Genomic DNA, 56,207 nt, shown 5'->3' with positions numbered 1-56,207 from the left:
TACGGCGACTACCTGTCGAGCGCGGGACAGCTGCTCGACAGCCTCGTGGGCTGGCACGAGATCGGTCGGTAGACACCGGTCGGCAGAAAAGGGAGCCGTAGATGAAGAAAGACCTCTACATAAGACTGCAACGCATATCGGCGTGGTGCGGCGTCATCCTCTTCGTGGGATTCCTGGCCGCGTACGCCGTGGGCCATCTCATTCCGCCGATGAGCCCGACGGAGAGCCCCGAGGACGTCGTCGCCTTCCTCAAGGACCACCGCACCGGGATCCTCACCTGCGTCGCCCTGATGGTTCTGCTCGTCCCGTTCGAGTACCCGTACGTCGTCGTGACGAGCATGCAGCTGCGCCGGGTCGAGGGCGGCTGGGGGCTGCTCTCCATGATCCAGCTCACCACGGGCGTGGTGGCCCCGATCGGATTCTTCTTCCCGCTCGCGATCCTCGCCGCCGCGGCCTACCGACCGGAGAACCACTCCGTCGACGTCCTGACCGCGATGGTCGACACCTTCTGGCTCATGTTCGTGGGCAACGCCTGCATCTTCGTCCTCCAGGTCTGGTCGATCGGATACGCCGCGTTCATCGACCACACCCGGGCGAAGCCGCTCTTCCCGCGCTGGTACGGCTGGCTCAGCATCGTGCTGGGAGTGACGCTCATCCCGGGCGCCTTCGTCTTCCTCAACCAGACCGGGCCGCTCGCCTGGAACGGACTTCTCGCGAACGTGATCCCCTCGATCGCGTACGCCTTGTGGAAGATCGCCACGCCGTATGTGCTGCTGAAAGCGATCACGAACGAGGAGAAGGAGCTGGCCGCGAAGCCGGAGGCCGAACCGGTGACCGTGTAGGACAGCCGCAACGCCCGTGGCCCCGCGACAGTCGTCGCGGGGCCACGGGCGTTCTCGGGGCCAGGGCCTGTCTCCTTGGTCAGCGTCGGGTCCGGATGAGGATGCCGGCGAGGTGGAGTGCGGCCTCCCAACCAGCTCGTCCCACGTGGCGCAGGACACGTTCATGACAGGATTACGTTGGGGAAAGTTCAGGGAAGTCATAGGGGCGCCCATGATTGCCGTGAAGGGATGACCCGTGACCTCCACTGCGCCTCCTCCGATACCCCGAGCCGCAGGATCGTTTCCGCTCATCGGCCACGCTCTGAAAATGCGCGACAACCTCGGCTTCATCGACTCGCTGCGCGATACACGGGAACCACTCGTCGAGATCGTCCTGCAACCCGGGACGCGCACCGTCGTGGTCCAGGACCCGGCCCTGATCCACCAGATGCTCAAGGCCCTGGGGCCCACCCTCGACAAGGGCCGGCTCTACGACAAGCTGGGCCAGCTGCTGGGCGACAGTGTCGTCACCGCCATCGGTCGGAACCACGTACGCAAACGCCGCCAGCTGCAACCGGCGTTCGCCCACACCGAGATCAGCCGGTACGTCGACCTCATGCGCGCCGAGGTGACGGCCACGGTCGCCGGCTGGGAGCCCGGGCGGACCCTTGACGTACGCGAGGCGATGGTCGGGCTCAGCCTCGACATGCTGGCCAAGACAGTGTTCGCCGGCAGCCTCGACGACGCGGTCTTCCGCCGGCTGCGCAGCGACCTGTCGGTGGTGTTGAACGACGTCGGTGTGCGCATCATGCTGCCGGACTGGGCCGAGCGCCTGCCGCTGCCCTTCAACCGCCGGTTCGACCGGGCTCAGGCCGGCGTACGCGCCACCATCAACACCGCCGTCGACGAACTGCAGGCCTCCGGGCACGACACCGGGGACATGCTCTCCATGCTGCTGCGCGCCGTCGACGAGGAGACCGGCGAGCCGCTGACCGGGCATCAGATCTGCTCCGAGATCCTCACCCTGGCCGTGGCGGGCACCGAGACCACCGCGTCGGTGCTGTCCTGGACCCTGTACGAACTCGCCCGCCACCCCGCCATCGAGGCTCGGGTCCTGGCCGAGCTGGACGAGGTCCTCGGCGAACAGCCGGTCGCCTTCGACCACGTGACCCGGCTGCCGTACCTGAACCGGGTGATCACCGAGACCCTGCGGCTGCACCACCCCGGCTGGCTGGTCACCCGCCGCACCACCCAGGAGACCCGGCTCGGCGCGTGGACGCTGCCCGCCGGCACTGAACTGGCCTACTGCCAGCACGCCCTGCACCGCGACCCCGAGCGCTTCCCCGACCCGCTCACCTTCGACCCGGACCGGTGGACCGACCCCGCGCAGGAGCCTCCGCCGGGCGCGTTCCTGCCCTTCGGGGACGGCAAGCACAAGTGCATGGGGGACCGTCTCGCCCTCACCGAGATGGTCACGGCGATCGCGACGATGCTGCGTTCGGTACGGCTGGAACTCGCCGAGGGCCAGGTCATCCGCCAGGTTGCCCGGCTCACCGTACGGCCGCGCACCCTGCGGATGACCGTCCGCCCCCGGAACCGTTCCCGGGCCGGGGTCGGCCTCTAGCGCGTGTCTCTTCGATGGGTTGGTCAGTCGATCGGATGTGTCCGTCCGATCAGTGATCACTGAAGCGATGTGGAGCAGGATCGAGCCGCTGATGCCGGCGGATCCGGTTCGCGGGTGGCGATGGGCCGACCACCGCCGCACTCTTGAGGCCATCGCGTGGAAGTACCGCACCAACTCGCCCTGGCGGGACCTTCCCGACGAGCTCGGCTCATTCCAGACCGCTCACAAGCGGCTGATCAGATGGGCTGTCGACGGCACCTGGGAGATGATCCTCGCCGCCGTCCTGGCGGCGGCGGACGCCGAAGACGACATCGACTGGACGGTTTCGGTGGACTCCACGGTCGTGCGGGCCCACCATCACGCTGCCGGAGCACTCAAGAGGGGGCGGCCCACTCCGGTGAGCCCGCCGATCACGCGCTCGGACGCTCCCGCGGCGGGCTGAGCACCAAGGTCCACCTGGCCGCAGACGGCCGCGCCCGGCCCCTCTCCTTCACCGTCACCGCAGGCCAGGCAGGTGATGCACCGGCCTTCGCGACGGTGATGTCCCGCATCCGCGTGCCCCGCGGGGGCCCGGGCAGGCCTCTGGCCGTTCTGGCCGACCGCGCGTATTCCTCACGCGCCAGCCGCAGCGAGGCCGACTCCGTGGCCGTCCTCCGGCTTCGACAGCGAGGCCTACAAGCAGCGGAACACCGTCGAGCGGTGCATCGACCGCCTCAAGCAGTGGCGCGGCCTGGCCACACGAACCGCCAAGCTTGCTATCGCCTACGAGGCCGCACTCCACCTCGCCGGCATCCTCACCTGGACCCGACGCCGACCAAGGAGACAGGCCCTAGACGGACAACGCGAACCCGCCCGTCACGCGCAGCGTTTCACCGGTGATGAAGGACGACTTCGACGAGACCAGGTAGAGCAGCGCCTCGACGATGTCCCGCTCCTCGCCCGCACGCGACAGGATCTGCTCCCCGATGACGCGCTCCTCCTCCGCGGGGGACAGCTGCGCCCGCACGGTGTCGGTGAGGATCAGGCCCGGCGCGATCGCGTTGACCCGGATCCCGTCGGCGGCGAACTCGCGCGCGAACGACACCGTCAGACCGCGCACGGCGAGCTTGGAGACGCCGTAGATGCTGCGGTTGGCATACGCCGCCGACGACGAGATGTTGACGATGGCGGCGCCGACGCGGCCCTTCATGGCCTCCCGGGCGGCGAGCGAGCAGATGACGACACCCATGACGTTGACGTCGAGCACCCGCCGCACGTTGTCGAGGCCGAGCTCGGTGAACGGCTTGTTGTAGGCGGCGTGCAGGCCCGCGTTGTTGACCAGGATGTCGAGGCCACCGTGGCGTTCGGTGATCGCGTCCACGACCGCGCCGACAGCGGCCTCGTCGGCCACGTCGCAGGCCACTCCGGTCGCCTGCCGGCCCTGTGCCGTCAGTTCCGCCGCGGCCTCGGCCGCCGCGTCGCCGTCGATGTCGGCGAGCACGACATGCGCGCCCAAGGCCGACAGCGCCTCGCCGAACGCCTTGCCGAAGCCGCGGCCGCCGCCGGTGATCAGCGCCACTCTGCCGTGATGTTCCATCAGTACATCCTCACTTCGGGCCGAACCGCTGGCCGGCGTCCAGCCGCAGGCACTGGCCGTTCAGCATCGGGTTGTCGATGACGGCCAGGGCGAGCTTGGCGTACTCCTCCGGGCGGCCCAGCCGACGCGGGAACGCGGCGTCCTTGACCAGTGAGGCCAGCCTCTCGGCGGGGATCTTCTCGGTGGCGCCCGTCTCGAAGAGGCTGGGCGCGATGGCGACGACACGGATGCCGAGCGAGCCGAGGTCGCGAGCCATGGTGAGGCTCATCCCGGCGATGGCCGCCTTGGCGGCCGAGTAGGCGACCTGGCCGATCTGTCCCTCGAAGGCGGCGATCGACGACGTGTTGACGATGACGCCGCGTTCGCCGGTGGTCTCGGGATCCTCGGGCTCGTTGCGGCTCATGTGCACGGCGGCCAGGCGGCTGATGTTGAAGGTGGCGACGGCGTTGAGGTCGAGCACCCGGCGGAAGGAGTCGAGGTCGTGCGGACCGTCCTTGCCGAGCGTGCGCTTCACACTGCCGCCGCCCGCGGTGGTGACCGACACATGCAGTCCGCCGAGGGCCTCCACGGCGGTGGCCAGAGCCTCCTCGGTCGCCGCGAAGTCGGTCACGTCGACGGGGTGGAAACTCCCGCCGAGCGCGGCGGCGACCTCGGCGCCCGCCGACACCGGACGGTCCAGTACGGCGACGTCGGCGCCGCGGGCCGCGAGCAGCTCTGCGGTGGCCCGGCCCATGCCGGAGGCGCCGCCGAACACCACGGCCTTCTTGCCCTTGATCTCCATCGGGAACCTTTCGGATCTTTTCGGATCTGTTCGCTCAGGCGGACGCGGGAGATGGCCGCAGGAGGCCGCACAGCCGGTCGCGGTGCACGGCGGCGTCGCCGTACAGCACGCTGTCGGCCCTGGCGCGGCGCAGGTGGAGATGGAGGTCGTGCTCCCAGGTGAACCCGATACCGCCGTGCAGCTGGAGCGCCCGGGCCGCGACCTCGCCGGCCCCCGCCGAGGCGTACGAGGCCGCGGCGCAGGCCGCTCGGGCGGAGTCGTCGGCGCCCGCGTCGGCCGCCATCGCCGCGTAGTAGGTGGCGGCGCGGGTGCCGTGGACGAGCAGGGCCATGTCGGCGGACGCGTGCTTGACGGCCTGGAAGGAACCGATGGGCCGCTCGAACTGCACGCGCGCCGTGGTGTGTTCGACCGTCAGCTCCAGCATGCGCTCCATCACCCCGAGCGCGTCGGCGCACCGCAGCACCGATGCCTCGTCGAGCAGTCGCTGGATCTCCTCGGGCCCGGCGTCGAGGCGGCGTTCGTGCGGGACGCGTACGCCCTCGAACCTGACCTCGTAGAACGCCCGGGTCTGATCGAGGACTCGCTGGCGCCGGATGGTGATTCCCGGAGCGTCGCGGTCGACGAGGAACAACGCCGGGACGCCGTCGTGCCGTGCCGTGACGAGCAGCCATCGGGCGCCGCCGGCATCCTGCACCGCGGTCTTGACTCCGTCGAGGACAAAGGCGTCCGCGGTGGTGTGGACGCCGTCGAGGGTCCATGGTGCGTGCGGTTCTGCGAAGGCCCAGGTCGCCCAGCCCGATCCCGCGGCGAGCGCGGGCAGGGTCTCGGCCCGCAGCCGGGACGATCCGCTTGCCGCGAGTGCCCGGCCGACGATCGCGGTGGGCACGAACGGACCCCGCCCGAGCGCGCGCCCCAACTCCTCGGCGACGAGCGCGAGTTCCACCACGCCCTGTCCGGCACCGTCGTACTCCTCGGGCAGGCCCAGCCCGGGCCACCCGAGTTCGGCCATGAGCCGCCACACCTCGGGGTCGACGTCTTCGTCGCCGTCCAGCCACGCCCGTACGCGCTCGATCGGGGCCCGGTCCGCCAGCAGATCGCGCGACGCGTCGCGCAACATGGCCTGCTCCTCGCTGAGCTCGAAGTTCACCGGAACAAAGTATCCTCTATTTGCTATCGGGTCGAGGTATCGAGCCAGTTTCACTGGAGGTCTTTCGACCGATGGCCCTGTTAAGTACTCTGAATTTCATGGTTGATGCCGTACTCCTCTCCGCTTGCCGCACCGCGATCGGAACCGCCCGACGGGGCACCCTGCGGGACACCAGCGCCTTCGACCTCGCCACCCTGGTCGTGCGCGAGGCCGTACAGCGCGGCGGGTTGCCCTCGGAGGCGATCGATGACCTCGTCCTCGGTGAATCCCTGGCCGGAGGCGGCGACATCGCCCGGTACGCGGCGATCGAGGCGGGGCTGACGCACGTCCCGGGTCTGGCGCACAACCGGCACTGTGCCTCCGGTCTCGCCAGCGTGGCGACCGCCGCCGCGAGCGTGCGCGCCGGAATGGACCGCGCGGTCGTCGCGGGCGGTACGCAGTCCTCGTCCACGGCACCGGTGGCCCGGCGGCGGATTCCGGGCACCGACGACTGGCAGGACCCCTGGATGTCGCCGACCCACGTCCCGACGCCCGAAGCACCCAACAACGACATGGGTGTTCTCGTCGCCTGGAACACGGCCCGGCTGGCCGGTCTCACCCGCGAGGAGATGGACGCCTGGGCGCTGCGCTCCCACGAGCGGGCCGTACGAGCCATCGACGAGGGCCGGTTCACCGACGAGATCGTGCCCGTCAAGGTCACCGGCCGGGACGGCGCGACCTCGGTCTTCGACACCGACGAGCATCCGCGGCGCGACACCAGCAGGGAGAGGCTCGCGGCGCTGAAGCCGCTGCACCCGGAGATCGAGGGCTTCTCCATCACGGCCGGCAACTCCAGCGGCGTCAACGACGGTGCGGCCGCGGTCGTCGTCGCCGGGTCGGACCTCGCCGCCGCGCACGGGCTCACACCCCTCGCGACCGTGCGGGCCTGGGCGAGCGTGGGTGTCGACCCCGTCGAGACGGGGCTGGCGCCGATCGCCGCGATCCGCAAGGCGCTCGACCGGGCCGGGCTCGGCATCGACGACGTGGACCTGTTCGAGGTCAACGAGGCCTTCGCCGCCGTGGCCGTGGCCACCACCCGTGAACTGGGCCTCGACCCGGAGCGGGTCAACCCCTTCGGCAGCGGATGCAGCCTCGGCCACCCGATCGCGACCACCGGCACCCGCATGGTCGTCACCCTGGCGCACGAGCTGCGCCGACGCGGCGGGGGAACCGCAGTCGCGGCCATGTGCGCCGGTGGCGGCATGGGCTCGGCGATGGTCCTGACGGTCTGAACGACCGTGATCCAGGTCGGAGTCGAGGGACTGGAGAGTCACTGGGCGGACGGCGTGCTGTGGCTGACGCTCGCCCGCCCGCAGGCGCGCAACGCGATGACGATCGCGATGCGGCGGGGACTGATCGAGGCGGTGCGAGCGGCCGACGCCGACGCGGAGACCCGGCTGGTAGTCCTCACGGGCTCCGACCCCGCGTTCTCGGCCGGGATCGACCTGAAGGAGGCGCTGGGAAACGGCACGGGCTCCCCTCGCGGAGCGCGCACCGACCCGGCGGAGGTGGTGCGTGCGTCCCGGACACCGGTGCTCGGGGTGGTCAACGGGCTTTGCTACACGGGGGCGTTGGAGCTGGCGCTGTCCTGCTCGTTCCTCATCGCCTCCGAGCGGGCCCGGTTCGCCGACACCCACGCCGCGATCGGCCTCACGGCGGGCTGGGGGATGAGCGCCCTGCTGCCCCGCGCGGTCGGAGGCCGCCTGGCACGCCGGATGATGCTCACCGGCGAACCCGTCGACGCGGAACGGGCGCTCACGGCGGGCCTGGTGACCGAGGTCGTACCGCACGACTGTCTGCTCGACCGCGCGCGCGAGATTGCGGACCTGATACGAGCCGCCCATCCCGGGGCCGTCGCGGAGACCCTCGGACTGCTCGCCGCCGGTGAGGGCACCAGCCTCGCCCACGCCCTCACGCTGGAGGCGGAGGCGAAGCTGCGGCGCCGTCCCGATGTGGCCGACGTGGCGCGACGGTTCGCCGCGCGCACGGACCGGCCCTAAGGCGATGGGGAGTCAGGCTGCCGTGGCGTCCCCGAGGTAGCGGCTCAGCAGTTCCGGACCGGCCTCGTCGGTGCCGCCCGACCACGCGATCCGACCGCGCTGGAGGACGAGGCAGTGGTCGGCGAAGCCGAGCGCCCGACTCGCGAACTGCTCGATCATGAGCACGGCGACGCCGGCGGCCCGGGCCCGGCGCAGGCTCTCGAACACCACGTCGACCATCTTCGGCGCGAGGCCGAGGGACAACTCGTCGGCGATCACGAGCCGCGGGTCGACCATCAGGGCCCGGGCGAGGGACAGCATCTGCTGCTCGCCGCCGGAGAGCGTCCCCGCCGCCTGGCGCTGCCGCTCCCGCAGCGCGGGAAAGATCTCGAAGGCCCTGTCGACGGCCGCGGCCCGGCGGCGCCGGTCGCACGCGGTGGCCATGCGCAGGTTCTCCATGACCGTCAACGAGGGGAACACACCGCGCCCCTCGGGGAGATGGACGAGACCGGCCCGGCGGATCGCGTCGGGCGTGCTCCCGGTGACGTCACGGCCTTCGAATACGACGGTTCCGGCGACCGGCGGGACGAGCCCCGAGAGGGCTCTGGCCAGCGTGCTCTTGCCGGCTCCGTTCGGTCCGAGCACGGCGAGCGCACTGTTCGGCGGCACGTCGAAGGTCACGTCCCGCAGCGCGTGAGCGGCGCCGTAGCGGACGGTCAGGTCGCGGACGGCGAGCAGGGGAGGCGCCGTGACGGTCATGCGGAAGTCCTTTCCTCGCCGTGGTCCGCACCCAGGTAGGCGGCGCGTACGGCAGGGTCCGCCCGGACCTCGGCCGGGGAGCCTTCGCTGATCTTGACGCCGAAGTCGAGGACATGGACGACGTCGCTCATCCCGAGGACGAGCTCGACGTCGTGCTCGACCAGGAGCAGAGACACCCCGTGGTCGGCCACGACACCGGTGAGCGTCGTGGCGAGTTCGTCGGTCTCCCGTGCGTCGAGCCCCGACGACGGCTCGTCCAGCAGTAGTACGCCCGGATCGACGGCGAGCGCCCGGGCGATCTCCAGCAGACGGCTGGTGCCCAGGGGAAGTCCGGAGACCGGCCGATGGGCGTGCGCGGTCAGCCGCAGCGCGGCGAGCAGCGCGTCGGTGCGCCGGTCCTCGTCGACGGGCGCCCGCCGGAAGCCGCCCGCGGTGACGAGATCGGTCCAGATCCGATGGCGCGTGTGCCGCAGCCGGTACGCCAGCACCACGTGCTCGCGGACGGTCAGCCCCGGGAACAGCTCCGGATGCTGGAAGGTGCGCGCGAGACCCCGTCTGGCCCGCGCCTGCGCACTCGCTCCCGTGACGTCCTGACCGTCCATCAGGACCGTCCCCTTGCTGGGCGCGAGCAGCCCGGACAGTACGGCGAACAGCGTGCTCTTGCCCGCCCCGTTGGGGCCCACCAGCCCGACGACCGAGGCCGGCGGCACCGACAGATCGACCTGGTCCAGGGCGACGAGACCGCCGAAGCGGACGGTGACACCCCTGGCCTCGATGCGCGGGGATGTCGTACCCGAAGTGGCGCTCATGCGAGGTCTCCCTGAGCGATCGCAGGCTCCCGACGGCTCTGCCGCCACCGGCTGAGATCACGCAACTGTCGGGCGTGCATGGCGATGATGCCCTCGGGGTTGCGGGCGAGCATGACCGCGCCGAACCCGAAGAGGATGACGGGGACTTCGGCCCATCGCGTCGGCAGATACGTCTGGAACACGCTGGGCAGCACGGCGAACGCCACACCGGCGACGAGCGCGCCAACGACCGGCCGCGCCCCCACGGTGACCAGGACCGCCAGCCAGACCAGCCCGGTGAACGGATTGAACGAGTCGGGCAGCGCCGACTGGTAGGCGAGCGCGAGGAAGCCGCCCCCGACCGCGGCGACGAAGGTGGCGACCGCGGACACGAGCACCTTGACCGGCACGATGCCCAGGCCCAGCGTGCGGGATCCGGCCTCGCTCCAGCGGACCGCGGTCACCGCCAGCCCGGCGGTCGAGCGCCGCAGGTTCACGACGAACAGGCCCAGTACGGCGAACACCGCCAGCGCGAGCAGGGCGAAGGTCCGGTTGTCCAGGGCCCATTCGGGACGGGGCATGTAGATGCCCTGGCCCGAGTTGTAGAAGCGGTCCCGCAGGAAGACGAGGTTCTGCGCGAGGAGTCCGAAGGTGAGCGTCACCAGGGCGACGTACAGGTTGCCCAGACGGATCGTCAGCAGACCGAGCGCCACCCCCACGGGGACGACGCACAGCGCGCTCACCAGGACCGCCGCCAGCGGGGGCCACCCGGAGTTCGCGGTGAGGTCGGCGGCGAGCAGGGCGCCGAAGCCCGCGAAGGTGATCTGGCACAGCCAGATCATGCCGCCCTCGCCGGTGACGAGCGTGCAGGACAGCAGTGCCGTCGCCAGGGCGATGCCCGTGCCCGTCAGCCCGGTCCAGAAGTCGTCGAGGACCAGGGGCAGACAGGCGACGACGCCGAGTGTCACCAGGGGAGCGACGAACCCGGAACGGTTCGTCGCGGTCGGCGCGCCCGCGGCCTCCGCGCGGATGGCACGGTCCAGTGCCCCGCCCGCCGGCGCGTCACCGGCCCGTCCGCGCAGGGCATGGGCGATGAGGAAGACGAGCATGAACAGGAACGGGACGCTGGGGACGATCTGGGCCGACAGCGCGCTGTCCGCATCGAGGTAGCGCTGGATCACGCTGGTGACGACGCCCATGGCGAGTGCGACCGCGACGGCCGTCGGCAGGTTGCGCAGCCGCGCCGCCACCACCGCCGCGAAGGCGGCCGCCATCAGGAAGGTCATGCCGTCCACCGACAGACCGGCGGTGGGCGCCACGAGCACGCCGGCGAGTCCGGCCAGCAGTGCGCTGAACGCCCATACCCCGAGGGAGACGCGCGTGGGGCTGACACCCGACATCGCGGTCAGGGCCTCCGAGTCGACCAGTGCGCGGACCTTCAGTCCGGTGTCGGTGTACCGCAGCAGGCCCGTGCCGACGACCAGGACCACGCTCAGCGCCGCGTAGATGATCAGCTGGTTCATGTCGACGACGGTCCCGAACGGCCGGAACACCGCGACCGGTTGAGGCGCGAGGCCCGGAGCGGTGACGTTCACCAGCTGCCCGAGCACCAGGTTGACGAGCGGCGGCAGCGCGACCGACAGGCCGATCGTTGCGACGATCCTGACCAGCGGAGAGCGCAGCCGCAGATGGCGGAAGAGCACCGCGTAGAGCAGCACGCCCAGCCCCGGGCCGAACAGTCCGATGGCGACGACGGCCGCGAGCGGAAGCGGCCACCCGTGCTCGACGTACAGGAAGTAGTAGAAGCGGGCCACGGCGAACGCCATGGCCCCGAAGGCGAAGTTGAAGACGCCGGACGACACGTGGGTGACGACCAGCGAGGCGGCGGCGATCGCGTAGATGGCCCCGAGAGCGAGGCCGGCGACGACGTAGGAGAGCAACGACGGCCTCCTGGAAGGACGGTGCTCGTGAGAGCGGGTACGGATTAAAGTGCGCTCATAAGCGAGCTCAGTCAACCCTGTGGACGGATTTCTCCTGCCTCGACCGGTGACAAAGGATACTCAATATGCTCCACTGTGCCTCGCGGACCACCTGCCGGAACCGTCGCCCGACGGGCCGAGGGCGGTACGGGACGGAGGAGAGCGGATGGGGAGAGTCGGAACCATCGCGACCTGGACGAGCGCCGCGGTACTCGTACTTGCCGCATGCGGCGGCGGCTCCGCCGGCGCGGACAACACGAGTGGGCCGGTCAAGGTCGGTGTCCTGACATCGTTGAGCGGCGCGGCCGGTGCGCACTACGCCGGCACCGAGAGCGGGGTGAAGGCCCGGTTCGCGGCCTACAAGGCCGCGGGCGGAAAGTGCGCCTCACGCGGCTTCGACGTGGTCATGGGCGACGACCAGTCCACACCGCAGGGCGCGCTCACCGCGGCCCAGCGCCTGGTGCGGCAGGAGCAGGTGTACGCCGTCCTGCCGGTGAGCACGTACTTCTTCGGCGCCGGGCAGTACGCCGGCACGCAGGCCGGCGGCACACCGTTCCTCGGCGGCGCGTTCGACGGCGGCGAGCAGTGGTTCAACCCGAAGTACGACAACCTCTTCCCGGCGATGTCCGGCACCGACTACGACAAGGCCGCGACGACCCTCGGCACGTACTGGAAGAAGCTCGGCGGGACCAAGGTGGCCGTGGTCGCCTACAACACGCCGAGCGCCGCGAAGGCCGGCGAGGGAGCCGCGGTCTCGGCGGAACACGCCGGACTGGAACGCGGCTACGTCAACGAGCGCGTCCCGTTCGGCACCAGCGACGTCGGCCCGATCGTCCTGGGCATCAAGAAGTCCGGCGCGGATGTGCTGTACGCCCCGGTGATCCCCGAGACCGGGTTCGCGCTCGCGACCGGACTGCGCCGGGCCGGCGTCGAGATGAAGTCGATCCTGCTGGCCACCGGTTACGGAGCGGACCTCCTGAAGTCGCCGCCCACGCTGAAAGTGGCGCAGGGGGTGGGCTTCATGACGTCCTACTCACCGGTGGAGAAGAACACCGAGGCGACCCGCACCTGGTCCACGGCGCTCAAGAAGTACGCCAAGTCCACGTCCGGCATTCCGTCGTTCTCGCAGGCGGTCGGCTGGATCAGCGCGGACCTGCTCCTGCACGGGCTGGAGAAGGCCGGCTGCACCGCGAGCCAGGACAAGCTGATGGCCGCGTTGCGGGCCGACAAGACCTGGACCGCCGGAGGACTGTTCCCGCAGCCGGCCGACTTCGAGAACAAGGGGTCCTACTCGGTCGGCGGCCCGGGCGACTGCACCTTCGTCTCCCTCCTGAAGGGCGAGAAGTTCGTGCCGGACCCGCAGGGGGCGCCGGCCTGCGGGGAGCAGATCCCCGGCGTGAAGGTGTCCGTCAAGTAGGCGACCGCTGGGCGGCCACGCGGATCAGCGTGCCGCCCAGCTGACCGTCTTCGTCTGCAGGTACTCGTCGAGCCCGAACTCGCCCCACTCCCGGCCGAGTCCGCTCTGCTTGTACCCGCCGAACGCCGCCCGCGGGTTCACTCCGGCACTGCCGCCGTTGATCGTGACACCGCCGGCCCGGATGCGGGACGCCATCTCGTGTGCGGCCACGGTGTCGGCGCTCCAGACGGCGCCGGCGAGGCCGTACGGGCTGTCGTTCGCGATCCGTACCGCCTCCTCGTCGGTGCGGAACGGGATGACGACGCCGACCGGCCCGAAGAACTCCGTACGCGCGATGGTCATGTCGTTGTCGACGCCGGCGAACAGGGTGGGTTCCACGAAGTAACCCCGTTCGAGACCCGCCGGGCGTTTGCCGCCGAAGACGATGCGCGCCCCTTCTTCCTCACCCACGCGGATCAGCTTCTCGACCTTGTCCCGCTGCGCCTCGCTGATCAGCGGGCCCATGGTGGTGGACGGGTCCGCGGGGTCGCCGACCTGGACGGCGGCGAGGGCCGCGCTCAGCCGGGAGACCAGCTCGTCGTGGACGGACTCGTGCACGAGGGTGCGGGTCAGCAGGGAACAGCCCTGTCCGGCATGGGTGGTGATGCCCGTCAGTGCGGACCGCACGGCACCGTCGAGGTCGCCGTCGGCGCGGACGATGTTGGCCGACTTGCCGCCGAGTTCGAGGACGACCTTCTTCAGGGAGGCCGCGGCCTGGGCGTAGACCGTGCGCCCGACGGTGTCCGACCCGGTGAAGCTGACGAGGTCCACCATGGGGTGGGTGGTCAGCTCCCGGCCGGCCTCGATGTCACCGGTCACGATGTTCAGCACGCCCGGAGGCAGGCCGGCCGCGTCCGCGAAATCGCCGATCAGCAGGGACTCCAGGGGAGTCGCGGGCGCCGGTTTCAGTACGGCGGTGCAGCCGGCGGCGAGCGCCGGGATCACCTTCATCATGCTGAGGAAGAAGGGGAAGTTGTAGGCGGAGATCAGTGCGCACACACCGAACGCCTCACGGCGCAGCACCCCTTGGGAGATGCCGATGCCCGGGGCGATCGTCGGGTCCATCGGGCGTTCCCAGGCGAAGGCCGGCATCACCCGCTCGGCCATGTCGCGCAGGTGCGCCACCGGGACCCGGGTCTGCAGGGTCTCGGCCAGCGCGCGGACCGAGCCCGCCTCGGCCATGTTGACGGCCACGAGTTCGGGCAGCCTGCGCTCCATCTCCTCGGCCATGCGCAACAGGGCGGCGGCCCGCTCCGCGGGCTTCATCCGTGGCCATGGGCCCTCGTCGAAGGCACGCCGGGCCGCCTCGACCGCCTGGCGCACGTCCGCGAGCGACGAGCCCGGTACCTCCGCCACCGTCTCCTCGGTCGCCGGGTTGCGGACGAGGATCGGGCTGTCCGACCGCCCGTCGGTCCGGCGCCCGTCGATGTAGAGCTGTGAAGAGAACGAGTACGCCGTCGTCATGTGCGGTCTCCTGATCGCCCTGCGTTACGCCACGTCCGTTAATTTGAGTGTACTGAATTCTGGTTGGCCGGGAAGGGGTGTGTCGTCGATCAAGTGTCAGCTACCTGTCAGCTTTCGGGTCGTTCCTGACTTTTGCGATTCCGTATGCTGAATCGTTGACTGGACCGGTCGGTACAGGTAACTTCGGCGGCATCTGCAGGGTGGGTTCTAGCACGGACAACGAGGTTCGAAAGAGGTACCGCCTGTGTTCAAGGAATTCGTGGTTTCCGGCGATTCGCACATCATCGAGCCGGCAGATCTCTTCAGGGATCGGCTGCCGAAGCAGCTGCGCGACCGGGCCCTCTGGGAAGAGGAGTTCACGCTCGACGAGCCGATCGTCGAGGGCGGGCACACCGAGTTCAAGAAACTCCACACGATCGGGTTCGACGGCTGGACCATCTCCAAGTACCGGCAGTTCGGCGGCGAGACCCCGGACGGCGTACCGGAGCACATCATCCGGGACATGAACCTCGACGGCGTCGACGCCTCGGTGATGTTCCCCAACCTGTCGCTGTTCGTGCTGTTCACCGACGACCACGAGCTGTCGATGGCGCACGCGCGCGTGTGGAACGACTACATCGCGGAGCGTTTCCTGCCGTACAAGGAGCGACTGCGCCCGACGGCGGCGATCCCGCTCACCGACATTCCCGAGGCGGTCGCCGAGATCGAGCGGTGCGCACGTATGGGGCTGGGCGCGATCCTGCTGCCGGAGACGGCGCCGGCGCCGTACTACTCCCCGATGTACGACCCGGTGTGGGCGGCCGCCCAGGCGCACGGGATGCCGGTGTTCATCCACGTCGCCACCGGCGGGGTGAGTGTCAGGGAGGCCCAGTCCGAGACGGCGGCCACGGTCCGGGGCATGATGACGGCCGTCAACATGGGCAAGGGCCAGCTGACCGACGACATGGTGTCGGGCCGGCTCCTGGCCGGCGGAGGCGGGGACGGCGGCCCGCGCCGCATCATCGCGCAGCTGGTCGGCGGTGGCGTCTGTGAGCGCTTCCCCGACCTGCACTTCAACCTCATCGAGTACGGCGCCGGCTGGCTGGTCTCCTTCATGGGCTACATCGACAAGGCCTGGAAGACCGGCACCGGGCAGGACCCCGACTGGTGGCTCGGCTTCTGGGACGACAGTCGCGATGCGAAGGACCAGCCCGCCATGGGCCGGCTCTTCACCATCAACGACAAGTGGCCCTACCCGCTCAAGCCCAGCGAGTACATCCAGCGGCAGATCCACGTGCAGTTCGCGGACGATCCGACGGCCGTCAAGGCCCGTCACATCACCGGGCTGTCGACCGTGATGTGGGGCAACGACTACCCCCACGCGGAGGGCACCTTCCGCAACAGTGCCGAGTGCATCGCCGAGAACTTCGACGACACGGTCTCCGACGAGGACCGCGCGGCCATCCTGGGCGGCACGCTGGCCGACGTCGTGCACTTCGACAAGAGCAAGAAGCTCGCCCCCGTCACCGAGAACGCCTGACCCGCGGCCGAGCTGTGCATCGGCTCCGGAGCGAGACCGCTCCGGGGCCGATGCGGTGTGCGGGGTCAGACCGGATCCGGTACGGCACCGATGAGCGCGAGGGATGCCTGGGCGTAGGCGGCCCTGCGCCTGCGGCTCACCATGAAGCTCGGAGGCGCGAAGTAGCCGACGTCGCGGGGGAGCGAGCCGGCGCGGCGAGCGAGGGCGTCCTTGGCGTCGGCGGTCGTCCCGCACACGGCGATCGCGGTGACCATCTCGTCGGTCACCGCCTTCGCCATCTCATCCGTGTCACCGGCTCTGAACGCGGCCCGGAGCCGTGCGATCGGCTCCTCCCAGCCGTGGCGGGCGACATAAGGGTCGTACGTCTTCACCGTGAGGTAGAAGGCGATCATCCGCCGGGCGTCGGCGATGGCGCGCTCGGGTGCGGCGTCGTCGACCGCTGTGATGATCCAGCCGTGTTCGAGCGGACGCGCGGCTCCTTCGCGGCCGCGCTCGACGGACGGCCGTACGACGTCGTTCCACCAGGGGGCGGTGAACAGGCCGTGCCCGATGACCCCGTCGGCGACCCGGCCCGCGGTGGCGGCCATGCGGGTGTTGAACGCGGCGAGCAGGACAGGGATGTCCAGCCGGCCGAGCACCGGGGCGCGGACGTCGGCGTCGAGCGAGTAGAACTCGCCCGAGTAGCGGACCTGTTCGCCGTTCTCCGCGTGCAGCCAGGCCCGCACGGCACCGACGGTCTCGGCGATCCGGTCCACGGGACGGTCGGCGGGCACGCCCAGCCAGTCGCGGTTGATCCGGAACGCGGCGCTGCCCAGGCCGAGGAACAGCCGGCCCGGCGCCTGGGCGTGCAACTGGCGCAGGGCGGTGGCGTGCGCGTACGGGGTGCGGGCGAACGCGTAGGCGATGGCGGGGCCCGCCAAGGCGTGCTCGGTGTTCGCCACGATGTCGGCCACGGTGAGATAGGCGTCGTGGTCGACGAACTCCCCGGCGCAGAAGGCGCCGACGCCGGCCTGTTCGGCCTCACGTGCGACGTCCCGGCCGGGCCAGGGCATGCCGAACCGCATGAGCGCCTCCCGTTGGAATCTGTGATGCGATCGGTAAAAAAGTACACTTAATTAGGAGAGGGTAGGGGAGTGTCAGCGCAGTGTCCACCGCCCCCGAGGCACCGCGGAGCGGTCGATCTCCGCCTTCCCGATCGGGTTGCCGATCTGTGTGTACGACAGTCCGGTGCGCAGTGCCTGGGTGCGCGTGGCGTCGAGCGACTCCCAGATCGCCCGGACGGTTCCCTGGATCGCGGCCGGGGGTTTGGCGGCGATGATCCGGGCGATCTCGTCGGCCCGGTCCCACAGTTGATTGCGCGGGAGCACCTCGCTGACCAGGCCGATCTGCAGGGCGCGCGCCGCCGACACGCGCTCGTCCAGGCCGAGCAGCGCGATGCGCAGCGCCTCGCCGAGCGGGATGCGACGGGCGAGTCCGATCGGCTCCAGGGCCGCGGTGAGCCCGTAGCTGACGTGCGGGTCGAAGAACGTGGCTTCCTCGGAGCAGATGAGGATGTCGGCCTCGTTGAGCCAGTAGAAGGCGCCGCCGGCGGCCATGCCGTGCACCGCGCACACCACGGGTTTCCACACCTGGTTGAGCTTCGGCGAGAGGTACTCGCCGGGGTCGGTCTGCGACCAGACGTTGGGGTGGCGGTCGATCCCCTCCTTCACGTCCATGCCCGTACAGAACGCCTTCTCACCGGCGCCGCGCAGCACGACGACATGCACGTCGTCGTCGGTCTTGACGGTCTGCCAGATGTCGGAGAACTCCTCCAGCATCCGCTGGTTGAAGCCGTTCATGGCCTGGGGCCGGTTCAGTGTGATCGTGGCGACGTGGTCGGTCACCTCGAACAGGACGGTCTCGAGATCCATCCGGCAACTCCGTTCTCGACGCGATCGAGGTAAGTAGTATACTTTTTTCTGGTTACTCAGCACAGTTGCTCGGGATCACAAGAGCCGCGGAGGACGTTGCGATGAGGCCACGCGTGGGGCAGATGCTCGCCAGTACGGTCGATACGACGGCGGTGATCGTCGTCCGGTGCCCCGACGGCGAGTTGGAGATCACCTGCGGTGGGGCGGCCATGACCGAGGGGAACGGGCCCGGGTCCGCCACCACCGGCGCCCCCCACCCCGACCTGATGGGCGGTTCGCTGCTCGGCAAGCGGTACGCCGACGAGGACCTGGGCGTGGAACTGCTCTGCACCAAGCCCGGGCCGGGCACGATCGCCGTGAACGGCGTGCCGCTGCCCGTGAAGAGCGCCAAGCCGCTGCCGGCCTCGGACTGAGGGGACGGGGCGGGCACATGAACATATCGATGCTTCTGGACATGGCCGCCGAGGGCTTCGGCGACCGGGTCGTGATCGGGCGCACGGACGGTGGGCTGAGCGCGCGGCGGTTGAGCGAGCTGTCCGACGGCGGGGCGCGCGTCGTCCACGGGAGGGGCGCCGACGCGATCGTGTACCTGGCGGTGAACGGCCCGGCCCTCCCCGTCGCGCTGTTCGCCGCGGCCCGCGCCGGAGTCCCCCTGGTTCCGGTCAATTACCGGCTGGGCGACGAACAACTCGACGTCCTGCTCGCCAACCACCCCCGCGCACTGGGTATCGCCGACCCGGAACACGGCGAGGCACTGCGCCGCGCCGGGCTCCCGGTGCTGAGCCCGGCCGAGTGGCTCGCCGAGGCCGCGGACCACACCGGCCTTCCCGCCGACGACGTTCCGGCGCAGCCCGACTCCCCGGCCGTCCTCATCTACACGAGTGGGACGACCTCCACGCCGAAGGGCGTCGTCCTGCGCCACCACAACCTGGTGTCGTACGTCCTCGGCACGGTGGAGTTCGCCGCAGCCGACCCCGACGAGGCGGCCCTGGTGAGCGTCCCGCCGTACCACATCGCCGCCGTGTCGAACGTGCTGACGAACCTGTACGCGGGCCGCCGCGCGCTGACCCTCGACCAGTTCACGCCGGAGGGCTGGCTCGGCCTCGTACGGGAGCAGCGGATCACCAACGCGATGGTGGTGCCGACGATGCTCGCCCGCGTCATGGACACGGACGCAGTCGACCGGTCGGTGCCCTCGCTGCGCGCACTCGCCTACGGCGGGGCCCGGATGCCGGTGCGGGTGATCGAGGCCGCCCTGCGCGCGTGGCCGCACGTGGACTTCGTGAACGCCTACGGGCTCACCGAGACCTCGTCCACCATCACCGTCCTGGGCCCGCAGGAACACCGGACGGCCGTCGCGAGCGACGATCCCGCGGTGCGGGCCCGGCTCGGCTCGGCGGGCCTGCCGGTGCCGGGCATCGAACTGGAGGTCCGCGACGTGACCGGCGAGGCCGTCGCCCCGGGGGAGACCGGGCAGATCTGGGTGCGCGGCGAACAGGTCTCGGGCGAGTACGCCGGCCAGGGCTCCGCGGTCGACGAGCGGGGCTTCTTCCACACCCGCGACCGGGGCCGCGTCGACGCCGACGGCTACCTCCACATCGAGGGCAGGGTCGACGACACGATCATCCGCGGTGCCGAGAACATCGCGCCCGCCGAGATCGAGGACGTCCTGCTGCGGCACCCGGACGTGCTCGACGCGGTCGTCGTCGGGGTTCCCGACGAGGAATGGGGCCAGCGGATCGAGGCCGTGGTCGTGACCCGGGACGGCGCGGAGGTCGACGGCACGGCCCTGCGCGCCGCGGTCCGCGACACCCTGCGCGGCTCGAAGACCCCGGACCACATCACCTCCTGGCCCGAACTGCCCCGCACCGCGACGGGCAAGCTCGTACGCCGTGACATCGTCGCGGCCCTGACCTCGGAACGGACGAAGCCATGAGCACCGTCGTGAACAGTACGAGTCTGCTCCCGGAGCTGACGGAGCGTACGGCCGCGGTGCTCCGCGGCTGGGCTCCCGGGGCCACGGTGGACGCGGTCGAGCCGCTCGCCGGCGGCACGTCCAGCCTGACCTACGTGGCCGTCCTGTCGGGTGTCCCGGCCGAGTACGAGCGCATCGTCCTCAAGGTGGCCCCGCCCGGCCTGGAACCCGTCCGCAACCGGGACGTGCTGCGGCAGGCGCGGCTCATGCAGGTGCTGTCCGGAGTGCACGGGGTCCGGGTGCCGAAAGTGCTGTTCAGCGACAAGGGCGCACCACCGGCAGTCCAGCCGTTCGTGGCCATGGAGCTGGTGCCCGGGGAGTGCGTGGAGCCGGTGCTGGTACCACGCGGAACGCTTCCCGCCGGACAGGTCAGGTCCCGTGCCCTCGACGCGGCGCGGATGCTCGCGCAGCTGCACCGGGTGGATCCCAAGCGAACTCCCCTGGCGATGGAGCCTGTTGTCACGCTCCGCGCCGAGATCGACCGCTGGACCCGGGCGTTCACGACCGTCCCGGAGGACCTGCGCACCGGCCACGAGGCGGTCGCGGAGCGCCTGCACGCCACCGTGCCCGCGGCGATGATGCCGGTGTTCACCCACGGCGACTACCGGCTCGGCAACACGCTGTGCGACGCGGACTCGGTCAACGCGGTCATCGACTGGGAGATCTGGTCGCTCGGCGACCCCCGGGTCGACCTGACCTGGCTGACCTTCTTCACCGACGAGGCCCGCCACCCGGCATCCCTGTCGGACGAGCCGACCGGGATGCCCGGCAAGGCCGAACTGCTCGACACCTACCAGGAGGTCCGGGGCGAGCCGCTGCACGACCTGGCCTGGTTCGAGGCGCTCACCAAGTACAAGGAGTCCGCGGCGACCGCGCTGCTCATCAAACGCGGACGGAAGGCGGGGGAACTGACCGACATGCACCGGCGCATGCTGCCCGCACTGGGGGCGCGGGGCTGTATCGATATGCGGCTCCGCCGCGTGGGCGCGACCAGCCCCCACCGGCCCGCGGCAAACGAACCGCATAACCAGCGGAGCGCTCAGTACAGGCCGCCATCCACCCGGATCAGCGCCCCCGTCGTATAACTGGACGCGTCGCTCGCCAAGTACAGCGCCGTGCTGATGACCTCCTCCGGCCGCCCGGGCCGGCCGAGCGCGCTGCGCGTGGTCTGCCGTTTCTCCTCCGACCAGGCCTTGGAGATGTCGGTGAGAAAGGGACCCGCCGAGAGGGTGTTGACCCGCACCTTCGGGCCGTACTCCAGGGCGAAGACGGTGGTCAGCGCGTTGAGCGCGGCCTTCGCACCGGCGTAGGGCCCGAACCGTGGCTGCGGCATCAGCGCTCCCGAGGAGGAGACGTTGATGATGGAGCCGCCGTCCCCGTCCGCCATCCGCTGCCCGATCAGCGAGGCGAGCCGGAACGGGCCCTTGAAGTTGACCCCGATCACCTTGTCGAACAGTTCCTCGCTGGTCTCTGCCGACGAGGGCGCCACCGGTGACATGCCGGCGTTGTTGACGAGGACGTCGATCTTCCCGAACTCCTCGTACGCCGTGTCGACCAGCCGGCCGAGGTCGTCCCAGCGGCCCACGTGCGCAGCGACAGGCAGGGCGCGCCGGCCCAGGTCGCGGACCTCGGCGGCGACTGTTTCGCACGCGTCGAGCTTGCGGCTGGCGATCACCACGTCGGCGCCCGCGGTGGCGAAGGCGCGCACCATCTCCAGGCCCAGGCCCCGGCTGCCACCGGTGACGAGCGCGACCTTGCCGGACAGGTCGAACAGGTCGGCCGGGGCGATGGACTTGGCGTTGCGACCGTCGGTCATCCGTCCACCCGTCCGGCGAGCCCGTCGTCCTCGATGATGTGCGCGTACCGCTTGCGGGCGGCGTCCAGCTTCGGCGGGATGTGCTCGCTCGGGAACAGCCCCTCGGCCGGCTGGTACTTCTTCAGCAGCTGCTTGGCGATCGTGGTGCGGTGCACCTCGGTCGGACCGTCGGCCAGGGCGAGGTTGGGCGCGGCCATCCACCACTTGGCGAGCGGGAGTTCGCCCGTCGTGCCGAGCGAGCCGTGCAGGTGCACCGCCCGCTGGATGATGTCGTGCAGCACCTTGGCCGTCTGGACCTTGCACATCGCGATCTGGGTGCGCGCGGCGCCGTGCGGCTGGGTGTCGATGATCCAGGCCGTGTGCAGGACGAGCAGCCGGAACTGCTGCAACTCCACCCAGGAGTCCGCGATGAACTGCTGCGCCGCCTGCTTCTCGGCGAGCAGGGTGCCCTGCGTACGGCGGGACAGCGCGCGCTCGCACATCATGTCGAAGGCACGGGTGCACTTGCCCACCGTGCGCATGGCGTGGTGCACACGGCCGCCGCCGAGGCGGGCCTGGGCGACCTTGAAGCCCTCGCCCGGGCCGCCGAGCATGGCGTCGAGCGGCACCCGGACCTGGTGGTAGCGGATATAGGCGTGGATGCCCTCCTCGAGGGACTCCCGCTCGTCCATCGCACCGACGTTGCGCTTGATCTCGATACCGGGCGTCTCGGCCGGGACGATGAACATCGACATCCGCTGATGCGGCGGCGCCTCCTGATCGGTGACGGCCATGACGATGAGGAAGGCCGCGTACCGGGCGTTGGAGGAGAACCACTTCTCCCCGTCGATCACCCACTCGTCCCCGTCGCGCCAGGCGCGGCACACGAACTCCTTGGGATCGGCGCCCGCCTGCGGCTCGGTCATCGAGAACGTGGAGACGATCTCGCCGTCGAGCAGGGGCCGCAGATAGCGGTCCTTCTGCTCCTCGGTGCCGAACATGGCGAGGATCTCGGCGTTGCCGGTGTCCGGGGCCGCGGTGCCGAACACCGTCGGGGCCCAGTAGGAGCGGCCGAGGATCTCGTTGAGGAGGGCGAGCTTCACCTGGCCGTAGCCCGGTCCGTCCAGGTCGGGGCCGAGATGGCAGGCCCACAGACCCTGTTCCCGGACCTGGTCCTGGAGAGGCCGCAGAATCGCGCGGGCCTTCTCGTTGCGGGTGTCGTACGGGTCACCGCCGTGCGGGAACAGGAGGTCGAGAGGCTCGACCTCCTCGCGTACGAAGGCCGCCGCCCAGTCGAGCTTGGCCTGGAAATCGGGGTCGATCGAGAAATCCAGCATGACGAAAACAGTATACTTTTTAGGTCCCTCGGTCCATACTCGGAGCCAGACTTGCCGCATTAGGTATGCGCAATAGGGATGAGCCGCGGAGGGGTTGGTCTGATGCAGAGGCCCATGGAGGGCGTGCGGGTGCTCGAGGTCGCGCAGTTCACCTTCGTCCCGGCGGCGGGCGCGGTGCTCGCGGACTGGGGCGCCGACGTGATCAAGATCGAGCACGCCGAACGCGGCGACGCCCAGCGGGGGTTGGTGCGGGTGCTCGGCTACGAGGCGGCCAGCAAGGGGTCGTCGTTCTTCCCGATCATGGAGGGGCCCAACCGCGGGAAACGCAGCGTCGGCCTCGCCCTGGAGAAGCCGTCCGCGCGCCCGGTGCTGGAGGAACTGATCCGCAACAGCGACGTGTTCCTCACGAACTTCCTGCCGGAGGCGCGGGCGAAGCTGCGCATCGACGTCGAGGACGTGCGGGCGATCAACCCCGACATCATCTACGTCCGCGGCAGCGGCTTCGGCGCCCGCGGTGAGGAGGCGGGCAAGGGCGGCTACGACAGCACCGCTTTCTGGGCGCGCGGGGGAAGCGCCGCCGGTGTCACCCCGCCCGGCGCGGACCGGATGACCCGGATGCCCGCCGGCGCCTACGGCGACTCGATGGGCGGCATGACCATCGCCGGAGGCATAGCCGCCGCTCTCTACTCCCGCGCCACCACCGGTGAACCGTCCGTCGTGGACGTGTCGCTGGTCGGCGTCGGTGCCTGGGCGACCCAGTTCACGGTCAACCTCGCGCTGCTGACCGGCGGCCCGCTCCCGGTGAACACCCCGCCCCGGCACGGCTCGGCCACCAATCCGCTCATCGGGGCCTACCGCACCTCGGACGGCCGCTGGATCGAACTGTCGATGCTCCAACCCGGCCGGTACTGGTCGGAGTTCTGCAAGCTGGCCGGCCGCGACGAACTGAGCGGCGACGAACGCTTCGACAGCACCGAGAAGTTGATGGCCAACGCCGCCGAGGCGGCCGAGATCGTCGCCGACCTCATCGCGTCCCGCCCCTACGCGGAGTGGGTCGAGATCCTCTCCCGGGGCGAGGGCCAGTGGGCGGCCGTACAGAACGCCTGGGAGGTCGGCCAGGACCCCGCCCTGCGCGCCAACGGTCTGATCGCTCCCCTCGTGGACGCCGACGGCGTCGACCGCGAACTGGTCGCCAACCCCGTCCAGTTCGACGAGACCCCGGCCGACCTGACCAGGGCACCGCAGTTCGCGGAACACACCGACGAGGTCCTGCTCGAGCTGGGCCTCGGCGAGGACGAGCTGATCGCGCTCAAGATCGACGGCGCGGCGACGTGACGGACGTACGACGAAAGGAGCCGTGAATGAGTACGACGCTCGAACCCGACGGAACCCACGACGGCGTGCCCGCCTACCCCTTCGACAACCGGCTCGGCGGCCCGGTCCTCAGCCACCACGAGCGGTGGGACGAGATGGCCGGCACCCACAGCGGGTTCCGCAGCACCGTCGCCCGTGGTTTCTGGGTCGTCACGGACGGCCCGGCGGTGCAGCAGGCCCTGCAGGACTGGCAGACCTTCTCCAACAAGTCGGTGACGGCGCTCGAACCGGATCCGAAGTTCCTGTGGATCCCCGAGATGCTCGATCCGCCGGTGCACACCGTGTGGCGGCGCCTGCTGGGCCGCTACTTCTCCCCGAACACCGTCGCCGCCCGCGAGCCGGAGGTGCGCGAGGTCGCGGCCGGGCTGATCGACGCACTGAAGGAGCACGACGGCGCCGACGTGCTCGACGAGTTCGCGCGCCGCTTCCCGACCCTGATCTTCATGCGCCTGATGGGCCTGCCCGAGGAGGATCTGCCGATCTTCCTGGACTGGGTCCACGAGCTGCTGCACCTCTCCCACGGTGAGGACCCCGAGGGCAAGAGGCAGATGGCCGCCATGCTGGCCGTCTCGGCGTACTTCGAGGAACAGATCGCCCTGCGCCGCAAGAGCCCGCGCGACGACCTGCTCTCCCACGCCATGACCTGGACCATCGACGGCGAAGCGATCAGCGACCGGGACATGCACGCGTTCTGCATCCTGCTGTTCCAGGCCGGCTTCGACACGGTCCCGATCTCCATCGGCTGGGCGCTGTACCACTTCGCCACGCATCCGGAGCAGCGCGCGGAGATCCTCGCCGACCCGTCGCTCATCCCCACCGCCGTGGAGGAGACCCTCCGCGTGTACTCGTTCGTCGTCCCGGCCCGCAAGGCCACGAAGGACGTGGAGGTCGGCGGCTGCCCGGTCAAGGCGGGCGAGATGGTGATGCTTCCGCTGGCGGTCACCAACCGCGATCCCGAGCGGTACGACAACCCCCTCGAGGTGGACCTGCACCGCAAGGCCACCAACCACATCGCGTTCGGCTCGGGCCCGCACCGCTGCCTCGGCTCGCACCTCGCCCGCCTCGAGCTCAACGTGGCCGTCGAGGAATGGCACCGGCGCATCCCCGACTACCGGATCGCACCCGGCCAGGAGCTCTGGCAGCACGGCAACATGTACGGCATCAAGTCGCTCCGCCTGGAGTGGTGAGGGGCACCATGACGCATCCCCTCGCAGCGGCGGATCTGTACCACACCGGGATCGTGGTCCCGGACATCGAAGCCTGGAAGGCCCGGATGACCGAGGTCGCGGGCCACCGGTGGACCGAGACCATGACCGGCGAGGTGCAGGTCCGACTGGCGGACGGCGTACGCCCCCTCCAACTGCGCTTCGCCTACTCGCTCGACGCCCCGCACATCGAACTCGTGCAGGAGATCCCCGGAACACCGTGGACCGCGGGCGAACGCATGGCGACGCACCACCTCGGCTACTTCTGCGACGACCTGCAGACGACGTCGAAGGGGCTGGAGGAGGCGGGATTCCCGCTGGAGGCGTGCGCGATCGTCGACGGAGCTCTGTCGATCTTCGCCTACCACCTGGACCCCTCCGGCGTGCGGATCGAGATCGTGGACCGGGCGCGGATGCCCGACTTCTCCGCCTACCTGCTCTCGAAGACACCCCGGTGACGGTGGAGGAAGAGTGGCACTGACGCTCACCGACGAGCAGGAGGAACTCCGCGCGACACTGCGCCGCTTCCTCACGGAAAAGGCGCCGAGCGCGGCCGTACGACGCTGGATGGAGTCCGACGATGGCCATGATCCGGCGTTGTGGCGGCAGATGGCCGGTCAACTCGGGCTGCACGGCCTGGCCTTGCCGGAGGAGTACGGCGGATTCGGCGGTGGCCCGGTCGAGTTGGGGATCGTGCTGGAGGAACTGGGGCGCGTGCTCCTGCCGTCGCCGTATTTCGCCACCGTGGCCCTCGCCGGCCAGGCCCTCGCGGCCTCCGGCGACGGCACGGCGAAGGCACGATGGCTGCCCGCGATCGCCGACGGTTCGCTCACCGCCACGCTGGCGATGGCCGAGGCGAACGGATCGTGGCGGCCGGAGGACATGGGGGCCGCGGCCACGCGCGACGACGGCGGCTGGACCGTGTCCGGCACCAAGATGTTCGTCGTCGACGGGCACACCGCCGACCTGCTCCTCGTAACGGCACGCGATGACACGGGACTTGGGCTCTTCGCCGTGGACGGAGACGCCTCCGGGGTGACCCGCACCCGACTGGAGACGCTCGACCCGACCCGGCGGCTGGCGCGGATCGACCTCGACCGCGCGGTGGCCGTGCGGGTGGGCCCGGACGGGGACGCCTCCGCGTACCTGCGTACCGTGCTCGACCTCGCGGCCGTGGCACTGGCGGCCGAACAGGTCGGCGGTGCGCAGGCCTGTCTGGACGCGGCGGTGGAGTACGCGAAGGTGCGGGTGCAGTTCGGCCGTCCCATCGGGTCCTTCCAGGCCGTCAAGCACAAGTGTGCCGACATGCTGCTCCAGGTCGAGGCGGCCCGGTCGGCGGCGTACCACGCGATGTCCGTGGCGGCCGAGGGCTCGGGCGAGTTGCCGGTGTCCGCCGCGCTCGCCGCGGCGTACTGCTCGGCCGCCTTCACCCACGCGGCCAAGGAGAACATCCAGATCCACGGTGGCATCGGCTACACGTGGGAGCACGACGCGCACCTCTACCTGAAGCGCGCGAAGTCGTCCGAGCAGCTCTTCGGGAGCCCGGCGACGCACCGGGCGCGGTTGGCCGACCTGGTGGGGATCTGAGAACCGTCGCCGTATCAGGACGCCTCAGGACGTCATGGAACATCTCAGCACGTCACAGGACTCCTCAGGACACCGATGACGAAAGGTTGCTCACGTGGGAATTCGCGATCGCCTGTCCCTGCTGCTGGCCGAAGCTCCCGCCGACGCCGAGGCGATCGAGCACCACGGGGACTGGTGGACCTGGGGCCAGGTCCAGAAGACCGCACAAGGCGTCGTCGACGCGCTCGACGCGGCGCGCCTGCAGGAAGGCGCCCGCATCGGCGTCGTACTGGAGAACCGACCCGAACACGTCGCCGTCGTCGCCGCGGTGATCGCCTCCGGGCGGTGCCTGGTGATGCTCAGCCCGTTGCAGCCCGCCGCGCGCCTCGCGGCCGACATCGCCCGCTGCGAGCTGCCCGTCGTCGTCTCAGGCGCCGAGGCCCTGGCACGCGAGGGCGTCCTGAGCGCGGTGACCGGCCACGGCGCGGCCCTGGAACTGGGCGCCGACGGCACCCTCCGAGCCGTCGGCGGCACGGCCCCCGCCGAGTCGCCCGCCAACCCCGGCGTTGCGGTGGAGATGCTCACCTCGGGCACGACCGGCCCCCCGAAACGCGTCCATCTGCGCATCGGCCAGCTCGACCAGGCACTCGTCTCCGGCGGGCAGACCCCGAAGTCCGCGCGACTGCTGTCGCCGTCGGCGTCGCTGGTGGCCACACCGCTCGTGCACATCGGCGGCCTGTGGCGGGCGCTCGCCTGCCTCGCGACCGGGCGCCGCATGCTCCTCCTGCCCAAGTTCGCGGTCGAACCGTGGGTGAGCGCCGTGGAACGCCACGGCCTGCGGGCGGCGAGCCTGGTGCCCGCGGCCATCCGAGCCGTGCTCGACGCGGGCGTGTCGAAGGAACGGCTGGCCGCCTTGCAGGTCATCACCTCCGGCACCGCGCCCTGCCCGGCGGAACTCGCCGACGCGTTCTTCCGCACCTACGGCATCCCCGTGCTCATGACCTACGGCGCCACCGAGTTCGCCGGAGCGGTGGTCGGCTGGACACTGCCCCTGCACGAGCGGTGGTGGCAGCGGAAGGCGGGCAGCGCCGGACGCGCCTTCGACGGCGTCGAGTTGAGGGTGACCGGCGAGGACGGCGCCGAGCTGCCCGTCGGCAGGACCGGCCGACTGGAGGTCCGTACCGAGCAGAGCACCCGGGGCGGCCGGACATGGGTGCGGACCAGCGATCTGGCCCGGATCGACGCCGACCGGTTCGTGTGGATCGAGGGACGGGCGGACGACGCCATCATCCGCGGTGGCTTCAAGGTGCAGCCGGAGACGGTCAAGAAGGTGTTGGAGTCCCATCCGGCCGTGCGGGAGGCGGCCGTGGCCGGGTTGCCGGACCCGCGGCTCGGCGAGGTGCCCGTCGCGGCGGTCGAGATCGAGCCGGGACGGCCTGCGCCGGACACCGCCGAGCTGGTCGCCCTCTGCCGGGCGGAGCTCACCCCCTACGAGGTGCCGGCGCACATCGTCGTCCTCGACGCACTGCCCCGGACCCCGTCGAGCAAGGTCAGCCGTGTGGAGCTCATCGACCTCGTCCGTGCCGGGCTCATCAGGGAGGACCAGCGATGACGGACACCCAGGAGAAGGCCGCCGAGCACTTCGGCGTGCTGACCGAAGAGGCCGTCGAGCGCTCCCGCCGGCGGCTCGGCGTTCCCCAGCCGCAGCGCAACCCCCCGCACAACTACGAGGTGACCTGGGACGGCGTACGCCACTTCGCGTACGGCTACGGCGACGACAACCCCCTGTACTGCGACCCGGACCACGCGGCCGGCACCCGCTGGGGCTCGCTCGTCGCACCGCCCACCTTCCTCTACACGATGGGGGAGGACGCCGCCCCGAAGCCCGACCCCGAGACCAAGGCACTGCTGAAGGGCGACCCCTTCGCCGGACTCGGGTCCTACCAGGCGGTGATGGAGTTCGAATGGTGGCGCCCACTCCAACTCGGCGACCGCTGCCGGGTGTTGCAGACCCAGGTCGGCGTCCACCTCAAGCGCAGCAGCTTCGGCGGGCGCACCGCACACGTCGTCCGTGACTACCTCTACGCCAACGGACGCGGCGAGATGCACGCGCTGCGGCGGGGCACCTGGATCAACGCCGAACGCCACACCTCGAAGAAGCGGGCCAAGGAGCAGCTGGCGCAGGAGCCCTACACGGCCGAGCAGCTCGCGGAGATCGACGCCGCGTACGCGGCCGAGACCCGGCGCGGAGCCGAGCCCCGCTACTGGGAGGACGTCGAGATAGGCGAGGAGCTCCAGCCCCGGGTGAAGGGGCCGCTGACCACCACGGACGTGGTCGTCTGGCACCTGGGCTGGGGCATGCAGCTCACCCCGCCCGGCGCCTTCGGGATCGCCGCGAAGGTACGGCGCAGGGCCCCCGGCCTCTATCCGCCGAACCCGCTGAACATCCCGGACACCGTGCAACGCCTGCACTGGGAACCCGAGCGGGCGAGGGAACTCGGCCTGCCGGGCCCGTACGACTACGGCGGCATGCGCGAGACCTGGCTGTGCCATCTGCTCACCGACTGGATCGGCGATGACGGCTGGCTGTGGCAACTGCGCTGCGAGCACCGGAAGTTCAACTACCACGGCGACACCACGTGGGTGCGCGGCACGGTCGTCGACAAGCGGCAGGTGGATGGGCGGGCCGAGGTGCACGTCGAGGTGCGGTGCGAGAACCAGCGGGGTGAGATCACCACTCCCGGTACGGCGGTCGTCCTGCTGCCGACCCGAGACCGCGCGGTCGAACTCCCGTCGCCGCCCGCCGAGGACCTGGACGGCATGGTCGCCCATGAACTGGCCCGGTTCGCCGTCAATTGAGTGTACGAATCCAGGAGGTATACGTGTCGGACGAGGTACTGGTGGAGCGCCGAGGCGCGGTCCAGGTCATCACGATCAACCGCCCCAAGGTGAAGAACGCCCTGGACGCGGGAGTGGCCGCAGGGGTGGCGGCCGCGGTGGACGAGCTCGACGAGTCGGACGAGCTGCGGGCGGGCGTACTGACGGGGGCGGGCGGCACGTTCTCGGCGGGAATGGACCTCAAGGCGTGGCTGCGCGGCGAGACGCCGGCGATCGAGGGCCGTGGGCTGTGCGGGATCAGCATCACGCCGCCGCGCAAGCCGCTGATCGCCGCCGTCGAGGGCTGGGCCCTGGCCGGCGGGTTCGAGCTGCTGCTGGCCTGCGACCTCGTCGTCGCCTCCCGCACCGCGCGGCTCGGCGTGCCCGAGGTGACCCGGTCGCTGGTCGCCCGTGCGGGTGCCGCCCTGCACCTGCCGAGGCGGGTTCCGTACGCCATCGCCCTGGAACTGCTGCTCACCGGTGAAGCCATCGACGCCGAACGGGCCGCCGCGTACGGCCTGGTGAACCGGCTCACCGACGAGGGCGGTGCGCTCGACGGCGCGTTGAAGCTCGCCGAGACCATCGCGGCGAACGGCCCCCTGGCGGTCGCGGCGACGAAGCAGATCGCCCGCTCCACCGCCGACTGGACGCTGGACGAGGCGTGGGGCAAACAGTTCGACATCGCCGAGCCCGTGTTCCAGTCACAGGACGCGCGCGAAGGGGCCGCCGCGTTCGCCGAGAAGCGGGCGCCGGTCTGGAAGGGCCGCTGACCATGACGACAGGGCCCCTCGCCGACGTCCGAGTGGTCGAGCTGGGCGGCATCGGTCCGGGACCGTTCGCCGGGATGCTGCTCGCCGACCTCGGGGCGGAGGTCGTCCGCGTGGACCGGGCCGAGCGGGCGCAGGAATCGGACGCGGGCGGCCCGGCGGACGTACTCAACCGAGGCAAGCGGTCGGTCGTACTCGACCTCAAGCACCCGTCCGGACCCGCCGCCCTCCTCCAACTTGTAGAGCGTGCCGACGTGTTGATCGAGGGATTCCGCCCCGGCGTCACCGAACGCCTCGGGATCGGACCGCACGACTGCCTGGCCCGCAATCCCCGCCTGGTCTACGGCCGGATGACCGGCTGGGGCCAGGACGGACCCCTCGCCGCCGCGGCCGGACACGACATCACCTACATCGCGCTGACCGGTGCCCTCGGTGCCATCGGGGACGCGGACGGCCCGCCCCAGATCCCGCTCAACCTCGTGGGCGACTTCGGGGGCGGCGGCTGCTACCTGGTGATCGGTGTGCTGGCCGCCCTGCACACCGTCGCACGCACCGGCCGCGGTCAGGTCGTCGACGCGGCCATCGTCGACGGCACCGCCCACCTCCTCGCCAGCACCTTCGCCAAGCTCGGGCGCGGCGAGTGGAGCGACGAGCGGGGGATCAACCGGTTCGACGGCGGCTGGCCCTTCTACGCCGTGTACGGCACGAAGGACGGCCGCCACGTGGCCGTCGGCGCGCTGGAGCCCAAGTTCTACCGGCGCCTGATCGAGCTGCTCGACCTCGACGTGGATCCGGACCGGCAGCACGACCAGTCGACCTGGCCACAGCTGCGGCAGCTGCTCGAGAAACGGTTCGCGGAGCGCACCCGGGACGAGTGGGCCGCGCTGTTCGAGGGGACCGACGCCTGCGTGGCGCCCGTCCTGAGCCTGACCGAGGCCGCCGCGCACCCGCACCTGGCCGCCCGCGGCAGCCTGATCGCCCGCGACGGAGTGGTCCAGCCGGCCGCCGCGCCCCGCTTCTCGGCGACACCGTCGAACCCAGGCCCCGCGGCACCGGCTGTCGGCGCCGACACCCGCGCGGTGTTCCGCGACTGGGGCGTCCCCGTGCGGCCCTCCGACTGACCTGACTCACGAAGGAGCTTTCATGCGAGACGCCGTCATCGTCGACGCCGTACGCACACCCATCGGCAAGCGCAACGGCTCGCTGGCCTCGGTGCACGCGGCGGATCTGTCGTCCAAGGTGCTCAACGCCCTGGTGGAGCGGACCGGCATCGACCCGGGCACGGTGGACGACGTGATCTGGGGCTGCGTCACCCAGATCGGCGACCAGTCCAGCAACGTCGGCCGGTTCGCCGTACTCGCCGCGGGCTGGCCCGAACACGTCCCGGCCGTCACGGTCAACCGGGCCTGCGGCTCCAGCCAGCAGGCGGTCGACCAAGCCGCACACGCCGTCATGGCGGGCCAGTACGACCTGGTGGTGGCGGGCGGTGTGGAGACCATGAGCCGGGTGCCGCTCGGCTCGCACCGGACCACGGGCCAGCCGTACGGCCCCGCCGCCCTGGCCCGCTACGGCGGAGTCGAGTTCAGCCAGGGCACCGGAGCCGAACTCATCGCCGAACGCTGGGGGTTCAGCCGCACCCGGCTCGACGAGTTCGCCGCCGAGTCGCACGCCAAGGCCGCCGCGGCGATCGACGCGGGCGTCTTCGACGACCACATCGTGCCGATCGAGGTCGAGGGTACGAAATTCACCGTGGACGAGGGGCTGAGGCGAGGGACATCGGTCGAGACGCTGGCCGGCCTCAAGCCGTCGTTCAAGGAGGACGGCGTGATCCACGCCGGAAACGCCTCCCAGATCTCCGACGGCGCGGCCGCCCTGCTCATCACCACCCCGGAGCGGGCCCGCGAACTCGGCCTCACCCCGATCGCCCGCTACCACTCCGGAGCGGTCAGCGGCGCGGATCCGATCACGATGCTCCTCGGCCCGATCCCCGCGACCGAGAAGGCGCTGAGCCGCTCCGGGCTGTCCATCGACGACATCGGCGTCTACGAGGTCAACGAGGCCTTCGCCCCCGTCCCGTTGGCCTGGCTGGCCGAGACCGGCGCCGACCCCGAGCGGCTCAACCCGCTGGGCGGGGCGATCGGCGTCGGCCACCCGCTCGGCGGCTCCGGCGCCATCCTGATGACACGACTGCTGGCCCGGATGCGGCGCGAGAACCTGCGGTACGGACTCCAGACCATGTGCGAGGGCGGCGGCACCGCGAACGCCACGATCATCGAGCTGCTGCGATGACCCAGGTCGAACGTCCCCTGCCCCAACCCACCCTCGCCAGCGCCGAGTTCTGGAGCTCCGGCGCCGACGGCGTGCTGCGGATCTCCCACTGCGCCGACTGCGATCGCCACTTCCACCCGCCGCTGCCGGTGTGCCCCTCCTGCCGCAGCCGAGCGGTGGCACTCGCCCCCGTCTCGGGGAAGGCGGTGGTCGTCGGCTTCAGCGTCAACCACCAGAAGTGGCTGCCCAGGTTCCCGCCGCCGTACGTCGTCGCCGTGGTCGCCCTCGCCGAGGACGACCGGGCCCGCCTCACCACCAACATCGTCGGCTGCGAGCCGGACGAGGTACGCATCGGCATGCGGGTCCGCGTGCGCATCGAGCAGCACGAGGACGTGTACATCCCCCTGTTCGAACCGGATCCCGAGACCGAGGCCGCCGAAGGCCCCGGCCCGCTGCCCGAGCCGCGGGAAGTCCGCGTACGGCCCATGGCTTCCCCTCGGAAGTACGAGGACAAGGTAGCGCTGACCGGCGTGGGCCAGTCCCGCGTCGGCAGACGGCTCATGGTCGACCCGCTCTCCCTGACCGTCGACGCCTGCCTGGCCGCGGTCGCGGACGCAGGGCTCGACCTCGACGACATCGACGGGCTCTCCACCTACCCCGGGCCGAGCCCCGACGGCATGAGCGAAGGCGGCATCACCGCCCTCACCGAGGCCCTGCAACTGCACCCCACCTGGGTCAACGGCGCGCGCGAAGTGTCGGGCCAGATCGGCTCGATCACCGCCGGCATGCTCGCCGTCGCGGCCGGCCTGTGCCGACACGTCCTGTGCTTCCGCACGGTGTGGGAGTCCTCCCACGGCGCGCTGGTCCGCTCCGGCCAGTGGCAGGCGTCCGGCGGCCGCGCGACCGGCATGTTCGAGTTCCGCGCGCCCTTCGGGGCCATGTCGGCCGCCCAGTGGATCGGCTGCAACGCCTCGCACTACATGCACCGTTACGGCGTCGGCCGCGAGGCACTCGGCGCGATCGCCGTCACCGCGCGGGCGGGCGCGGCACGCAACCCCGAAGCCCTGCACCGCGACCCGCTGACGCTCGACGACTACTTCGACGCCCGCATGATCACGACCCCGTTCGGCCTCTACGACTGCGACGTCCCCTGCGACGGCGCGGTGGCCGTCGTCGTCTCCGCACTCGAGACGGCGTACGACCGTCCCCGCCCGCCCGTCCTGGTCGAGTCCGTCGGCACGGCCGTCGCCGAACGGCTCAGCTGGGACCAGGACACCCTGACCCACCTGCCCCAGTCGAAGGGCCCCTCCGCGCACCTGTGGACACGCACCGACCTGACCCCCGCCGACGTCGACGTGGCCCTGCTCTACGACGGGTTCACCTTCAACGCCCTGTCCTGGATCGAGGGCCTCGGCTTCTGCGGACCGGGCGAGGCGAGCGACTTCATCGCCGACGGCAAGACCATCGCCCTGGACGGCGACCTCCCGCTGAACCCGCACGGCGGCCAGCTTTCGGCGGGCCGCCTGCACGGCTACGGATTCGTCCGCGAGGCCATGCTGCAACTGCGCGGCGACGCGCACGGGCGCCAGGTCGAGGACGCCCGGGTGGCGGTGGTCACCGCGGGCGGGGGAGTGCCGTCGGGGGCGATGCTGCTGAGGATGGGGGAGTAGGCGGCACGGTATCGGCGCCCGTGTCCGTGGTCGCTCACTCCTCGTCGTCGAAGGTGACGATGACCTTCTCGGCGGCCCCGGGAGTCAGTGCGAGCTCGAAGGCCCGGTGGACCTCGGAGAACGGGACGCGGTGGCTGATGAGCTCGGCGAAACGGTCCCTGTGCTCCGTGAGTTCCGCGGTCACCTCGAAGATCTCGGTGGGGTACCCCTGGGAGGCGATGAGGGTGAGCTCGCTGCGCAGCATCCCGCCCAGGTCGATCGCGGCGGACGGCTTCTGCACACCGACCATGACCAGCTTGGCGCCCCACTTGGCGGCGTCGACGGTGGTGTTGAAGACGGCAGCGACGCCGGCCGCGTCGATGTAGATGTCGGTACCCGGACGGGGCTGGCCCAGCGCGTTGGCCGCCTCACCGTGCAGCTCCGTCAGCCGGGCGGTGACGTCCTCCTCGGCGGAGTTGATGACGGCGTCCGCGCCGACGGCGAGTGCGGTCTTCAGACGCTCGGGGATGACGTCCGCGACGACCACGTGCCCCACGCCGCGCAGCTTCAGCCAGATGGTCGCGCCCAGGCCGATGGGCCCGGCGCCGAAGACGACGACCTTGTCGGCGGGCCCGGCCTCCGAGCGGTTCACGCAGTGCAGGGCCACCGCCATCGGCTCGTTGAGCGCGGCCACGTCGAAGGGCACGGTGTCCGGGAACACGGCCACGCTCTCGCCGAGCACCGCGTTCTCGACGAGCAGGTACTCGTTCATCCCGCCCAGCTCGCCGCCGCAGCCGATGATTCCGGAGGGCGCCGCCTGCGGGTTGACGACCACCCGGTCCCCGGGCTTGAGGTCCGAGACCTCGGAGCCCACCTCGACGACTTCGCCGGCGGGTTCGTGACCGAGCGGCAGCGGCACCACCAAGCCGGGGTGGTTGTAGGGGGTGCCGCCCGCCTGGACGAAGAACGTGTCGGTGCCGCAGATGCCGCAGGCGCGGATCCGTACCAGCGCGTCCTTGGGGCCGGGCACGGGGCGCTCGATCTCGACCACCTCGACCTCGTTCTTCGCGTCGGTCAGGACGGACTTCATCGTGGCCATCGAGGTGACTCCTTCTGCGGGCTGCTGGTTACCAGGTGACAGGCAGGTCGTAGATGCCGTAGGCCTGCGAGTCCTCCTTGAACTTCAGCTCCGAGACGTCGACCGCGAGCCGCAAGGTGGGCACCCGGCGGAACAGCGTGCTGAACACGACGTGCAGTTCGACGCGGGCCAGCTGTTGTCCGACGCACTGGTGCGGGCCCCAGCCGAACGCATGGTGATGTGCTGCGGCGCGGGTGAGATCGAGCTTCCCGGGCTCGGGGAACGCCTGCGGGTCCCAGTTGGCCGCCGGCAGCGACGCGATGACGCCCTCGCCCGCGCGGACGGTCTCACCGTCGATCTCGATGTCCTCCACCACCGCCCGCCGCGCCAGCAGATGCGGGATGGTGAGGTAGCGCAGCAGCTCCTCGACGGCACCGGTCACGTACTTCGGGTCATCGGCGTGCTCGCGCAGGCCCGCGAGCTGGTCGGGGTTCTGCAGCAGCAGCGCGGTGCCCAGCGTGATCATGTTGGCGCTGGTGTCGTGGCCGGCGACCAGCAGGATGTGTCCCAGCGGGGCGGCGTCCTCCATGGAGAGCACGCCTTCCTTGACGCGTGCGCCGAGGTCGGAGAGGACGTCCTCACCGGGATCGTCCATCTTGGCCTCGATGAGCCCGGCGATGTAGCGGCGCAGATCCGCCGTCGACCGGGCCGCCTCCTCGGGGGTCTTGTACCGCGCGTTGGTCATTCCGGCGTGCTTCTGGAAGAACTCGTGGTCCTCGTACGGCACTCCGAGGAGCGCACAGATCATCAGCGACGGCAGAGGCAGGGACAGGGCCTCGTTGAGGTCGGTCGGGTTGGGACCGGCCAGCATCCTGTCGATGAGGTCATCGGTGATCTGCTGGATCTCCGGGCGGAGTTTCTCCATCCGGTGACGGGTGAACGAGTTCGTCAGCATCCGGCGCCACCGAATGTGCTCGGCGCCGTCGGTGTTGTTGATCGACGGCTGGATCTCGGCCGCGTGCGCCTTCATGGCCTCGGTCGTGTGCGGGTATCCGGGCGCACCGATGTCGGCGCTGAGCCGTGGGTCGGTCAGCAGTTGGCGCTGGGCGGCGTGGGTCGTGACGACCCAGGGGGTGGTGCCGTCCCACGTCCTGGCGCGTACGACGGCCTTGCCCGTGTCGTGCAGCTTGAGCAGACCCGGCGGCGGTGCGAACGGACATTCGCTCGATCGGGGAGACGGAAACTCCGGCAACTCGTCGGTGACGTCGGTGCCGGCCACGTCCTCGGTCATGGTTTCCCGTCCTCTCGTCGACTTCGTCGTTCGACGACGGAAGTTTATGTCGACCGGTCGGTACACTCAAGCCTTAGGGTCCGGCGAAGGCCGACGAGGCTCCCGCGGCATCCCCAGCCCTCGTTCGGCGACCTGGGTGCGCAGCACCTCGTTCGCCCCGCCGGCGATCGTGTAGGCCCGCGAGTACAGATGGGCGTCCTGCCACCAGCCGCCGGCCACTGCCTCCGGGTCGTCCTCGACGAGCAGCCCGTCCGTGCCCTGCAGTCGAAGGCCGAAGTCGGCCAGGTCGTGGTTGAGTTCGCTGAAGAAGATCTTGCCCAGGAGGGCGTCGGCGGGCTGCTCCGTGCCGTGCAGCATCCGCGACTGGGCGAGGCCGATCATCGCGGCGTTCACATGCACCCGCGCGGCGAGCTCACCGATCGCCTGCCGGGTGGCGGAGTCGTCGAGCCCGGGCCGCCCGCCGACCGGCGTCTCCTCCGCGAGCCCGAGCAGGTCGTCCAGCACCGCGAACAGCTCGACGCCCCGCGCGGCCACGCCGGAACGCTCCCGGCCGAGGCTGCTCATCGCCACCTGCCAGCCGTCGTTGACCCGGCCGATCACGTTCGCGGCCGGGATCCGGACGCCGTCGAGGAAGACCTCGTTGAAGTCGGTGGTCCCGGTGATCTCGCGCAGCGGCCGGATGTCCACGCCGGGGCAGCGCATGTCCAGGGCGAACGCCGTGATGCCCTTGTGCTTCGGGGCGTCGCCGTCGGTGCGCGCGAGCAGGTAACCCATGTCGGCGTGCTGGCCGTTGGTCGTCCACACCTTCTGGCCGTCGACGACGAACTCCTCGCCCTCGCGGCGCGCCCTGGTGCGCAGCGCCGCCAGGTCGCTGCCCGCCTCCGGCTCGCTGAACAGCTGGCACCACACGTCCTCGCAGGTGCGGATACGGGGCAGGAAGCGCGCTTGCTGCTCGGTGCTGCCGAAGTCGATCAGAGCGGCCGAGGCCAGCGAGGCCGCGCCGACGGGCGGCCAGGTGCGGGCGCGGGCGATCTCCTCGGCGACGACGAACGGTTCGAGCGGATGGGCGTCGGGGCGGCCGCCGTACTCCGCCGGCCAGCCGATCCCGAGGAAGCCCGCCTCGTACAGCTTCGCGGTCCACTCCCGGATCGCCGGCATCAGACCGGGGTCGGGCGCGCGCACGCCGGAGTGCGCCTTGACGCCGGGTGCGTGCTCCGCGACGAAGGACCGCACTTTCCTCCGGAACGCTTCGAGTTCGGGCGTGGACTCCAGACGCATCGCAGGCGGCTCCCTGTCGTCATGTGGCCCGGTCGTGCGGCCTCGTCATGCAGGCGGTCCGAAATGAGGATACTCTAACCATGGTGTTGGCCCGTCTGCCAGTGCCGGGTGTTCATGCCGAATAGACTGGGGATCCGTAATATCCCCTCAGAGGAGTTGGCCCATGGCGACTGCCGTCGACCACGAGCCCGCCGACGGCGAGACCGGCACCCCGGTCGGCAAACTGGCCGCGCAGACCGCGCAGCGCATCGAGGCCACCGTGATCCGCCAGGGCTGGCCCGTCGGGGAGTCGCTGGGCTCCGAAGTGGACCTGCGGGAGCGCCTGGGCGTGAGCCGCGCGGTGCTGCGCGAGGCCGTGCGGCTGGTCGAGCACCACCAGGTCGCCAGGATGCGGCGTGGCCCGAACGGCGGCTTGATCGTCTGCGCCCCCGACGCCGGACCGGCGACCCGGGCCATGGTGATCTACCTCGAGTTCGTCGGCACCAGCGTCACGGACCTGCTCCAGGCCCGCCAGCTCCTCGAACCGATCGCCGCGGGACTCGCCGCCGACCGCATCACGGAGGAGGGGATCACCACCCTCCGCGCCACTCTCGAAGGCGAACTCGCCCACTGGGACGACCCGTCGGTCCACTCGCAGGACCCACTGCACCCGGTGCTCGGCAAGCTGTCGGGCAACCCCGTGCTGCACCTGTTCATCGACGTCCTCACGCGCCTCACCGCCCGGTACGCGCACACCTCCCGCCGTATCTCCAAGGCGGAGATGCACGCGGCGAAGGAGACCTCGCACCAGGCGCACAAAGCCGTCGTCGACGCCGTGGTCTCCGACAACGGCGCACGCGCGCAGACGGAGCTGACCGCACACCTGGAGTCGGTGGCCGCCTGGATCGAGAAGCACCGGGTGCGCCGCGGGCAGCGGATCGCGGGGAACGTGATCGAGCCCGAACTGGCCGAGGGGCCGAGGGCCAAGCTCGCCGAGGTGCTGGCCGCCCGGATCCACGACGACATCGCCGCGCGGGGCTGGCAGATCGGCATGGTGCTCGGTTCGGAGACCGACCTCCTCGCCCGCTACGGAGTCAGCAGGGCCGTCCTGCGGGAGGCCGTGCGGCTCCTCGAGTACCACGCCGTCGCCCGGATGCGCCGCGGCCCCGGCGGCGGCCTGATCGTCACCGAGCCCGAGCCGCAGGCCAGCATCGACACCATGGCGCTCTTCCTCGAGTACCAGGGCGTCACGGCCGACGACCTGCGGATCGTCCGCAACGCCATCGAACTCGGCATCGTCGCCAGGGTCACCGCCCGCCACGCCGAGGGCGATGCGCTGGTCGCCGAGCGCCTGACGAAGGCCGTCCGGTGGGCCACGGAGGGTCCGGCCGACGACGCCCGCAAGGCCGACCTGTTCCACTCCGAGCTGGCGGCCCTGTCCGACAACCCGGTGCTGTCGCTCTTCCTCGCCATCATCACCGAGTTGTTCCGTCGGCACGCGTCCGGCCACGACCGGCCGTTGCCGGGTGACACGGCGGCCGACGAGGTCCAGCACGTCCACCAGCGCATCCTCGACGCGATCGTGCAGGGCGACGCCGGGGTGGCCCGGCACCGGATGCGGCGCCACCTGGATGCCCTGATCCCCTGGTGGCACTGATTTACGGACACTGATTCACTGCGCCCCGTGAGGTCTTCTCGCCTCATGGGGCGTTCTTCTGTGCTGGAGGCTTCTAATTCCGTATACTGAATAGGGTCGAGTCGAAGGAGATCCGATGCGCCGGACCCTGTTCGAACAGGACCACGAGGACTTCCGCCTCCTGGTCCGGGACTTCATCGCCCGCGAAGTGCTCCCGGTGTACGAGGACTGGCGACGTGCCGCTCTCGTGCCCCGCGACCTGTTCACCTCGATGGGCAAGCTCGGCATCCTCGGCACGGCCGTCCCCGAGGAATACGGCGGAGGCGGCCAGGACGACTACCGCTTCAACGCCGTCATCCAGGAGGAGTGCGCCCGTGCCGGCGTGACGCTCGGCGGCCTGCGCACCCATCTCGACATCGTCGTCCCGTACTTCACGGGCCTTGCCGATGACGAGCAACGGGCCCGCTGGTTCCCGGGGTTGGCCTCGGGCGAGCTCTACACCGCGATCGCGATGAGCGAACCGGGCACCGGCTCGGACCTGGCCGGTGTCACGACGAAGGCGGTCCGCGACGGCGACCACTACGTGCTGAACGGAGCCAAGACCTTCATCACCGGCGGCCACCACGCCGACCTGGTGATCGTCGTGGCCCGCACCGCCACCGACCCGGACAACCGGCGCGCCGGCCTGTCCCTGCTGGTGGTGGAGAAGGGCATGCCCGGGTACGCCGTGGGGCGCAAGCTGGAGAAGATCGGCCTCGCCGTCCAGGACACCGTGGAACTGTCCTTCGCGGACGTGCGCGTCCCCGCGGGCAACCTCCTCGGCGAGGAAGGCGGCGCGTTCACCCACCTCGGCCGCAACCTGGCCCAGGAACGGCTGGCCATCGCGGTCGGCGCCGTCGCCCAGGCCCGCGCCGCGATCGACCTGACCGTCACCTACGTCCGCGACCGCACCGTGTTCGGCAAGCCGGTCGCCCACTTCCAGAACACGAAGTTCGAACTCGCCGCCATGGCAACCGAGTTGGAAGCCGCCCAGACCCTGCTGGACGCGGCGATCAAGGCACTCGTCGACGGCGAACTCAGCCCCGTCGACGCGGCCAAGACCAAGCTGTTCTGCACCGAGACGCAAGGCCGCGTGATCGACCGCTGCCTCCAACTGCACGGCGGCTACGGCTACATCCTCGAGTCGCCGATTGCCCGGCTGTACGCGGACGCCAGGGTGACCCGCATCTACGGCGGCACCAGCGAGGTCATGAAGACCATCATCAGCAAGTCCCTGGGCCTGTAAGGAGCTTGATGTGAACATCGACGGTTCATCGGCGCTGGTCACCGGCGGTGCGTCCGGACTCGGTCTGGCCACCGCCCGCCGGATCATCGACCGCGGCGGCCGTGTCGTCCTCGCCGACATCTCCGAGGAGCAGGGCGTCAAGGCGATCGCCGACCTCGGCGACGCGGCCCGCTTCGTCCGCGCCGACGTCACCGACGAGGCCTCGGTCACGGCCGCCCTCGACACCGCCCAGGAACTCGGCCCGCTGCGCTTCGTCGTGCACTGCGCGGGCCGCGGCGGCGACCGCACCCGGATCATCGACCGTGACCGCAACCCCGGCGAACTCACCACGTTCGCCGAGGTCGTACGGGTCAACCTGATCGGCACGTACAACGTCCTGCGCCTGGCCGCCGCCCGCCTCTCCGGCAACGACGTCGTCGACGGCGACCGCGGAGCCGTGGTGCTCACCGCCTCGGTCGCCGCGTTCGACGGCCAGATCGGCCAGACCTCCTACACCGCCGCCAAAGCCGGCGTACACGGCCTCACCCTCGTCGCCGCCCGCGACCTGGCCAGCTGGCAGATCCGGGTGAACACCATCGCCCCGGGCGTCATGGACACCCCCATGCTCGGCCGGCTGCGCGAGGACATCCGCGACGGACTCGCCGCGTCCGTCCCCCATCCCAAGCGCCTGGGCGAGCCCGACGACTTCGCCCGCCTCGCCGTCGAGATGCTGGAGAACCCCTATCTGAACGGCCAGACGGTCCGACTCGACGGCGCCATCCGCATGGCTCCGCGGTGACAGCGGTCGAGACCGACGGCCAGTTCCGCGACCGGCTGCGTTCCTTCCTGACGGAGCAGCACCCCGGCCGTCGTCCCCGGGATCCCGCCGAGCGCCTCGCGTGGCAGAAGAAATGGCTGGCCACGCTGTACGACGCCGGATACGCCGGCCCGAGCTGGCCACGTGAGTACGGCGGCATGGAACTGTCCTTCGCCCGCCAGGTCAGCTACCAGGAGGAGTACGCGCGCGCCCGAGTTCCCGGACCGCTGGGCACCGGACTGGGTATCGCCGCCCCCACCCTCATCAAGTACGGCACACCCGAGCAGAAGGAGCGCTACCTGCGCCCCATGCTGCGCGGCGACTCCGTGTGGGCGCAGGGCTACTCCGAACCGGAGGCGGGATCGGACCTCCCCGCGCTGCGCACGACGGGACGTCGCGAAGGCGCGGAGTACGTCGTCAACGGGCAGAAGGTGTGGAACAGTTCGGCCGACATCGCCGACATCCTCTTCACCCTCGTCCGCACCGGACCTCCCGACTCGCGGCAGGACGGCATCAGTTACCTGCTGATCGACGCCAACGCCCCGGGAGTGACCGTACGCCCGTTGCGCGACCTGACCGGTGACGCGCACTTCTGCGAGATCTTCTTCGACGACGTACGGGTGTCGGTCGCCAACAGAGTCGGCCCGGAGAACGGCGGTTGGCCGCTGGTGCGCACGAGCCTCGGCCATGAACGTGCGGCCGGCGCGATGAATCAGGCGGCGCTGTACCGGCGCGTGCTCGACGAGCTCATCGAGCTGGCACGCGAGCGCGGAGCGACGGCGGACCCCCTGGTGCGCGACCGGCTCGCGGACTTCGAGATCCGGGTGTCGATCATGCGACTCACCGGGATGCGGACCATCGCCGACATCATGGCGAAGGGCGAACCCGGACCCGCCTCCTCGACCTCGCGGCTCTTCATCGTGACCTTCGAACAGGAACTGCACGAGTTCGCCGTGGAGATGCTGGGGCCGTACGGAATCCTCGGCCGGCGCGACCCGCACGCCGTCCAACGCGGGCGCTGGGTCTGGGGTTTCCTGCGCACCCGGGCCTCGACGATCGGGGCGGGCACCGCCGAGATCCAGCGCAACACCATCGCCGAACAGGTACTGGGCCTGCCCCGCGACCCGGCGATGCCGACGACAGGGAGGGCCCGATGAGAGCCGCACGCTGCACGGAATACGGACCGCCCGGCGGTCTCTCGGTCGTCGAACTCGACGACCTCGAACCCGGCCCGGGCCAGGTCCTGGTCCGGGTGCACGCAGCCGCCGTGAACTTCCCGGACGTCCTGCTCGTGTCGAACCGCTACCAGGTCCCCGCGCCGCTGCCGTTCACCCCCGGCAGCGAGTTCGCCGGAGTCGTCACCGCACTGGGGCCCGGCGTGTCCGGTCCCGCGGTGGGCACGCCCGTCGCCGGGGCGGTGCTGACCGGCGCCTTCGCCGAACAGGTCGTGGTGCCCGTCACGGGCCTGCGCCCCGTCCCCGACGGACTCGACATGGTCCACGCCGCCGCCTTCCACGTGACCTACGCGACCGCCTACCACTCCCTGGTCACCGTCGGACAGGGCACTGCGGGGGAGTGGGTCGCGGTGCTCGGTGCCGCGGGCGGGGTCGGCTCCGCGGCCGTGGACATCGCGACCAGGCTCGGAATGCGCGTGGTCGCGGCCGCGTCCAGCGACGAACGGCTCGCGGTGGCCCGCAAGCTCGGCGCCGAGACCGGGATCCACTACCTCCGCGAGGACCTGAAGGCAAGGATCCGTGAGGCGACCGGCGGCGACGGCGCCCACCTCGTGATCGACCCGGTGGGCGGCGACCACGCGGAGGCCGCCCTGCGCGCACTGCGGCGGGGCGGCCGGTTCGTCACGGTGGGATACGCCGACGGGAAGATTCCCCGGATCCCGCTCAACCTCGTGCTGCTCAAGGACGCGGTGATACGGGGCTTCGAGATCCGCATGCTGCGCCAGTACGCCCCGGACGCGGTGGCCGCCGGCGACCGGGCGCTCGCCCGGATGGTCCGGGACGGGATGCGCCCGCTCGTCTCCCGCGTCCACCCCCTCGCCGAGGTGGCCTCCGCCCTGACCGACGTGGCGGAACGCCGCACCACCGGCAAGGTGGTCATCGACATGACCGGCGAGGCGTGAACGCCCGTCAGAACGTGGGCAGTTGGGGACGCCGCTTGACGTAACCGGCGGCGTCCACGCGCATCTGCATGCCGGTGACGTAGCGGGACGCGTCGGAGACGAGGAAGAGCACCGTCTCGGCGATGTCCTCCGGCTCCACGTAGGGGATGCCGAAGCCGGTCGTCGCGGGGAAGGAGGGCAGCGCGTCCTCGCGGCTGGGGTTCTCCAGGTCGGGCCGGAACGTGCGGTACATGACGTCGCTGTTGAGCATGTCCGTGTTGACGTTGGTGGGGTGGAGCGCGTTGACCCGGATCTGGCGGGATGCGAGGACCGTCGCCAAGTCATGGACGAAAGAGGCCACTTGGCGCTTGGCGAACGAATAGCCCAGCCCGCCGGGCCCGTTGGCCGGGTTGTCCGTGGTCGCCGGTATCAGCCCGGCGATCGACCCGGTCGCGATGATCGAGGCGCCGTCGGGCAGATGGGGCAGAGCGGCGTCGACCGTGTGCACGACGCCGTTGAAGTCGACCGTGACGGCGTCCAGGAAGGCCTGGGCGCTCTTCCCGGCCCCGATCGGGCAGATGCCGGCCTGGGCCACGACCGCGTCGAGCCGCCCCAGCTCGGCCACCCCCTCGGCCACGGCCGCCTTGAGCGCCGCCGGATCCCGTACGTCGGCCTTGCGGGCCACGATGCGGCGGCCGAGCTTCTCGACCTCCCGCACCGTCTCGTCGAGGTCATCCTCGGTGGCCAGCGGGTAGCCGTTGGTGGCGATGTCCTCGCAGAGGTCGACGGCGATGATGTCGGCGCCCTCCGCGGCGAGCAGAACCGCCTGGGCCCGGCCCTGGCCGCGCGCGGCTCCGGTGATGAAGACGACCTTGTCCTGCACTCGACCCATGGGGTCTCCTTCCGTCGAATAAAAGAGTAGCCTGAATATCGATGCGTGGGACTGGCTCGTCACCCATGATCCATGAGAAGCACAGGGTGTTGGCGTCCCCTTCCGCTGAGTGGGACACGATCAGTGCACACAATGTGCCGGGTGCTAGAGAGTCTCCGAGACTTGAGGGAGCGCAAGGATGCCGTTGCAGCCATGGATGAAGTTGCTGTCGACCGACGACCATCTGATCGAGCCCCCACGACTGTGGTCGGACCGCCTGCCGGCGAAGTTCCGGGAGGCCGGGCCGCGCATCGTGGAGCAGCCACGGGGAGAGGGACAGGCACCCGCCGAGGTGTGGGTCTACGAGGACCGGGTCTACCCCTACATCGGCCTCAACGCCGTCGCGGGCAAGAAGCCCGAGGAGTTCGGCCTCGAACCGACGCGCTACGACGAGATGATCCCGGGCTGCTACGACCCGAAGGCCCGCATTCGTGACATGGACCTGGACGGGGTGTGGGGCGCCCTGTGCTTCCCGTCCTTCCCGGGGTTCTCCGGCCACGTCTTCCTGGACGGCAAGGACCGGGAGCTGGCGCTCCTGTGCGTGCAGGCGTGGAACGACTTCGTCCTGGACGAGTGGTGCGCCACCGCGCCGGGCCGGCTCATCCCGCTGGTCATCATGCCGATGTGGGACGTCGAGGCCTGTGTCGCCGAGATCCACCGGACCGCGGCCAAGGGCGCGAAGGCGATCTCCTTCCCGGAGAACCCCTCCCCGCGCGGCCTGCCGTCCTTCCACACCGACTACTGGGATCCCATGTTCTCGGCGGCCGAGGAGACCGACATGCCTCTGTGTCTCCACTTCGGCACCTCGGGCCAGGCGCCGAAAACGGCCCCCGAGGCCCCGTTCGCCGTGACCATCGCCCTGTTCGGCTGCAACGCCATGTACGCCACCGCGGACCTGCTCTTCTCCCCGGTGCTCCACAAGCACCCCAAGCTGAAGATCGGTCTGTCCGAGGGCGGCATCGGCTGGATCCCGTACCTGCTGGAGCGCAGCGACGGCACCTGGGAGCGGCACCGCTTCTACCAGAACGTCAACCAGAGCGTGCGGCCCTCGGAGCTGTTCCACAAGCACTTCCACGGCTGCTTCATCGACGACCGGTTCGGTGTCGAGGTACGCCACCACGTCGGCATCGACAAGATCACCTGGGAGTGCGACTACCCGCACTCCGACTCGTACTGGCCCAAGAGCCGGGCCTACGCGGCCGAGGTCCTCGCCGACGTACCGGACGAAGAGGTGCATCAGATCGTGGAGTTGAACACCCGCCGTCTCTACAACCTCCCCGCATGAGCAGGCGCCCGGAGTCCGAGCGGTCCGACTGGACCGACCTGGACCTGCTGACCCGAGAGGAGGCACATGGCCGTCTCCTCGCCGAGATCGCCGAGACGGACGTACGCCTGTCCGAACTCGGAGAGTCCGACCAGGCCGAGCGTGAACTCCTCCAGTCCCGGCTGCGTGCCCTGCGTGAGGCCGCCGAGGACCTGATCGACCACTCGAAGAAGAACTGAGGCTGCCATGGGGCGTGTGCAGGGCAAGGTTGCGCTCATCACGGGAGCGGCCCGAGGTCAGGGCCGCTCTCATGCGGTGCGGCTGGCCGAGGAGGGCGCGGACGTCGTCGTCACCGACGTCTGTCACGACATCAGCGACGAGCTGCCGTACTCGCTGGCGTCGAAGGAACAACTGGAGGAGACGGCCGAGTTGGTCAGGGCGGCCGGGCAGCGGTGCGTCGCCGTACAGGCCGACGTCCGCTCGGTGGCCGAGGTGCGGGCCGCCGTCGACGCGGCGAGAACGGAGTTCGGGCGGCTCGACGTGGTCGTCGCCAACGCCGGCGTCATGAGCATCGGTCCCGCCTGGGAGTTGTCCGAGGAGGCTTGGGACGTCGTCGTGGACGTCAACCTCAAGGGCGCATGGAACACGGTGCGGGCGGCGATCCCCTGGATGATCGAAGCGGGGGAGGGCGGCTCGATCGTCATCACCAGCTCGGCCGCCGGCATCCGCGGCCATGTGCCGTACGCCCACTACGTGGCGGCCAAGCACGGTGTGGTCGGCCTGATGAAGGCGCTCTCCAACGAACTCGCCCCGCACCGGATACGGGTGAACACCGTCCACCCCACCGGGGTCAGTGACACGGGCATCACCGTCGGCGTGCCCATCGAGGAACTCGCCGCGCGGGAACCGCTGTTCGCCCTCGCCGCGATGAACCCCCTCGCTCCGTACGTCGAGCCGCGGGACGTGTCGAACGCCGTCCTGTTCCTCGCCTCGGAAGAGGCTCGGTACGTCACGGGCCTGCAGTTCACCGTCGACGCGGGGTCGACTAACAAGCCGTAGAACGGAGTCGGTTGAATGAAGATCAGCATCGACACCTCGTCATGCTCCGGGCACGCGCGGTGCGCGGCGGCGGCACCCGGGCTCTTCCGCCTCGACGACGACGGATATGCGCTGCCCTTCGACGGGGAGGTCCCCGAAGGCCTCGAACAGGCCGCCCGTGACGGGGAGTCGGCCTGCCCGGAACGGGCGATCACCGTCGAGTGACACGACAGATCCCCACGACCTCGGGTCGTGGGGATCTGTCATGTCCGCCAAGCGGCCTCGGCGAAGTCAACTGCGGTTCGGCAGCGCCCTGAAGGGGCGCGGGGCTGTATCGATATGCGGCTCCGCCGCGTGGGCGCGACCAGCCACGATGGCGCCGCAGACGAACGACGGCACATCGCGGCATCTACAGCGGAGCGCTTGGCTCAGCCGGCCGGCTGCGGCGGCGGTGTGAAGCGGTGGCCCCAGAACGCGCCGTCCGTGATCTCGTAGACCGGGACGGGCTCCGGCACCTTCAGGCCGTTCCAGCCGAACTCGACGGCGTAGTTCTCCGGCGACCAGACGTAGAACGACACCATGTGGTCGTTCGTGTGCTTGCCGAGCGAGTGCATCATCGGCACCTCGTACTTGGCGGCCCGGTCGAGAGCGCGCCCCACGTCGTCCAGCGTCGCCCCCTCCACCATGAAGTGCAGCAGGCGCCCCGGACCCGGCATCGGCGTCACCCCGAGGGTGTGGTGCCGGGGGTTGCACCCCATGAACCAGGTCGTGCCGCCCGGTGAGCGCATCGTGTTCCGCTCGATGAAGCCCAGGACGTTGACGTAGAACTCGAAGGTGGTCCGCGCGTCCTCGGCGGAGATGATGGCGTGTCCGAAGCCCATGTCACCGGTGACGAACTTCGACACCAGCGGGGTCTGCACCGGCACATGGTCCAGGGTCGTGCCGTAGAACAGCTCGACCGGGTTCCCACCCGGGTCGTTGAACTTGACGAAGCCCGTGACCTTCCGCGCCGCGGCCTCCGCCTCGGTGCCGACGGTCACCTTGATCCCGGCCTTCTCGACGTCCGCGACCAGCCCCGCCAGCTCCCGCTCGTCGAGGACCTCGAAGCCCAGCGCCGTCATCCCGGGCTGTGCCCCCGGGGAGACCACGATACGGGCCGGATAGTCGTCCATCCTGAAGTGGAGCGACTCGGGATCACCGCCCTCGACGGGCATCAGACCGAGGAAGTCGCCCCCGAAGGCCTTCCACTTGTCGATGTCGTTGGATTCAAGACGCAGGTACCCGAGTGAGCGAACACCCATCAGGTCCTCCCCTCGCAATTTGGTCAGGTCCGGGCGGCCCGAGGGTCCCCGGTATCGCTACTTCCGCGACCGTAGACAGCCCGGCACGCCTGCCGCCGGAACCGTCCCACTGATCGGGAGATGCGGGACGACAGGCATCCTCCGGGTGGGACGGTGACCGTCATGACACTCAGCTACGAGGACACCCTGCGCGAACTTCCCACCGACGAGGGCACGTTGCGTTACCACGAGGCGGGCGACGGACCGCCTCTGCTCCTGCTGCACGGGTCGGGACCGGGCGTGACCGGCTGGCGCAACTTCCGGGGCAACCTCCCCGTGCTCGCCAAGCACTTCCGCTGCCTTGCCCTGGAGTTCCCCGGCTTCGGAGTGAGCGACCCGACCGCCGAGAACCCGATGGTGGCGGGCCCCAAGGCCGTCCTGCGCTTCCTCGACGGCCTCGGCCTGGACCGCGTCGACGTCATCGGCAACTCCATGGGCGGTTTCGTGGCCGTGGGACTCGCGGTCGCCCACAAGGACCTGTTCCGCCGGATCGTGACCATCGGCGGCGTGGGCCGCAACATCCTGTCCCCGGGGCCCAGCGAAGGGCTCAACCTGCTGGTGGAGTTCGCCGAGAACCCCACCCGCGACAACCTCGTCCAGTGGCTGCGCGCGATGGTCCACGACCCGGCCCTGCTCACGGAGGAGCTGATCGAGGAGCGCTGGGCGAGCGCCACCGAGCCGGCGACGCTGGAGGCGTCCCGCCGGATCTACGGCCGGCAGGCGATGGCCGCGATCCAGGCCGCCCAGTCCCAGTCCGACCAGCCCATCTGGGCCGCACTCCACAAGGTCACCGCGCCCACGCTGCTGACCTGGGGCCGGGACGACAGGGTCACGCCCCTGGAGAGCGCGCTGCTGCCCATGCGGACGATCCCCAAGGCCGAACTGCACGTCCTGCCGGACTGCGGGCACTGGGCGATGATCGAGCAGAAGGAAGCCTGGGAGAGCGCGGTGTTGGCCTTCCTGACCCGCCCGGAGACTTCCTGAGTGGCGATGGCGGGAGCACCCGACGACACGGGGGACGGCGGCGTGGCGAGAGTGGCAGAGATACGGCGACCCGCCGCTCCGATGTCGAGCCGCCAGGCCGCTCGCCGGGTCCGCATCCTGAGCGCCGCCTCCGAACTCGGTGCGCGCGAGGGGCTCGCCGGCGTGCAGATGCACGACGTGGCCAAGGAGGCCGGCGTCGCGATCGGCACGCTGTACCGCTACTTCCCGTCCAAGCCCTATCTGTTCCTCGCCGTCCTCGAATGGCACATCGAGCAGTTCATCGGGGGCCGGAACGGTGGTTCCCCCGTCGACGAGGAGTACGACCCCGCGACGGAGGTGGCTCAGACGCTCATCGCGCTGAGCGAGAAGTTGCTGGCCAGCCCTCTGCTGGCCTCGGCGGTGGCGCTGTCGTCGTTCGCGGAGTACGCGAGCGTCGTCCCGACCCGGTTCGACATCGTCGAGAGGGCCTTGGGACAGCGGCTCCTGCACCTGCTCAGAGGCCGCGGGGACGCGGAGACCGAGCGCAGCAGGGTGCGGCTGCTCGTCTACAGCTGGTGGGGTCTGTTCGTGGCCATGCTGACCGAGGAGATCACCACCGAGCAGGCGGAGGCGGACCTGCGCCTTGCCGTGCGGCTGATCGCCGCACCCTGAACGCGCAGCACTGTGCCCGGGACACCTGGTGTCCCGGGCACAGTCGTGCGGTCAGTCCGTCGCGCCGGCGATGTCCAGCACCGCCAGGTACGAGAAGGCCGTACTCGAACCGATCGGCGTCCCCGCGCCCGGGTACACGCGTCCGGACATCGCGGCCATGGTGTTCCCGCTCGCGTAGAGCCCGCCGATCGGGCTGCCGTCCGGCCGCAGCACCCGCGCGTGTTCGTCGGTCTTCAGGCCACCCTTGGTGCCGATGTCGGCCGGGAGGATGGTTGCGACGTAGTACGGCGGGGTGTCGATCGGAAGCAGCAGCGGGTTCGGCCAGTCGGGCGTGGGCGGTGCCGCGTAGTTCAGCTCGGGCAGGCCGGGGTAGCCCAGCACATGGTGGGCGATCTGGTCCCAGGGTGTCTCGCCACGATGGAACTTCTCGTCGACCCCGGTCTTCGCGTAGCCGTTGAACTCCTCGATGGTCTTGCGCAGCGCTTCGAGCGGTACGTCGATCAGCTCCGCCAGTTCCTCGAGGGTGTCCGCCTTCTTCAGCGCGCCCGATTCGAACCACTCGGGGCGGACGGGCTGCTCGGCCGGGCCGCCGAAGCTGTCCCGGTCGAGCTGCCGCTGGTCGAACACCCAGTGGGCGGGGATGTGCGAGACGCCCGAGGTCGTGTGCAGGCGGACTATCTCGCTCCCGGCCTGGTCGTAGGGACGGGTCTCGTTGATGAATCGTTCGCCCGCGGCGTTGACCCAGACCCCGCCTCGGGTGCCCGTGTGGAAGAGGGGGAGACCGTCCGGCCACACGAGTCCCGGCGTGTACCAGGCCGCGTCGAGCAGGTCGGTGGCGGCACCGATCGCGATGCCGGCCTGGAGCGCGTCGCCCGTGTTGCCCGGGGCGCCGTGGGTCCACTCACTGGCGCGTGGAAACGGCTGGTACTTCTCGCGCAGTTCGTGGTTGCGCTCGAAGCCGCCGGCGGCGAGGATGACGCCGCGCCGGGCGCGAATCGTGACCCGTTCACCGTCACTCACCGCCTCCACACCGACGACCCTGCCGTCCTCGACGACGAGGCTCTCCAACGCGGTGTTGAGGCGGAGCGAACCGTTACCGGTCTCCAGGAACGCCTTCAAGGCCCTGCCGATCAACGCGCGGCCACCGCTCAGGACCGGGCCTTCGTCGTGGCCCCACCGCTCGGTGGGGAGGCAGTTGCGGACCAGCCGGGCCTGCTCTCCGAGCTCGGCGACGGTCACCGGCGGCGGGAAGATGGTGTGCCCCGCGGGGGAGAAGCCGGGGACCTCCGCGTAGTACTCCGGCACGGGGCCGTGCACGAACGACTGGAACCACTCGTTCTGCTCGAGCTCGTCGATCAGCTGTGCGCCGGCCCGCAGATAGGCCTCCTGGAGCGGCTCCCGGGAACTGTCGTCGACGACACTGCGCAGATACGTCCGGGCGTCCCCGACACCGTCGACGCCGGCCCGCCGCAGCGGTGCGGAGCCCGGAAACCAGAGCCCGGCACCGGAGTAGGCGGTCGTGCCGCCCACCCGGTCGGTCTTCTCGATGACGAGCGTGCGCAGACCGCGCGCCGCCGCCACGTACGCCCCGACCAGACCTCCGCCAGACCCTACGACCACCACGTCGTAGGCATCCTCGTTGATGCTCATCCGAACCTCCTCATGAGTGCTGACGTTCTTGGTGGGGTGTGGGGGTGGAGGGGAGACCGCGTTCCATGAGGACAGGCAGGGAGCACCCCCGTACGGCCACAGCGAAGGTAACGAGGCGGCGTGGGCCCGCCCTTGAGCCATCTCGCTCAGCGAGACCCGCCCGATCCCCGGTCCCCGAGTCCCGGTGAGCGGAACGCTCCGGGCTGCCGCGGCGCACCGCAGCTCACGCTGGAGGTCGGCACGAGTTGAGGATGGCAATGACAGACGTTTGGGAACCGACGGCCGTCGCGAACCGTGAGACGGCCGTTGCCGAGGCGGCCGCACGGCTCACCCGGGCAGCCCATGACCACAAGCCCTGCGCACCCGTGCGGGACCTGCTCGGCCCGACCGACATCAGCCTCGCGTACGCCGTCCAGCAGCGCGTCATCGGTGACCGGATCGCTGCCGGAGCGCGCGTCGTCGGCCGCAAGATCGGGCTCACGTCCGAGTCGGTGCAGCGCCAAGTGGGCGTCGACCGGCCCGACTTCGGCGTCCTGCTGGAAGACATGGACGTCACCGGGCTGTCGGCCGTCCCGAGCGACCGGCTGCTGCAACCCAGGGTCGAGGCGGAGATCGCGTTCGTGCTCGCGTCCGATCTGGACCACGACGACCTCGACGTCGAGCGGGTCAGGGCGGCCGTCGGACACGCGGTCGCCGCGCTGGAGATCGTGGACAGCCGGGTGGCCGACTGGGACATCGCGATCACGGACACGGTCGCCGACAACGCCTCCAGCGGCCTGTTCGTCCTCGGCCAACAGCCGGTCGGGCTCGACGCGTTCGAACCCCGGGACGTGACCATGCGGTTGTACGCCGACGGCGAGCTCGCGTCCGAGGGCAGCGGCGCCGCCTGTCTGGGCGACCCCCTCTCCGCGCTGCTGTGGTTGGCCCGCACCGCCCGCGAGTTCGGCGACCCGCTGCGCGCCGGCCAGGTCGTGCTCTCCGGCGCCCTGGGCCCGCTCGTCCCCACCCCGCCAGGCACCACCGTACGGGCCGAGATGTCGGGCCTGGGTTCGGTGACAGCGACCTTCTCCCCCAAGGACCTCAAGGAAGACGGATGACGAAGACCAAGGTGGCCGTAATCGGCTCCGGCAACATCGGCACCGACCTGATGATCAAGGTGCTGCGCCTGTCCGACACCCTGGAGATGGCCGCGATGGTCGGCATCGACCCGGACTCGGACGGTCTGGCGCGGGCCGCCCGCCTCAAGATCCCCACCACGCACAAGGGCGTGGACGGCCTGATCGCCATGGACGGCTTCGACGACATCGCCATCGTCTTCGACGCCACGTCGGCGAAGGCGCACGTCGAGAACGCCAAGAAGCTCGCCCCGTACGGCAAACGCCTGGTCGACCTCACCCCGGCGGCCCTCGGCCCGTACGTGGTGCCGCCGGTGAACCTGGACGAGCACCTGGAGGGCGCGGACAACGCTGTCGACAACTTCAACATGGTCACCTGCGGCGGCCAGGCCACCATCCCGATCGTTCACGCCGTCAGCCGGATCACCCCCGTGCCCTACGCCGAGATCGTCGCCTCGATCTCCTCGAAGTCGGCCGGACCCGGCACCCGGGCCAACATCGACGAGTTCACCGAGACCACCTCCGGTGCGATCGAGCGGGTGGGTGGCGCCCGGCGAGGCAAGGCGATCATCGTCCTGAACCCGGCCGAGCCGCCCCTGATCATGCGGGACACGGTGTACTGCCTGATCGGCGACGCGGACCACGACGCGATCAGGGCCTCCGTCGAGGAGATGGTGGCCGCGGTCGCCGAGTACGTGCCCGGCTACCGGCTCAAGCAGAAGGTCCAGTTCACCCCGGTCCCCACGGGGGACCCGATCCACACGCTGCTGCCCGAAGGCACGACCGAGACGCCGACCACCAAGGTCTCCGTCTTCCTCGAAGTCGAGGGCGCCGCACACTACCTGCCCGCCTACGCGGGCAACCTCGACATCATGACCTCGGCCGCCCTGCGCGTCGCCGAGCGCATCGCCCAGCGAGTCTCCACCGAGGTGACCAAGTGACCGCCACCCGCAGGCTCTACGTGCAGGACGTCACCCTCCGGGACGGCATGCACGCCATACGGCACCGGATCACGCCCGAGTTCGTGGGCAAGATCTCGGCCGCCCTCGACCAGGCGGGCGTGGACGCGATCGAGGTCGCCCACGGCGACGGCCTGGCCGGCGGCAGCCTCAACTACGGGCCGGGCAGCAACACCGACTGGGAGTGGATCGAGGCGGCCGCGGACGCCATCGACCGCGCGGTCCTCACCTCCCTGCTCCTGCCCGGCATCGGCACCATCGTCGAACTCAAGCGGGCCTACGCCCTCGGGGTCCGCTCGGTGCGCATCGCCACCCACTGCACCGAGGCGGACGTCGCGGCCCAGCACATCTCCACCGCCCGCGAACTCGGCATGGACGTCTCGGGATTCCTGATGATGGCCCACATGGCGCCCCCGGAAGCCCTAGCCCAGCAGGCCAAGCTGATGGAGTCCTACGGGGCACACTGCGTGTACGTCACCGATTCCGGCGGCCGGCTCACCATGGACGGCGTACGCGACCGCATCCGCGCCTACCGGCACGTACTCGACCCGGAGACCCAGATCGGCATCCACGCGCACGAGAACCTCTCCCTCTCGGTGGCCAACTCCGTGGTGGCGGTGGAAGAAGGGGTGACCCGGGTGGACGCGTCGCTCGCCGGACAGGGCGCGGGCGCGGGGAACTGCCCGATCGAGCCGTTCATCGCCGTGGCCAACCTCTACGGCTGGAAGCACGACTGCGACCTCTTCGCCCTCCAGGACGCCGCCGAGGACCTGGTCCGTCCCCTCCAGGACCGACCGGTGCGCGTCGACCGGGAGACTCTCACCCTTGGCTACGCCGGCGCCTACTCCAGCTTCCTGCGCCACGCCGAGGCCGCGGCCGAGCAATACGGCCTGGACGCCCGCACCATCTTGGAGGAGGTCGGCAGGCGCGGCCTCGTCGGCGGGCAGGAGGACATGATCGTGGACATCGCCCTGGACCTCACCCACGGCTGACCACCAGCGTCGAAGCCGCTCCCCGGAGGGTCTCCGGGGAGCGGCTCGTTTTTGCGTCGGCCGAACAATGGACCGGACGCCCCAATAAATGCGTGCACGACTCTTTCTCTCCGGACAGAGGCATTGATACCTTGACGTCGGCGCCGAACTAGAATTGATTTCAGTTTGAGCAGAAAGGCACCGACGATGACGTCTGCCCTTCGCCTGGACCCGCGATCCGAGGTCGACTCCGGCGCGCTGCCGCCGTCGATGATGGAGCGCGTCACCCTGATCATGGAGCTCTTCGAGCGACCGCAGACGCACCTGACGCTCGAAACGGTCTCCCGCCGCACTCACCTGCCGCGGTCGACCACCCACCGCATACTCGACCAGCTGGTCCGGCTGGACTGGCTCCAGCACACCGTGGCCGGATACCGGCTCGGGCCACGGGCGCTCGGCCTGGGCGGGCGCGAGATCGGCCACAGCGCACTACGCGCCGCCGCCGCACCCCAACTCCTGGACCTCGCCGTACGCACCAAGATGGTCGTCCACCTCGCCGTCCTCGACGGGCCGGAGATCTACTACCTCGACAAGGTGGGCGGCCGAGCTGCGGTGGACATCCCGTCGCGGGTCGGAGGACGCGCGGTGGCGCACTGTACCGGGCTCGGCAAGGCCATGCTGGCCTGGCTGAGCCCCGAGGAGATCGACGCACGGTACGAGCAGCCGATCGAGCAGCGCACCACGCACAGCATCGGCCGGCTCGACCACCTGCACCGGGAGCTGCGGACCATCCGCCGCCGAGGCGGGCTGGCGATCGACCGGGGAGAGTGCTTTCCCGACCTCGGGTGCGTCGGCCTCGCGTTGCGCGGGCCCGAGGGGCCCGTGGGTGCGATCTCGGTCGTCGGCGACGGCAGCTCCCCGCTGGAACTCGTCGCTCCCTTGGTGGTCAAGGCCGTGCGCACCGTGTCCGAGGAACTCTTCGGTACACCGCAGCCCTACCGCCGGGACATTCCGGACGCGGTGGGGTGACGGGGCGGGCCCCGGCGGCCACCGCGCCGACCTGGCGCAGTCCGCCGCCGGGAAGGCACCCTTCACCGGGCGGTCCAGCCTCCGTCCACGGTGAGCGTCGTCCCGGTGACGAAGCGGGAGGCGTCCGAGGTGAGGAAGACCGCGGCGCCGCCGAGTTCGTC

The 56,207-nt window shown here is 70.5% G+C and carries 55 protein-coding genes (1 of these 55 running past the window's edge); 37 read left to right on the top strand and 18 right to left on the bottom strand.

Annotated elements, in window-relative coordinates; all coding sequences use genetic code 11:
- The 5 genes from IG08_RS0143490 to IG08_RS63200 form a co-directional block, all read left to right on the top strand.
- Positions 1–72, top strand: the end of a protein-coding gene (locus IG08_RS0143490) for a flavin reductase family protein (RefSeq protein WP_030616873.1). It extends 489 nt beyond the left edge of the window; only the last 72 of its 561 coding nucleotides appear in the window; its start codon lies off the left edge, out of view; its stop codon occupies positions 70–72.
- A gap of 29 nt (positions 73–101) precedes the next feature.
- Complete coding sequence (locus IG08_RS0143485; RefSeq protein ID WP_030616872.1) at positions 102–842, top strand: hypothetical protein; 741 nt, start codon at positions 102–104, stop codon at positions 840–842.
- 235 nt (positions 843–1,077) lie between these two features.
- On the top strand, positions 1,078–2,445 hold the full coding sequence (locus IG08_RS0143480) for a cytochrome P450 (RefSeq protein ID WP_030616870.1): 1,368 nt from the start codon (positions 1,078–1,080) through the stop codon (positions 2,443–2,445).
- Positions 2,446–2,497: 52 nt separating this feature from the next.
- Complete coding sequence (locus tag IG08_RS63205) at positions 2,498–2,887, top strand: transposase (protein WP_420823314.1); 390 nt, start codon at positions 2,498–2,500, stop codon at positions 2,885–2,887.
- The gene (locus IG08_RS63200) at positions 2,884–3,324 is read left to right on the top strand and encodes a transposase (RefSeq protein WP_390898507.1); all 441 of its coding nucleotides are present in this window, start codon (positions 2,884–2,886) and stop codon (positions 3,322–3,324) included. Before IG08_RS63205 ends, IG08_RS63200 begins: the two co-directional genes overlap by 4 nt.
- On the opposite strand, the gene IG08_RS0143470 is transcribed toward IG08_RS63200, so the two are convergent.
- From IG08_RS0143470 to IG08_RS0143460, 3 genes are read right to left on the bottom strand one after another with little or no spacing between them, the layout of a single operon-like run.
- Positions 3,275–4,021, bottom strand: a complete 747-nt coding sequence (locus IG08_RS0143470) for an SDR family NAD(P)-dependent oxidoreductase (protein ID WP_030616866.1) — start codon at positions 4,019–4,021, stop codon at positions 3,275–3,277. The genes IG08_RS63200 and IG08_RS0143470 overlap by 50 nt on opposite strands.
- A 10-nt stretch (positions 4,022–4,031) precedes the next feature.
- Entirely contained in the window at positions 4,032–4,802 is a 771-nt protein-coding gene (locus IG08_RS0143465) for an SDR family NAD(P)-dependent oxidoreductase (protein WP_030616863.1), read from the bottom strand.
- Between the two features lie 34 nt (positions 4,803–4,836).
- Complete coding sequence (locus IG08_RS0143460) at positions 4,837–5,949, bottom strand: acyl-CoA dehydrogenase family protein (protein WP_030616860.1); 1,113 nt, start codon at positions 5,947–5,949, stop codon at positions 4,837–4,839.
- 98 nt (positions 5,950–6,047) lie between these two features.
- Between IG08_RS0143460 and IG08_RS0143455 the strand changes: the two genes are divergently transcribed.
- Positions 6,048–7,220, top strand: coding sequence for a thiolase family protein (locus tag IG08_RS0143455; RefSeq protein ID WP_030616856.1), 1,173 nt, complete (start codon positions 6,048–6,050; stop codon positions 7,218–7,220).
- Between the two features lie 6 nt (positions 7,221–7,226).
- On the top strand, positions 7,227–7,988 hold the full coding sequence (locus IG08_RS0143450) for an enoyl-CoA hydratase-related protein (RefSeq protein WP_052425114.1): 762 nt from the start codon (positions 7,227–7,229) through the stop codon (positions 7,986–7,988).
- A gap of 12 nt (positions 7,989–8,000) precedes the next feature.
- Here IG08_RS0143450 and IG08_RS60860 read toward each other — a convergent pair whose 3' ends face one another.
- Genes IG08_RS60860 through IG08_RS0143435 form a run of 3 tightly spaced genes read right to left on the bottom strand, consistent with a single transcriptional unit; the run spans position 8,001 to position 11,454 of the window.
- Positions 8,001–8,726, bottom strand: a complete 726-nt coding sequence (locus IG08_RS60860; RefSeq protein WP_030616851.1) for an ABC transporter ATP-binding protein — start codon at positions 8,724–8,726, stop codon at positions 8,001–8,003.
- Positions 8,723–9,535 (bottom strand): ABC transporter ATP-binding protein, encoded by an 813-nt coding sequence (locus IG08_RS60855; protein WP_030616848.1) that lies wholly within the window; start codon positions 9,533–9,535, stop codon positions 8,723–8,725. The genes IG08_RS60860 and IG08_RS60855 overlap by 4 nt, the downstream gene beginning before the upstream one ends.
- On the bottom strand, positions 9,532–11,454 hold the full coding sequence (locus IG08_RS0143435) for an ABC transporter permease (protein WP_052425113.1): 1,923 nt from the start codon (positions 11,452–11,454) through the stop codon (positions 9,532–9,534). Before IG08_RS0143435 ends, IG08_RS60855 begins: the two co-directional genes overlap by 4 nt.
- Positions 11,455–11,659: 205 nt before the next feature.
- Between IG08_RS0143435 and IG08_RS0143430 the strand changes: the two genes are divergently transcribed.
- On the top strand, positions 11,660–12,910 hold the full coding sequence (locus IG08_RS0143430; RefSeq protein ID WP_052425112.1) for an ABC transporter substrate-binding protein: 1,251 nt from the start codon (positions 11,660–11,662) through the stop codon (positions 12,908–12,910).
- A 24-nt stretch (positions 12,911–12,934) separates the two neighbouring features.
- Here IG08_RS0143430 and IG08_RS0143425 read toward each other — a convergent pair whose 3' ends face one another.
- Positions 12,935–14,413, bottom strand: coding sequence for an aldehyde dehydrogenase family protein (locus tag IG08_RS0143425; protein ID WP_030616839.1), 1,479 nt, complete (start codon positions 14,411–14,413; stop codon positions 12,935–12,937).
- 259 nt (positions 14,414–14,672) lie between these two features.
- Between IG08_RS0143425 and IG08_RS0143420 the strand changes: the two genes are divergently transcribed.
- On the top strand, positions 14,673–15,932 hold the full coding sequence (locus IG08_RS0143420; RefSeq protein WP_234343120.1) for an amidohydrolase family protein: 1,260 nt from the start codon (positions 14,673–14,675) through the stop codon (positions 15,930–15,932).
- Between the two features lie 65 nt (positions 15,933–15,997).
- On the opposite strand, the gene IG08_RS0143415 is transcribed toward IG08_RS0143420, so the two are convergent.
- Both IG08_RS0143415 and IG08_RS0143410 read right to left on the bottom strand, forming a co-directional pair.
- Entirely contained in the window at positions 15,998–16,996 is a 999-nt protein-coding gene (locus tag IG08_RS0143415) for an LLM class flavin-dependent oxidoreductase (RefSeq protein ID WP_030616833.1), read from the bottom strand.
- A gap of 72 nt (positions 16,997–17,068) precedes the next feature.
- A complete protein-coding gene (locus IG08_RS0143410; RefSeq protein ID WP_030616829.1) occupies positions 17,069–17,842 on the bottom strand; it encodes an enoyl-CoA hydratase/isomerase family protein in 774 nt (257 codons plus the stop codon).
- Between the two features lie 101 nt (positions 17,843–17,943).
- On the opposite strand from IG08_RS0143410, the gene IG08_RS0143405 reads away from it, so the two are divergent.
- From IG08_RS0143405 to IG08_RS0143395, 3 genes are read left to right on the top strand one after another with little or no spacing between them, the layout of a single operon-like run.
- Positions 17,944–18,255, top strand: coding sequence for a hypothetical protein (locus IG08_RS0143405; protein WP_030616826.1), 312 nt, complete (start codon positions 17,944–17,946; stop codon positions 18,253–18,255).
- Between the two features lie 17 nt (positions 18,256–18,272).
- Positions 18,273–19,778 carry a class I adenylate-forming enzyme family protein gene (locus tag IG08_RS0143400; protein ID WP_030616821.1) on the top strand — a complete coding sequence of 502 codons (1,506 nt, stop codon included), beginning with the start codon at positions 18,273–18,275 and terminating at the stop codon, positions 19,776–19,778.
- Positions 19,775–20,902, top strand: a complete 1,128-nt coding sequence (locus tag IG08_RS0143395) for a phosphotransferase family protein (RefSeq protein WP_078655969.1) — start codon at positions 19,775–19,777, stop codon at positions 20,900–20,902. The genes IG08_RS0143400 and IG08_RS0143395 overlap by 4 nt, the downstream gene beginning before the upstream one ends.
- On the opposite strand, the gene IG08_RS0143390 is transcribed toward IG08_RS0143395, so the two are convergent.
- Together IG08_RS0143390 and IG08_RS0143385 are read right to left on the bottom strand one after the other, a co-directional pair.
- Positions 20,857–21,633 carry an SDR family NAD(P)-dependent oxidoreductase gene (locus IG08_RS0143390; protein WP_030616814.1) on the bottom strand — a complete coding sequence of 259 codons (777 nt, stop codon included), beginning with the start codon at positions 21,631–21,633 and terminating at the stop codon, positions 20,857–20,859. The genes IG08_RS0143395 and IG08_RS0143390 overlap by 46 nt on opposite strands.
- Positions 21,630–22,949 (bottom strand): acyl-CoA dehydrogenase family protein, encoded by a 1,320-nt coding sequence (locus tag IG08_RS0143385; protein WP_030616810.1) that lies wholly within the window; start codon positions 22,947–22,949, stop codon positions 21,630–21,632. Before IG08_RS0143385 ends, IG08_RS0143390 begins: the two co-directional genes overlap by 4 nt.
- A 102-nt stretch (positions 22,950–23,051) precedes the next feature.
- Between IG08_RS0143385 and IG08_RS0143380 the strand changes: the two genes are divergently transcribed.
- From IG08_RS0143380 to IG08_RS0143335, 10 genes are all read left to right on the top strand, one after another.
- Positions 23,052–24,284, top strand: coding sequence for a CaiB/BaiF CoA transferase family protein (locus IG08_RS0143380; protein WP_030616807.1), 1,233 nt, complete (start codon positions 23,052–23,054; stop codon positions 24,282–24,284).
- 26 nt (positions 24,285–24,310) lie between these two features.
- On the top strand, positions 24,311–25,510 hold the full coding sequence (locus IG08_RS0143375; protein WP_030616804.1) for a cytochrome P450: 1,200 nt from the start codon (positions 24,311–24,313) through the stop codon (positions 25,508–25,510).
- A gap of 8 nt (positions 25,511–25,518) precedes the next feature.
- Complete coding sequence (locus IG08_RS0143370; protein ID WP_030616801.1) at positions 25,519–25,986, top strand: VOC family protein; 468 nt, start codon at positions 25,519–25,521, stop codon at positions 25,984–25,986.
- 13 nt (positions 25,987–25,999) lie between these two features.
- On the top strand, positions 26,000–27,115 hold the full coding sequence (locus IG08_RS0143365; RefSeq protein WP_030616798.1) for an acyl-CoA dehydrogenase family protein: 1,116 nt from the start codon (positions 26,000–26,002) through the stop codon (positions 27,113–27,115).
- Between the two features lie 94 nt (positions 27,116–27,209).
- Positions 27,210–28,706, top strand: coding sequence for a class I adenylate-forming enzyme family protein (locus IG08_RS0143360; protein ID WP_030616795.1), 1,497 nt, complete (start codon positions 27,210–27,212; stop codon positions 28,704–28,706).
- Positions 28,703–29,953 carry a MaoC family dehydratase gene (locus IG08_RS0143355; protein ID WP_030616791.1) on the top strand — a complete coding sequence of 417 codons (1,251 nt, stop codon included), beginning with the start codon at positions 28,703–28,705 and terminating at the stop codon, positions 29,951–29,953. The genes IG08_RS0143360 and IG08_RS0143355 overlap by 4 nt, the downstream gene beginning before the upstream one ends.
- A gap of 23 nt (positions 29,954–29,976) precedes the next feature.
- Positions 29,977–30,741, top strand: a complete 765-nt coding sequence (locus IG08_RS0143350; RefSeq protein ID WP_030616788.1) for a crotonase/enoyl-CoA hydratase family protein — start codon at positions 29,977–29,979, stop codon at positions 30,739–30,741.
- Between the two features lie 2 nt (positions 30,742–30,743).
- The gene (locus IG08_RS0143345) at positions 30,744–31,859 is read left to right on the top strand and encodes a CaiB/BaiF CoA transferase family protein (RefSeq protein ID WP_030616785.1); all 1,116 of its coding nucleotides are present in this window, start codon (positions 30,744–30,746) and stop codon (positions 31,857–31,859) included.
- Between the two features lie 22 nt (positions 31,860–31,881).
- Entirely contained in the window at positions 31,882–33,027 is a 1,146-nt protein-coding gene (locus IG08_RS0143340) for a thiolase family protein (protein ID WP_030616782.1), read from the top strand.
- Positions 33,024–34,676 (top strand): thiolase C-terminal domain-containing protein, encoded by a 1,653-nt coding sequence (locus tag IG08_RS0143335; protein WP_030616779.1) that lies wholly within the window; start codon positions 33,024–33,026, stop codon positions 34,674–34,676. Before IG08_RS0143340 ends, IG08_RS0143335 begins: the two co-directional genes overlap by 4 nt.
- Before the next feature lie 34 nt (positions 34,677–34,710).
- On the opposite strand, the gene IG08_RS0143330 is transcribed toward IG08_RS0143335, so the two are convergent.
- The 3 genes from IG08_RS0143330 to IG08_RS0143320 all read right to left on the bottom strand — a co-directional run bounded on the left by IG08_RS0143330 (position 34,711) and on the right by IG08_RS0143320 (position 38,302).
- Positions 34,711–35,754: a zinc-dependent alcohol dehydrogenase gene (locus IG08_RS0143330; protein ID WP_043456612.1), complete on the bottom strand. Its 1,044-nt coding sequence runs from the start codon at positions 35,752–35,754 to the stop codon at positions 34,711–34,713.
- A 28-nt stretch (positions 35,755–35,782) separates the two neighbouring features.
- Positions 35,783–37,024 (bottom strand): cytochrome P450, encoded by a 1,242-nt coding sequence (locus tag IG08_RS0143325; protein ID WP_030616774.1) that lies wholly within the window; start codon positions 37,022–37,024, stop codon positions 35,783–35,785.
- Positions 37,025–37,090: 66 nt separating this feature from the next.
- Positions 37,091–38,302, bottom strand: a complete 1,212-nt coding sequence (locus tag IG08_RS0143320) for an acyl-CoA dehydrogenase family protein (protein WP_030616770.1) — start codon at positions 38,300–38,302, stop codon at positions 37,091–37,093.
- A 163-nt stretch (positions 38,303–38,465) separates the two neighbouring features.
- Here IG08_RS0143320 and IG08_RS0143315 point away from each other — a divergent pair, with 163 nt between their 5' ends.
- From IG08_RS0143315 to IG08_RS0143295, 5 genes are all read left to right on the top strand, one after another.
- The gene (locus IG08_RS0143315) at positions 38,466–39,938 is read left to right on the top strand and encodes a FadR/GntR family transcriptional regulator (RefSeq protein ID WP_030616767.1); all 1,473 of its coding nucleotides are present in this window, start codon (positions 38,466–38,468) and stop codon (positions 39,936–39,938) included.
- Between the two features lie 115 nt (positions 39,939–40,053).
- A complete protein-coding gene (locus IG08_RS0143310) occupies positions 40,054–41,202 on the top strand; it encodes an acyl-CoA dehydrogenase family protein (RefSeq protein WP_030616764.1) in 1,149 nt (382 codons plus the stop codon).
- 10 nt (positions 41,203–41,212) lie between these two features.
- Positions 41,213–41,980, top strand: a complete 768-nt coding sequence (locus IG08_RS0143305) for an SDR family NAD(P)-dependent oxidoreductase (protein ID WP_030616761.1) — start codon at positions 41,213–41,215, stop codon at positions 41,978–41,980.
- Entirely contained in the window at positions 41,977–43,155 is a 1,179-nt protein-coding gene (locus tag IG08_RS0143300) for an acyl-CoA dehydrogenase family protein (RefSeq protein ID WP_030616758.1), read from the top strand. The genes IG08_RS0143305 and IG08_RS0143300 overlap by 4 nt, the downstream gene beginning before the upstream one ends.
- Positions 43,152–44,135, top strand: coding sequence for an NADPH:quinone oxidoreductase family protein (locus IG08_RS0143295; RefSeq protein WP_030616755.1), 984 nt, complete (start codon positions 43,152–43,154; stop codon positions 44,133–44,135). The genes IG08_RS0143300 and IG08_RS0143295 overlap by 4 nt, the downstream gene beginning before the upstream one ends.
- Before the next feature lie 7 nt (positions 44,136–44,142).
- Here IG08_RS0143295 and IG08_RS0143290 read toward each other — a convergent pair whose 3' ends face one another.
- Positions 44,143–45,006 (bottom strand): mycofactocin-coupled SDR family oxidoreductase, encoded by an 864-nt coding sequence (locus IG08_RS0143290; protein WP_030616752.1) that lies wholly within the window; start codon positions 45,004–45,006, stop codon positions 44,143–44,145.
- 178 nt (positions 45,007–45,184) lie between these two features.
- On the opposite strand from IG08_RS0143290, the gene IG08_RS0143285 reads away from it, so the two are divergent.
- Genes IG08_RS0143285 through IG08_RS0143270 form a run of 4 tightly spaced genes read left to right on the top strand, consistent with a single transcriptional unit; the run spans position 45,185 to position 47,572 of the window.
- Positions 45,185–46,330 carry an amidohydrolase family protein gene (locus IG08_RS0143285; protein ID WP_030616749.1) on the top strand — a complete coding sequence of 382 codons (1,146 nt, stop codon included), beginning with the start codon at positions 45,185–45,187 and terminating at the stop codon, positions 46,328–46,330.
- Complete coding sequence (locus IG08_RS0143280; protein ID WP_030616747.1) at positions 46,327–46,548, top strand: hypothetical protein; 222 nt, start codon at positions 46,327–46,329, stop codon at positions 46,546–46,548. The genes IG08_RS0143285 and IG08_RS0143280 overlap by 4 nt, the downstream gene beginning before the upstream one ends.
- Before the next feature lie 7 nt (positions 46,549–46,555).
- Positions 46,556–47,368 (top strand): mycofactocin-coupled SDR family oxidoreductase, encoded by an 813-nt coding sequence (locus IG08_RS0143275; protein ID WP_030616744.1) that lies wholly within the window; start codon positions 46,556–46,558, stop codon positions 47,366–47,368.
- Between the two features lie 15 nt (positions 47,369–47,383).
- Complete coding sequence (locus IG08_RS0143270; protein WP_030616741.1) at positions 47,384–47,572, top strand: ferredoxin; 189 nt, start codon at positions 47,384–47,386, stop codon at positions 47,570–47,572.
- A gap of 203 nt (positions 47,573–47,775) precedes the next feature.
- Here the strand turns inward: IG08_RS0143270 and IG08_RS0143265 are convergent, their stop codons facing one another.
- Entirely contained in the window at positions 47,776–48,648 is an 873-nt protein-coding gene (locus IG08_RS0143265) for a VOC family protein (RefSeq protein WP_030616738.1), read from the bottom strand.
- Between the two features lie 162 nt (positions 48,649–48,810).
- On the opposite strand from IG08_RS0143265, the gene IG08_RS0143260 reads away from it, so the two are divergent.
- A complete protein-coding gene (locus tag IG08_RS0143260; RefSeq protein ID WP_030616733.1) occupies positions 48,811–49,671 on the top strand; it encodes an alpha/beta fold hydrolase in 861 nt (286 codons plus the stop codon).
- A gap of 42 nt (positions 49,672–49,713) precedes the next feature.
- Positions 49,714–50,322, top strand: a complete 609-nt coding sequence (locus tag IG08_RS0143255; protein WP_030616730.1) for a TetR/AcrR family transcriptional regulator — start codon at positions 49,714–49,716, stop codon at positions 50,320–50,322.
- Between the two features lie 51 nt (positions 50,323–50,373).
- Here the strand turns inward: IG08_RS0143255 and IG08_RS0143250 are convergent, their stop codons facing one another.
- Positions 50,374–51,972 carry an FAD-dependent oxidoreductase gene (locus IG08_RS0143250; protein WP_030616727.1) on the bottom strand — a complete coding sequence of 533 codons (1,599 nt, stop codon included), beginning with the start codon at positions 51,970–51,972 and terminating at the stop codon, positions 50,374–50,376.
- Positions 51,973–52,229: 257 nt separating this feature from the next.
- Here IG08_RS0143250 and IG08_RS0143245 point away from each other — a divergent pair, with 257 nt between their 5' ends.
- The 4 genes from IG08_RS0143245 to IG08_RS0143230 all read left to right on the top strand — a co-directional run bounded on the left by IG08_RS0143245 (position 52,230) and on the right by IG08_RS0143230 (position 56,046).
- On the top strand, positions 52,230–53,069 hold the full coding sequence (locus IG08_RS0143245; RefSeq protein WP_030616723.1) for a 2-keto-4-pentenoate hydratase: 840 nt from the start codon (positions 52,230–52,232) through the stop codon (positions 53,067–53,069).
- Entirely contained in the window at positions 53,066–54,028 is a 963-nt protein-coding gene (locus IG08_RS0143240) for an acetaldehyde dehydrogenase (acetylating) (protein WP_030616720.1), read from the top strand. The genes IG08_RS0143245 and IG08_RS0143240 overlap by 4 nt, the downstream gene beginning before the upstream one ends.
- Positions 54,025–55,038, top strand: coding sequence for a 4-hydroxy-2-oxovalerate aldolase (dmpG, locus tag IG08_RS0143235; RefSeq protein WP_030616717.1), 1,014 nt, complete (start codon positions 54,025–54,027; stop codon positions 55,036–55,038). Before IG08_RS0143240 ends, dmpG begins: the two co-directional genes overlap by 4 nt.
- Before the next feature lie 186 nt (positions 55,039–55,224).
- A complete protein-coding gene (locus tag IG08_RS0143230) occupies positions 55,225–56,046 on the top strand; it encodes an IclR family transcriptional regulator (RefSeq protein ID WP_043456607.1) in 822 nt (273 codons plus the stop codon).
- Between the two features lie 62 nt (positions 56,047–56,108).
- On the opposite strand, the gene IG08_RS57955 is transcribed toward IG08_RS0143230, so the two are convergent.
- A partial coding sequence (locus IG08_RS57955; RefSeq protein WP_158812340.1) for an SDR family oxidoreductase occupies positions 56,109–56,207 on the bottom strand: 99 nt, incomplete at its 5' end.

It is taken from the genome of Streptomyces fulvoviolaceus (genome assembly GCF_000718165.1).
GTDB lineage: Bacteria > Actinomycetota > Actinomycetes > Streptomycetales > Streptomycetaceae > Streptomyces > Streptomyces fulvoviolaceus.
This window is presented reverse-complemented; position numbering and strand designations above follow the sequence as displayed.

What these genes read in the sequence shown, in the direction of transcription:
- IG08_RS0143320 (WP_030616770.1), bottom strand. Translation starts at nt 38,302, where the DNA reads ATGCGTCTGGAGTCCACGCCCGAACTCGAAGCGTTCCGGAGGAAAGTG.
- IG08_RS60860 (WP_030616851.1), bottom strand. Translation starts at nt 8,726, where the DNA reads ATGACCGTCACGGCGCCTCCCCTGCTCGCCGTCCGCGACCTGACCGTC.
- IG08_RS0143290 (WP_030616752.1), bottom strand. Translation starts at nt 45,006, where the DNA reads ATGGGTCGAGTGCAGGACAAGGTCGTCTTCATCACCGGAGCCGCGCGC.
- IG08_RS0143425 (WP_030616839.1), bottom strand. Translation starts at nt 14,413, where the DNA reads ATGACGACGGCGTACTCGTTCTCTTCACAGCTCTACATCGACGGGCGC.
- IG08_RS0143415 (WP_030616833.1), bottom strand. Translation starts at nt 16,996, where the DNA reads ATGCGGTTCGGCATGCCCTGGCCCGGCCGGGACGTCGCACGTGAGGCC.
- IG08_RS0143340 (WP_030616782.1), top strand. Translation starts at nt 31,882, where the DNA reads ATGCGAGACGCCGTCATCGTCGACGCCGTACGCACACCCATCGGCAAG.
- IG08_RS0143395 (WP_078655969.1), top strand. Translation starts at nt 19,775, where the DNA reads ATGAGCACCGTCGTGAACAGTACGAGTCTGCTCCCGGAGCTGACGGAG.
- IG08_RS0143275 (WP_030616744.1), top strand. Translation starts at nt 46,556, where the DNA reads ATGGGGCGTGTGCAGGGCAAGGTTGCGCTCATCACGGGAGCGGCCCGA.
- IG08_RS0143410 (WP_030616829.1), bottom strand. Translation starts at nt 17,842, where the DNA reads ATGGATCTCGAGACCGTCCTGTTCGAGGTGACCGACCACGTCGCCACG.
- IG08_RS0143245 (WP_030616723.1), top strand. Translation starts at nt 52,230, where the DNA reads ATGACAGACGTTTGGGAACCGACGGCCGTCGCGAACCGTGAGACGGCC.
- IG08_RS0143375 (WP_030616804.1), top strand. Translation starts at nt 24,311, where the DNA reads ATGAGTACGACGCTCGAACCCGACGGAACCCACGACGGCGTGCCCGCC.
- IG08_RS0143470 (WP_030616866.1), bottom strand. Translation starts at nt 4,021, where the DNA reads ATGGAACATCACGGCAGAGTGGCGCTGATCACCGGCGGCGGCCGCGGC.
- IG08_RS0143325 (WP_030616774.1), bottom strand. Translation starts at nt 37,024, where the DNA reads ATGACCGAGGACGTGGCCGGCACCGACGTCACCGACGAGTTGCCGGAG.
- IG08_RS0143380 (WP_030616807.1), top strand. Translation starts at nt 23,052, where the DNA reads ATGCAGAGGCCCATGGAGGGCGTGCGGGTGCTCGAGGTCGCGCAGTTC.
- IG08_RS0143265 (WP_030616738.1), bottom strand. Translation starts at nt 48,648, where the DNA reads ATGGGTGTTCGCTCACTCGGGTACCTGCGTCTTGAATCCAACGACATC.
- IG08_RS0143230 (WP_043456607.1), top strand. Translation starts at nt 55,225, where the DNA reads ATGACGTCTGCCCTTCGCCTGGACCCGCGATCCGAGGTCGACTCCGGC.
- IG08_RS0143430 (WP_052425112.1), top strand. Translation starts at nt 11,660, where the DNA reads ATGGGGAGAGTCGGAACCATCGCGACCTGGACGAGCGCCGCGGTACTC.
- IG08_RS0143260 (WP_030616733.1), top strand. Translation starts at nt 48,811, where the DNA reads ATGACACTCAGCTACGAGGACACCCTGCGCGAACTTCCCACCGACGAG.
- IG08_RS0143280 (WP_030616747.1), top strand. Translation starts at nt 46,327, where the DNA reads ATGAGCAGGCGCCCGGAGTCCGAGCGGTCCGACTGGACCGACCTGGAC.
- IG08_RS0143315 (WP_030616767.1), top strand. Translation starts at nt 38,466, where the DNA reads ATGGCGACTGCCGTCGACCACGAGCCCGCCGACGGCGAGACCGGCACC.
- IG08_RS0143345 (WP_030616785.1), top strand. Translation starts at nt 30,744, where the DNA reads ATGACGACAGGGCCCCTCGCCGACGTCCGAGTGGTCGAGCTGGGCGGC.
- IG08_RS0143370 (WP_030616801.1), top strand. Translation starts at nt 25,519, where the DNA reads ATGACGCATCCCCTCGCAGCGGCGGATCTGTACCACACCGGGATCGTG.
- IG08_RS0143270 (WP_030616741.1), top strand. Translation starts at nt 47,384, where the DNA reads ATGAAGATCAGCATCGACACCTCGTCATGCTCCGGGCACGCGCGGTGC.
- IG08_RS0143250 (WP_030616727.1), bottom strand. Translation starts at nt 51,972, where the DNA reads ATGAGCATCAACGAGGATGCCTACGACGTGGTGGTCGTAGGGTCTGGC.
- IG08_RS0143455 (WP_030616856.1), top strand. Translation starts at nt 6,048, where the DNA reads ATGGTTGATGCCGTACTCCTCTCCGCTTGCCGCACCGCGATCGGAACC.
- IG08_RS0143330 (WP_043456612.1), bottom strand. Translation starts at nt 35,754, where the DNA reads ATGGCCACGATGAAGTCCGTCCTGACCGACGCGAAGAACGAGGTCGAG.
- IG08_RS0143335 (WP_030616779.1), top strand. Translation starts at nt 33,024, where the DNA reads ATGACCCAGGTCGAACGTCCCCTGCCCCAACCCACCCTCGCCAGCGCC.
- IG08_RS0143285 (WP_030616749.1), top strand. Translation starts at nt 45,185, where the DNA reads ATGCCGTTGCAGCCATGGATGAAGTTGCTGTCGACCGACGACCATCTG.
- IG08_RS0143385 (WP_030616810.1), bottom strand. Translation starts at nt 22,949, where the DNA reads ATGCTGGATTTCTCGATCGACCCCGATTTCCAGGCCAAGCTCGACTGG.
- IG08_RS0143295 (WP_030616755.1), top strand. Translation starts at nt 43,152, where the DNA reads ATGAGAGCCGCACGCTGCACGGAATACGGACCGCCCGGCGGTCTCTCG.
- IG08_RS0143405 (WP_030616826.1), top strand. Translation starts at nt 17,944, where the DNA reads ATGAGGCCACGCGTGGGGCAGATGCTCGCCAGTACGGTCGATACGACG.
- IG08_RS60855 (WP_030616848.1), bottom strand. Translation starts at nt 9,535, where the DNA reads ATGAGCGCCACTTCGGGTACGACATCCCCGCGCATCGAGGCCAGGGGT.
- IG08_RS0143485 (WP_030616872.1), top strand. Translation starts at nt 102, where the DNA reads ATGAAGAAAGACCTCTACATAAGACTGCAACGCATATCGGCGTGGTGC.
- IG08_RS0143465 (WP_030616863.1), bottom strand. Translation starts at nt 4,802, where the DNA reads ATGGAGATCAAGGGCAAGAAGGCCGTGGTGTTCGGCGGCGCCTCCGGC.
- IG08_RS0143240 (WP_030616720.1), top strand. Translation starts at nt 53,066, where the DNA reads ATGACGAAGACCAAGGTGGCCGTAATCGGCTCCGGCAACATCGGCACC.
- IG08_RS0143390 (WP_030616814.1), bottom strand. Translation starts at nt 21,633, where the DNA reads ATGACCGACGGTCGCAACGCCAAGTCCATCGCCCCGGCCGACCTGTTC.
- IG08_RS0143355 (WP_030616791.1), top strand. Translation starts at nt 28,703, where the DNA reads ATGACGGACACCCAGGAGAAGGCCGCCGAGCACTTCGGCGTGCTGACC.
- IG08_RS0143400 (WP_030616821.1), top strand. Translation starts at nt 18,273, where the DNA reads ATGAACATATCGATGCTTCTGGACATGGCCGCCGAGGGCTTCGGCGAC.
- IG08_RS0143310 (WP_030616764.1), top strand. Translation starts at nt 40,054, where the DNA reads ATGCGCCGGACCCTGTTCGAACAGGACCACGAGGACTTCCGCCTCCTG.